General features: G+C 71.3%; 42 protein-coding genes (2 of these 42 cut by a window edge). 20 read left to right on the top strand and 22 right to left on the bottom strand.

Going from position 1 to position 57,671, the window contains the following annotated elements:
- Window positions 1-285, top strand: the 3' end of a protein-coding gene (locus ABEA10_RS16100; RefSeq protein WP_345464159.1) for an extracellular catalytic domain type 2 short-chain-length polyhydroxyalkanoate depolymerase. Its footprint begins 729 nt before the window's first position; only the last 285 of its 1,014 coding nucleotides appear in the window; the start codon falls outside the window, past its left edge; its stop codon occupies window positions 283-285.
- A 293-nt stretch (window positions 286-578) separates the two neighbouring features.
- Here ABEA10_RS16100 and ABEA10_RS16105 read toward each other — a convergent pair whose 3' ends face one another.
- Complete coding sequence (locus ABEA10_RS16105; RefSeq protein ID WP_345464162.1) at window positions 579-1,730, bottom strand: FAD-dependent oxidoreductase; 1,152 nt, start codon at window positions 1,728-1,730, stop codon at window positions 579-581.
- A 31-nt stretch (window positions 1,731-1,761) separates the two neighbouring features.
- Entirely contained in the window at window positions 1,762-3,243 is a 1,482-nt protein-coding gene (locus tag ABEA10_RS16110) for an MDR family MFS transporter (protein WP_345464165.1), read from the bottom strand.
- A 109-nt stretch (window positions 3,244-3,352) separates the two neighbouring features.
- Between ABEA10_RS16110 and ABEA10_RS16115 the strand changes: the two genes are divergently transcribed.
- Window positions 3,353-4,585, top strand: coding sequence for a TetR/AcrR family transcriptional regulator (locus ABEA10_RS16115; RefSeq protein WP_345464168.1), 1,233 nt, complete (start codon window positions 3,353-3,355; stop codon window positions 4,583-4,585).
- A 61-nt stretch (window positions 4,586-4,646) separates the two neighbouring features.
- On the top strand, window positions 4,647-5,423 hold the full coding sequence (locus ABEA10_RS16120) for a M15 family metallopeptidase (protein WP_345464171.1): 777 nt from the start codon (window positions 4,647-4,649) through the stop codon (window positions 5,421-5,423).
- A gap of 69 nt (window positions 5,424-5,492) precedes the next feature.
- Here ABEA10_RS16120 and alaS read toward each other — a convergent pair whose 3' ends face one another.
- Window positions 5,493-8,108: an alanine--tRNA ligase gene (gene alaS, locus ABEA10_RS16125; protein ID WP_345464173.1), complete on the bottom strand. Its 2,616-nt coding sequence runs from the start codon at window positions 8,106-8,108 to the stop codon at window positions 5,493-5,495.
- A gap of 205 nt (window positions 8,109-8,313) precedes the next feature.
- On the opposite strand from alaS, the gene ABEA10_RS16130 reads away from it, so the two are divergent.
- Window positions 8,314-9,924: a serine/threonine-protein kinase gene (locus ABEA10_RS16130; RefSeq protein ID WP_345464176.1), complete on the top strand. Its 1,611-nt coding sequence runs from the start codon at window positions 8,314-8,316 to the stop codon at window positions 9,922-9,924.
- Between the two features lie 65 nt (window positions 9,925-9,989).
- Here the strand turns inward: ABEA10_RS16130 and ABEA10_RS16135 are convergent, their stop codons facing one another.
- From ABEA10_RS16135 to ABEA10_RS16145, 3 genes are all read right to left on the bottom strand, one after another.
- The gene (locus ABEA10_RS16135; protein ID WP_329238455.1) at window positions 9,990-11,168 is read right to left on the bottom strand and encodes a zinc-dependent alcohol dehydrogenase; all 1,179 of its coding nucleotides are present in this window, start codon (window positions 11,166-11,168) and stop codon (window positions 9,990-9,992) included.
- Window positions 11,165-12,112 carry a hypothetical protein gene (locus ABEA10_RS16140; protein ID WP_345464181.1) on the bottom strand — a complete coding sequence of 316 codons (948 nt, stop codon included), beginning with the start codon at window positions 12,110-12,112 and terminating at the stop codon, window positions 11,165-11,167. Before ABEA10_RS16140 ends, ABEA10_RS16135 begins: the two co-directional genes overlap by 4 nt.
- Window positions 12,113-12,311: 199 nt before the next feature.
- A complete protein-coding gene (locus tag ABEA10_RS16145) occupies window positions 12,312-13,133 on the bottom strand; it encodes an SAM-dependent methyltransferase (protein ID WP_345464184.1) in 822 nt (273 codons plus the stop codon).
- 252 nt (window positions 13,134-13,385) lie between these two features.
- Here ABEA10_RS16145 and ABEA10_RS16150 point away from each other — a divergent pair, with 252 nt between their 5' ends.
- Window positions 13,386-13,925 (top strand): hydrogenase maturation nickel metallochaperone HypA, encoded by a 540-nt coding sequence (locus ABEA10_RS16150; protein WP_345464187.1) that lies wholly within the window; start codon window positions 13,386-13,388, stop codon window positions 13,923-13,925.
- A 26-nt stretch (window positions 13,926-13,951) separates the two neighbouring features.
- Here ABEA10_RS16150 and ABEA10_RS16155 read toward each other — a convergent pair whose 3' ends face one another.
- The 5 genes from ABEA10_RS16155 to ABEA10_RS16175 all read right to left on the bottom strand — a co-directional run bounded on the left by ABEA10_RS16155 (window position 13,952) and on the right by ABEA10_RS16175 (window position 23,455).
- Entirely contained in the window at window positions 13,952-16,840 is a 2,889-nt protein-coding gene (locus tag ABEA10_RS16155; RefSeq protein WP_345464190.1) for a hypothetical protein, read from the bottom strand.
- Window positions 16,837-17,253, bottom strand: coding sequence for a hypothetical protein (locus ABEA10_RS16160; protein WP_345464193.1), 417 nt, complete (start codon window positions 17,251-17,253; stop codon window positions 16,837-16,839). The genes ABEA10_RS16155 and ABEA10_RS16160 overlap by 4 nt, the downstream gene beginning before the upstream one ends.
- Window positions 17,254-17,404: 151 nt before the next feature.
- Window positions 17,405-18,793, bottom strand: a complete 1,389-nt coding sequence (locus tag ABEA10_RS16165) for a GntT/GntP/DsdX family permease (RefSeq protein ID WP_345464196.1) — start codon at window positions 18,791-18,793, stop codon at window positions 17,405-17,407.
- A gap of 344 nt (window positions 18,794-19,137) precedes the next feature.
- The gene (locus tag ABEA10_RS16170; protein ID WP_345464199.1) at window positions 19,138-20,859 is read right to left on the bottom strand and encodes an ABC transporter substrate-binding protein; all 1,722 of its coding nucleotides are present in this window, start codon (window positions 20,857-20,859) and stop codon (window positions 19,138-19,140) included.
- Between the two features lie 322 nt (window positions 20,860-21,181).
- The gene (locus tag ABEA10_RS16175) at window positions 21,182-23,455 is read right to left on the bottom strand and encodes a metallopeptidase domain-containing protein (protein ID WP_345464202.1); all 2,274 of its coding nucleotides are present in this window, start codon (window positions 23,453-23,455) and stop codon (window positions 21,182-21,184) included.
- Between the two features lie 341 nt (window positions 23,456-23,796).
- Here ABEA10_RS16175 and ABEA10_RS16180 point away from each other — a divergent pair, with 341 nt between their 5' ends.
- The 6 genes from ABEA10_RS16180 (at window position 23,797) to ABEA10_RS16205 (ending at window position 30,150) form a co-directional block, all read left to right on the top strand.
- A complete protein-coding gene (locus ABEA10_RS16180) occupies window positions 23,797-24,930 on the top strand; it encodes a PucR family transcriptional regulator (protein WP_345464205.1) in 1,134 nt (377 codons plus the stop codon).
- 537 nt (window positions 24,931-25,467) lie between these two features.
- Window positions 25,468-26,601, top strand: coding sequence for an NAD(P)/FAD-dependent oxidoreductase (locus ABEA10_RS16185; RefSeq protein ID WP_345464208.1), 1,134 nt, complete (start codon window positions 25,468-25,470; stop codon window positions 26,599-26,601).
- Window positions 26,598-26,846 carry a (2Fe-2S)-binding protein gene (locus ABEA10_RS16190; protein ID WP_345464211.1) on the top strand — a complete coding sequence of 83 codons (249 nt, stop codon included), beginning with the start codon at window positions 26,598-26,600 and terminating at the stop codon, window positions 26,844-26,846. The genes ABEA10_RS16185 and ABEA10_RS16190 overlap by 4 nt, the downstream gene beginning before the upstream one ends.
- Window positions 26,836-28,203: an FAD/NAD(P)-dependent oxidoreductase gene (locus ABEA10_RS16195; protein ID WP_345464214.1), complete on the top strand. Its 1,368-nt coding sequence runs from the start codon at window positions 26,836-26,838 to the stop codon at window positions 28,201-28,203. Before ABEA10_RS16190 ends, ABEA10_RS16195 begins: the two co-directional genes overlap by 11 nt.
- 41 nt (window positions 28,204-28,244) lie before the next feature.
- On the top strand, window positions 28,245-29,141 hold the full coding sequence (locus ABEA10_RS16200; RefSeq protein WP_345464217.1) for a dihydrodipicolinate synthase family protein: 897 nt from the start codon (window positions 28,245-28,247) through the stop codon (window positions 29,139-29,141).
- Window positions 29,134-30,150 (top strand): proline racemase family protein, encoded by a 1,017-nt coding sequence (locus ABEA10_RS16205; RefSeq protein WP_345464221.1) that lies wholly within the window; start codon window positions 29,134-29,136, stop codon window positions 30,148-30,150. Before ABEA10_RS16200 ends, ABEA10_RS16205 begins: the two co-directional genes overlap by 8 nt.
- A 176-nt stretch (window positions 30,151-30,326) precedes the next feature.
- Here the strand turns inward: ABEA10_RS16205 and ABEA10_RS16210 are convergent, their stop codons facing one another.
- From ABEA10_RS16210 to ABEA10_RS16225, 4 genes are all read right to left on the bottom strand, one after another.
- Window positions 30,327-31,541 carry a metal-dependent hydrolase family protein gene (locus tag ABEA10_RS16210; RefSeq protein ID WP_345464224.1) on the bottom strand — a complete coding sequence of 405 codons (1,215 nt, stop codon included), beginning with the start codon at window positions 31,539-31,541 and terminating at the stop codon, window positions 30,327-30,329.
- A 467-nt stretch (window positions 31,542-32,008) separates the two neighbouring features.
- Window positions 32,009-34,870 carry a helix-turn-helix transcriptional regulator gene (locus tag ABEA10_RS16215; protein WP_345464227.1) on the bottom strand — a complete coding sequence of 954 codons (2,862 nt, stop codon included), beginning with the start codon at window positions 34,868-34,870 and terminating at the stop codon, window positions 32,009-32,011.
- A gap of 136 nt (window positions 34,871-35,006) precedes the next feature.
- Window positions 35,007-35,765 (bottom strand): DsbA family protein, encoded by a 759-nt coding sequence (locus ABEA10_RS16220; RefSeq protein WP_345464230.1) that lies wholly within the window; start codon window positions 35,763-35,765, stop codon window positions 35,007-35,009.
- Between the two features lie 61 nt (window positions 35,766-35,826).
- Complete coding sequence (locus ABEA10_RS16225; protein ID WP_345464233.1) at window positions 35,827-36,705, bottom strand: cytochrome c biogenesis CcdA family protein; 879 nt, start codon at window positions 36,703-36,705, stop codon at window positions 35,827-35,829.
- Window positions 36,706-37,533: 828 nt separating this feature from the next.
- Here ABEA10_RS16225 and ABEA10_RS16230 point away from each other — a divergent pair.
- Both ABEA10_RS16230 and ABEA10_RS16235 read left to right on the top strand, forming a co-directional pair.
- On the top strand, window positions 37,534-38,694 hold the full coding sequence (locus ABEA10_RS16230) for a permease (RefSeq protein WP_345464236.1): 1,161 nt from the start codon (window positions 37,534-37,536) through the stop codon (window positions 38,692-38,694).
- 322 nt (window positions 38,695-39,016) lie between these two features.
- Complete coding sequence (locus ABEA10_RS16235) at window positions 39,017-42,052, top strand: AfsR/SARP family transcriptional regulator (protein ID WP_345464239.1); 3,036 nt, start codon at window positions 39,017-39,019, stop codon at window positions 42,050-42,052.
- Between the two features lie 94 nt (window positions 42,053-42,146).
- On the opposite strand, the gene ABEA10_RS16240 is transcribed toward ABEA10_RS16235, so the two are convergent.
- Window positions 42,147-43,865, bottom strand: coding sequence for a cellulose binding domain-containing protein (locus ABEA10_RS16240; RefSeq protein WP_345464242.1), 1,719 nt, complete (start codon window positions 43,863-43,865; stop codon window positions 42,147-42,149).
- 211 nt (window positions 43,866-44,076) lie between these two features.
- On the opposite strand from ABEA10_RS16240, the gene ABEA10_RS16245 reads away from it, so the two are divergent.
- The gene (locus ABEA10_RS16245) at window positions 44,077-46,872 is read left to right on the top strand and encodes a glycoside hydrolase family 2 protein (protein WP_345464245.1); all 2,796 of its coding nucleotides are present in this window, start codon (window positions 44,077-44,079) and stop codon (window positions 46,870-46,872) included.
- Between the two features lie 47 nt (window positions 46,873-46,919).
- Here the strand turns inward: ABEA10_RS16245 and ABEA10_RS16250 are convergent, their stop codons facing one another.
- Complete coding sequence (locus ABEA10_RS16250) at window positions 46,920-47,372, bottom strand: MarR family winged helix-turn-helix transcriptional regulator (protein WP_329238503.1); 453 nt, start codon at window positions 47,370-47,372, stop codon at window positions 46,920-46,922.
- 77 nt (window positions 47,373-47,449) lie between these two features.
- On the bottom strand, window positions 47,450-48,700 hold the full coding sequence (locus ABEA10_RS16255) for an aspartate aminotransferase family protein (RefSeq protein WP_345464250.1): 1,251 nt from the start codon (window positions 48,698-48,700) through the stop codon (window positions 47,450-47,452).
- A gap of 92 nt (window positions 48,701-48,792) precedes the next feature.
- On the opposite strand from ABEA10_RS16255, the gene ABEA10_RS16260 reads away from it, so the two are divergent.
- Entirely contained in the window at window positions 48,793-50,262 is a 1,470-nt protein-coding gene (locus ABEA10_RS16260; RefSeq protein WP_345464253.1) for an NAD-dependent succinate-semialdehyde dehydrogenase, read from the top strand.
- A gap of 405 nt (window positions 50,263-50,667) precedes the next feature.
- Here ABEA10_RS16260 and ABEA10_RS16265 read toward each other — a convergent pair whose 3' ends face one another.
- Genes ABEA10_RS16265 through ABEA10_RS16280 form a run of 4 tightly spaced genes read right to left on the bottom strand, consistent with a single transcriptional unit; the run spans window position 50,668 to window position 53,364 of the window.
- Complete coding sequence (locus ABEA10_RS16265) at window positions 50,668-51,330, bottom strand: GntR family transcriptional regulator (RefSeq protein WP_345464256.1); 663 nt, start codon at window positions 51,328-51,330, stop codon at window positions 50,668-50,670.
- A 1-nt stretch (window position 51,331) separates the two neighbouring features.
- Window positions 51,332-52,054: a maleate cis-trans isomerase family protein gene (locus tag ABEA10_RS16270; protein WP_345464259.1), complete on the bottom strand. Its 723-nt coding sequence runs from the start codon at window positions 52,052-52,054 to the stop codon at window positions 51,332-51,334.
- 39 nt (window positions 52,055-52,093) lie between these two features.
- Complete coding sequence (locus ABEA10_RS16275; protein WP_345465154.1) at window positions 52,094-52,837, bottom strand: maleate cis-trans isomerase family protein; 744 nt, start codon at window positions 52,835-52,837, stop codon at window positions 52,094-52,096.
- 32 nt (window positions 52,838-52,869) lie between these two features.
- Window positions 52,870-53,364 carry a DUF3830 family protein gene (locus tag ABEA10_RS16280; RefSeq protein ID WP_329238521.1) on the bottom strand — a complete coding sequence of 165 codons (495 nt, stop codon included), beginning with the start codon at window positions 53,362-53,364 and terminating at the stop codon, window positions 52,870-52,872.
- Between the two features lie 241 nt (window positions 53,365-53,605).
- On the opposite strand from ABEA10_RS16280, the gene ABEA10_RS16285 reads away from it, so the two are divergent.
- The 5 genes from ABEA10_RS16285 to ABEA10_RS16305 all read left to right on the top strand — a co-directional run.
- Window positions 53,606-54,580: a D-2-hydroxyacid dehydrogenase gene (locus tag ABEA10_RS16285; RefSeq protein WP_345464265.1), complete on the top strand. Its 975-nt coding sequence runs from the start codon at window positions 53,606-53,608 to the stop codon at window positions 54,578-54,580.
- A complete protein-coding gene (locus ABEA10_RS16290) occupies window positions 54,580-55,980 on the top strand; it encodes an amidase (protein ID WP_345464268.1) in 1,401 nt (466 codons plus the stop codon). The genes ABEA10_RS16285 and ABEA10_RS16290 overlap by 1 nt, the downstream gene beginning before the upstream one ends.
- Window positions 55,981-56,036: 56 nt before the next feature.
- Complete coding sequence (locus ABEA10_RS16295) at window positions 56,037-56,267, top strand: hypothetical protein (RefSeq protein ID WP_345464271.1); 231 nt, start codon at window positions 56,037-56,039, stop codon at window positions 56,265-56,267.
- A 67-nt stretch (window positions 56,268-56,334) separates the two neighbouring features.
- Entirely contained in the window at window positions 56,335-57,351 is a 1,017-nt protein-coding gene (locus tag ABEA10_RS16300; protein WP_345464274.1) for an ROK family protein, read from the top strand.
- Window positions 57,348-57,671, top strand: partial view of an agmatinase family protein gene (locus ABEA10_RS16305; protein ID WP_345464277.1) — the start only. It continues 756 nt past the right edge of the window; only the first 324 of its 1,080 coding nucleotides appear in the window; its start codon is at window positions 57,348-57,350; its stop codon lies off the right edge, out of view. The genes ABEA10_RS16300 and ABEA10_RS16305 overlap by 4 nt, the downstream gene beginning before the upstream one ends.

Raw genomic sequence — 57,671 nt, forward strand, 5'->3', positions numbered from 1 at the left:
CCCACCTGCGCCGCGGGCGCCTCGTGCCGGCTCATGGTCGCGCTGCACGGCTGCCTGCAGGGCGCCGGCTCGATCGGCACGACGTTCGTCACCAAGGCACACCTGAACGAGTACGGCGACACGAACAACATGATCGTCCTCTACCCGCAGGCCACCGCGAACTTCGGCAGCAACCCACAGGGCTGCTGGGACTGGTGGGGGTACCTGAACGCGGGCAACTACGACACCCACGGCGGCGCGCAGATCGAAGCGATCATGAACATGGTCCACGCCCTCGGCGGCTGACCATCACCCCCGCACGGGCCCGCGCCACCACGACGCGGGCCCGTCGCTTACCAGCGGAGAGTTCTCTCGCTTCCCCGTACGTCGCTGATGCTCGCGGACCCGCCAGGGCGCTGGTGGTCCGGGCGTCGTCGCGCTGGGAGGCGTGCTTGACGACCCAGTCGGCGACGGCCTGGCCGTGGCGACCGGGGCGGGTGCCGGCCAGCACGACAGCGATTTTGATCATGGTCCTCTCAGCCGATGGGCAGGCGGAATGGCGGTGAAGGTGGCTGCTTGCCAGGTGGGGTCGGCGGGGGTCAGTTCTGCTGTCGCATGGCGGCGAACCCGGTGAACTGGTCGACCAGGCGGGTGACGGGGTCGGGGCCGAACAGCTGCTCCAGGGATGCGGCCGACTCGGTGGCCGAGGCCTCGCTGCGCGGGAACAGCTCGGATTCGTAGCTCGCCAGGGCGGTCCCGACGTCCCCGGGGTGGGCGGCGATGGCCTGGCCGAGTTCGGCTCCGTCCAGCATGGCGAGGTTGGCGCCCTCGCCGGCGAACGGTGACATCAGGTGCGCGGCGTCGCCCAGCAGCGTCACGCCGGGCGTGGGGTCCCAGCGGTGGCCGACGGGGAGCGCGTGGATGCGGCGCGGCACCAGGGCGCCGTCGGCCTCGGTGATGAGGGTCGCGAACGCGGGGTCCCAGCCGGTGAAGTGGGCCAGCACGGCGGCCTTGGCGCCGGCGGTGTCGGTGAAGTCGATGCCGTCCAGCCAGTCCTCGGCGGCCCGCAGGGCGGTGTAGACGTGCAGGCTGCCGTCGGTTTCGCGGTGGGCGAGGATTCCCTGCTCGCCGTCCAGGGCGATGAAGAAGCCGCCGCCGATCAACTCGGCGCTGCCGGGGTGGCGGGTGTCGGCGTCCAGCAGGTCGAACTCGACGAAGGAGATGCCGGCGTAGGACGGTGTGGCGTCCGAGACCAGCGGCCGGATCCGGGACCAGGCGCCGTCCGCGCCGACCAGCAGGTCGGTGGTGATGGTGTCGCCGCCGGCGAAGGTCACCTCGTGGCGGCCCTGGCCCAGCGGCCGGGCGCCGGACGCCTTCGCGCCCCACCGGACCGTGCCCTCGGGCAACGAGTCCAGGAGCAGGTCGCGCAGTTGGCCGCGGTCGACCTCCGGGCGGTCACCGGTGCCGTCGTCCTCCTCCTGCAGGGCGACGCGTGCGTCGCGGTCCAGCAGGCGCAGCGCCTGCCCACCGGGGTGGACGATCGCGCGGAACGGCTCGTACAGGCCGGCGGCGCGCAGCGCGGCCTGCCCGGAGTCTTCGTGGATGTCGAGCATGCCGCCCTGGGTGCGGGCGTCCCGGCCGGTCTCCCGATCGAACACGGTCGCCGGGATCCCGTGCACACGCAGGACACGGGCCAGGGTGAGGCCGCCGAGGCCGGCCCCGACGATCGCGATGGGGTAGTGGGTGTTCATCGGTTCCTCCAAGGGGTGTGCAGGTAGCCGCTCATCGGGTCGGTGAGGCCGCGGAGGGCGACTGCCCGGCAGGGGGCCTGGCCAGGGTGCCGGGGCCGGCTTTGCGGAGCGGTACCTCGATGACGAAGAACGCCGCGGCGCAGGCCACCGCGCAGAGCACGGCGCCGACCGTGAAGATCGTCTGGGTTCCGTGGACGAAGCCCTCGATGTGGTCGGCGTGGCCGTTCACCGAACGGTTGAACAGGGCGCCGAAGACGGCGACGCCGATCGAGGCGCCGATCGTGCGGAAGAGGTTGATGGAGCTGCTGGCGGCGCCGATGTCGCGCAGGTCGACGGCGTTCTGCGCGATCGTGCCGGCCATCTGCATGCACAGCCCCATCCCGGCGCCGAGGACCGCCATGTAGCAGCCCGTCACCAGGCGGGACGTGTCATCGCCCATGGAGGCGAGCAGGCCCATGCCCACCGTCATGAGGGCCGCGCCGACGATCGGGAAGATCCGGTACCGGCCGGTGGCCGACATGATCTTGCCCGCGACGGTGGAGACGACGAGCACCGGCAGCATCATCGGCAGCATGAGCAGGCCGGAGTTGGAGGCCGAGGCGCCCTGCACGGTCTGCTGGAACAACGGCAGGTACAGGCCCGCGCCGAACGTGATCACGCCCGCGGCGAAGATGACGCCGACCGCGATGGGGAAGTTACGGTGCCCGGTGAAGATCCTCAGCGGCAGCAGCGGCTCGGCCACGCGACGCTCTACCGCGACGAACCCCAGCAGGGACAGGACGGCCACGACGCCCAGTCCACCGGCCTGCCAGGAGACCCAGGCGAAACGGTCACCGCCCCACGTAGTGCCCAGGACGACGACGGTGATGAGAACACCGAACAGCCCGATACCGGCCCAGTCGATCCTCGCCTTGATCCGCTGGACCGGCAGGTGCAGCATCAGCTGAACCCACACCAGGGCGATCAGGCCGAGCGGCAGGTTGATCAGGAAGGCCCAGCGCCAGCTCAGGTGCTCGGTGACGAAGCCGCCCAGCAGCGGGCCACCGATCGTGCCGATGGCCATGACCGAAGCGGTCAGGCCCTGGTACCTGCCGCGTTCGCGCGGGGGGACGAGCGCGGCGATGAGGGCGAAGGCACCCGCGCCGATCCCTCCGGCCCCGATGCCCTGGAGCGCCCGGAAGGCGATCAGCATGCCCATCGAGGTCGCGGTGCCGCACAGCGCGGAGCCGGCGACGAAGAGCGCCACCGCGGCCAGGTACATCGGCTTGCGGCCGAAGAGGTCTCCGAACTTGCCCCACACCGGCGTGGTCACCGCGGTCACCAGGGTGTAGACGGTGACCACCCAGGACAGGGAGGTCAGACCGCCCAGGTCGGCGACGATCGTGGGCATCGCGGTGCTGACGACCATGTTGTCGAGCATCGACAGCAGCATCGCCAGCATGACCCCCAGCAGGACCATCCGGACCGAACGCCCAGCCGGTGGAGGCCCCTGTGGCACGGCGGTGGAAGTCATATCCGTTCACCTTCCGGGACAAGTTGAGAACGAGCATACTAGTGATGTCGCTCTAAAAACATAACAGCTCTACTTAGAGGGCTGTTACACCTCGCGGTAGACTGGCGGCATGATCGAGGCCGGCATGGGACGCCGCGAGCGCAAGAAGGCCCGCACCAGGCAGGCGATCGCCGACGCGGCGCTGGAGCTGTTCCTGGAACGCGGCTTCGACCAGGTCACGGTCAAGGACGTCGCCGAAGCCGCCGACGTGTCGATGAGCGGCCTGTTCAAGCACTTCCCGACCAAGGAGTCCCTGGTCTTCGACCAGGAGGACGACATCCGGGCCGGCATCGCCTCCGCCGTCCGCGACCGCCCCGAGGGAACCTCCGCCCTGCAGGCCCTGCGGGCCTGGCTGCTGCACAACACCTGCCAGGAGGCCGCCGATCCGGACACCGCCGCCTTCCTGGACCTGGTCGCCGGCACGCCGGCGTTGAGCGACTACGCGCGCCGCATGTGGCTGGGGTACGAAGAGGAGCTGGCCGAAGCGATCCGCCAGGCGGGGCCCGACTCCCCCGGCGCCGCCATCGCCGCCCGGGCCGTGGCCCGGTTCGTCCTGGACCGCGCCCAGCCCTGGCGGCGCCACGATCCCCGCGCCGAACTCGACGCCGCCTTCACCCTCCTGGCCGACGGCTGGCCCGCCCCCGAGCTGCGCTCCGCGCCGTACGATCCGCCGCGGACCTCGGTCTCCGGGGCGTCGCCGTCACCGGCCCGCCCGCCGGGGCTGCGCGAACGCAAGAAGGCCCAGACCCGGCAGGCCATCACCCGGGCAGCGCTGGAGCTGTTCACCGCACGCGGCTACGACGACGTCGGAGTCCGCGAGATCGCCGACGCGGCCGGCACCTCGATCGCCACCCTGTTCGCCTACTTCCCCGACGGCAAGGCCAGCCTGGTTTTCCCCGGCGACCGGGCCGCCCACATCGCCGCCCTGGTCGACGCCGTCCACCACCGGTCTCCCGGGCAGACCGTCCTGCGCGCGATCCACGACCACATGGCCGAGCGCGGCCCGTTCGCGGCGAACCGCACCCCGGACGAACAGCGCGCCCTCGACCTGATCCGCGCCACCCCCGAACTGAGCGACTACGCGCTGCACTCCTGGACCGCGGCCCAAGACGCCCTCACCACCGCCATCGCCCACGAGGCCGCGCTCTCCGGCGACGACCTCACCGCCCGGCTCCTGGCCCGCTACACCCTGCAGATCCCCGACCTCGCCAACACCACCCCCGACCCCCGCCAAGCCCTGGATGTCATCACCGACCTCCTCGAACACGGATGGCCCGCCGGTGTCACCGGCCCGCACCGCTGAAGGCGGCACGGCGTCCGGCGCAGCGCACCCCGTCACTTTGCGTGACGCCTATCGTGTACGCATGAGAAGAGCTGCCCTCACGCTCTGCGGCCTGGCCGTGGCCGCGCTGCTCGGCCCGGCCGGGACGGCGGTCGCCGCGCCGCGCCCGCGCCTCGTCGCGCTGAGCTCGGTCGACTCGACGATCATCCAGGACATCCGGTACGCCACACCGCACAACTTCACCGGCCGGGTCGTCCCCGGTTACCAGGCGCCGCTGTGCCTCCTGACCGCTCCGGCGGCGCGGGCCCTGCACCGGGTACAGCAGAACCTGACCCGGCGTGGTTACTCGCTGAAGGTGTACGACTGCTACCGTCCGCAACGGGCCGTGGACCGGTTCGTGGCGTGGTCGCGCGACTCCGGCGACCGCACGATGAAGGCCGAGTTCTACCCCGAGGTCGACAAGTCCCGGCTGTTCGACAAGGGCTACATCGCCCGCCGGTCCGGCCACAGCCGCGGCAGCACGGTCGACCTGACGATCGTGAAGCTGCCGGCCCCACCCACCCGGACGTACCGGCCTGGCGAGCCACTGGCCTCCTGCTACGCGCCGCGCGCCCAGCGGTTCCCCGACGCGTCGATCGACATGGGCACCGGCTTCGACTGCTTCGACGAGCGCGCCCACACGCTCGACCCCCGGATCACCGGCACCGCCCACGCCGACCGCCTCTGGCTGAAGCGCCTGATGGAGAAGGCCGGCTTCACCGGCATCCCCGAGGAGTGGTGGCACTTCACGTACCGGCGGGAGCCGTACCCGGACACCTACTTCGACGTGCCCGTCTCCCCCGCCTCCGCGATGACCTGATCTCATGGCCCGGAGCGAGCCGGCCGCGCACGCTCAGGCGTCGTCGTGGTCGAGCGACGCTCGCGGCGTTCAGCCGGCCGATCGCTCCGCGACGGCTTCGGCGATGATCTCGATCAGCGCGTCGGTGGTCGGGGCGGTGGTCAGCCCGCCTTGGGCGATGCGGGCGTTGCCCCCGCCACCACCGCCGAGCCGCCGGATGGCGCCCTCGACCAGCGCGTCGGCGCGCAGGCGGTCGCCCAGGCTCTCCGGGACGCCGACGACCAGGGTCTTCTTCTCCTCCTCCGCGGCGGTCCAGAGCAGGACGACCCGGCCGCGTTCGCCGGCTGCGCGCCGGGCCTCCTTGCGCAGGCCGCCGACCGCGCCGTCCGCCTGGGCCAGCATGACCGGGACGTCGTTCACCACGGTCTCGACGGTGTTCGCGAGCGTCGCGGTGTCGCGCGCCGCCTTCGGTGTCCTGGCCGTCTCGACGAGACGGCGCACCGCGGGCACGACGTCTTTGGGCGACGTCCGCAGCGCGCCCGCCACCTCCGACAGCGCCGCCGCCTGCGCGAGGGAGTGGTCCACCGCGCACCGCCGCGTCACCGCGACGATGCGGCGGACGCCCGAGGCGACGCTCTGCTCGGACACGATGCGGAACGAGCCGAGCTGTGACGTGTGCTCCACATGCGTGCCGCCGCACAGCTCCCTGGAGAAGTCGCCGAACGACAGCACGCGTACCGCCCGGCCGTAGTCCTCGCCCTCCAGCGACACGGCGCCGGACGCCTTCGCCTCCTCCGGCGCCATGACCTCCACGCGGCGCGGCGCGTCGGTCAGGATCCAGTCGTTGACCAGCCGCTCGACCGCGGCGAGCTCCTCGCGCGCCGGAGGGCCGGGGTGGGTGAAGTCGAACCGCAGCCGCCGCGGCTCGACCAGCGAGCCCGCCTGGCGTACGTGCGGGCCCAGCACCGCGCGCAGGGCCGCGTTCAGCAGGTGCGTCGCGGTGTGGTTCGCCGCCGTGTCCGCGCGGGAGCACGGGTCCACCGTGAGCGACACGGTGTCGCCGACCCGCAGGACTCCCGTGCGGACGCTGACCCGGTGCAGGTAGCCGCCGCCGGCGTGCACGACGGTGTCGCTGATCTCGCCGAGCGCCTCGTCGCGGCCGACGGCGCGTACGGTGCCGCGGTCGCCGATCTGCCCGCCGCCCTCGCCGTAGAAGGGCGTGCGGTCCACGATCAGGTCGGCGTCGGAGCCGGCCGCGACCGCGTCCACGGTCGTGCCGCCGGAGAAGAGCGTCAGGATCGTGCCCTCGGCCGACAGCGTGTCATGGCCGAGGAACTCCGTCGCCGGGCGGCTCGCGACCGCGGCGGGCAGCACGTCGTCCACCCGGAGCCGCCGATCCGTCCTGGTGCCGCGGCTGAGCTCCCTGTGCCGCCGCAGCGCGTCGTCGAACTCCTCGCGGTCGAGGCTCACGCCCCGCGCGGCGGCCAGGTCACGGGTGATCTCCACCGGCAGTCCGTACGTCGCGAACAGGTGAAACGCGTCCGCGCCGCTCACCCGGCCGTGCCGGGCGACGACCCGGTCGAGCCGGTCGAGGCCGCGCCGGACGGTGTCGCCGAACTCGTCGCGCTCGCCGATGATCGCCGCCGTGACCGCCGCCTGCTCGGCGACCAGGTGCGGGTACACCGGGCCGAGCGAGCGCACGACCGCGTCGACGACCGGCGCGACGTCGAAGCGTTCGCGGTCGCGGCCCATCGCCAGGGTCACGCACTTGCGGATGAGGCGGCGCGGGATGTAGCCGCGGCCCTCGTTGCCCGGCCGGACGCCGTCGGACATGATCGCGACGGCCGCGCGCAGGTGGTCGGCGATCACCCGGTGGTGGTGCAGGACCTCGCCGCTCTCGCCCAGGACGTCCTGGACCGTACGGACCAGCGGCGCGAAGAGGCTCGTGTCGTAGACGCTGTCGAGGCCGTTCAGCGCCAGCTCCAAGCGCTCCAGGCCGGAGCCGGTGTCGACGCTGGTGAACGGCAGCGGCCGCAGCACTCCGTCCAGCCCCTTGTCGAACTGCATGAAGACGCCGGCGTTCCAGATCTCGATGTAGCGCCGGCTCGTGTCGAATTCTCCGCCGGGCACGTACGCGGGCCCGAACTCCTCGCCGGTGTCGAGGAACACCTCCGTGCACGGCCCGCAGGGACCGCTCTGGCCCGCCGGGCCCCAGAAGTTGTCCTCCGCGGGCAGCGCGACGATGTGGTCGCGCGGGACGCCGGCCCGTTCCCAGGCGCGCGCCGACTCCTCGTCCGCCGGCAGGCCCAGCGTCTCGTCGCCGCCGAACACGCTGACGTAGAGGCGCCGGGGGTCCAGGCCGAAGTCGCCGGTCACCAGGGCGTACGCGAGCTCGACCGCGCGCTCTTTGAAGTAGTGGCCGATCGACCAGCTGCCGAGCATCTCGAAGTAGGTGATGTGGTGGCGGTCGCCGACGTCGTCGATGTCCTTGGTGCGGACGCAGCCCTGGACGTCGCACAGGTCCGGCGCGGGCGGGACCTTCTCTCCGCTGAAGTACTTCTTCAGCGGTGCCATCCCGGCGTTGACGAACAGCAGCGTCGGATCGCCCACCGGCACGAGCGAGGCGCCCTCGATGCGCCGGTGGCCGTTGCGTTCGAAGAAACGCAGAAAGGTCTCACGGATGGTGTCGCCGTCCGTCGCGGGCACCGTACCGCCCTCCCTCCGGCAGCCGGAATCCGGCCGTCCAGGTCGTTCACGTGTTCGCGGCATCGTAGGAAGGCGGCGTGCGGGGACACGAACGAATTTTCCACCGGGAGGCCGCCGGCGGCCGGGATCCGGCCGTGCTGGTCCCGCGCCCCCGAGGGTCCTACGGTGGCGTTGTTCGCATGATCGGCAGCCGACGAGGGAGCCCATGCCCGAGTTCTCATCCCTGCGTCCGGGGGATCCCCGCAGGCTCGGCCGCTACCGCCTGAAGGGACGTCTCGGGGAGGGCGGTCAGGGCGTCGTCTACGCGGCGACCGGCCCGGGTGGCTCCCGCGTGGCGGTGAAGGTCCTGCACACGGGGTGGGCGGCGGACGGCGTGGCGCGGCGGAGTTTCGAGAAGGAGGTGGCGGCGGCCCGGCGGGTGGCGCCGTTCTGCGTCGCCCAGGTGCTGGACGCGAACCTGTCGAAGTCTCCCCCGTTCATCGTCACGGAGTTCGTCGACGGTCCCACGCTCCTGCGGTCGGTACGGGACGAGGGCCCGCGGTCGGGACCGGCGCTGCACCGGCTCGCGGTGGCCACCGCGACGGCGCTCGCCGCGATCCACGAGGCCGGCGTCGTGCACCGTGACTTCAAGCCGGCCAACGTGCTGCTCGGTGCCGACGGCCCACGAGTGATCGACTTCGGCATCGCCCGTACGCTCGACGGCGGTCCCACGTTGACCGGCGGCATCGTCGGCACGCCGTCGTACATGGCGCCGGAGCAGTTCGAGGAGCGGACGATCGGGCCGGCGGCCGACGTGTTCGCCTGGGGCTGCGTGATGGTGTTCGCGGCGTCGGGCTCCCCGCCGTTCGCCGGGGAGAGCATCGCCGCGATCGGCAACCGCGTCCTGCGGGGGAGGCCCGATCTCGGCCCGCTGTCCGGGCCGCTGCGGGACATCGTCCTGGCGTGCCTGGCCAAGGACGAGCGGGCGCGCCCGTCAATGCGCGACGTGCTGATCTGGCTGCTCGGCCGGCCGGACGCGCGGCAGGCGCCGATCGGGGAGGCGCTCGTCGCGGGCCGCCGGACGTCCGTGCTGCCCGACGACCAACTGCCCGACACGAGCGCGCCGCCGCCCGGCACCGTGCCGGGCGGGCGCATGGGCCGTCGCGGTCCGGTGGTCGCGGCCACGGCCGTCGCGGCCGCCGCGGTGATCACCACGGCCGGCGTGGTGCTCTGGCCTGGCCTGCGCGGAAACGGTGCCGTCCATCGGCCCACGCCACCGCCCTCCGCGTCGGCGTCGGCGTCGGCCGACTTCCGCGACACCGGTCAGCTGTCCCGTACGCCCCGTCTCGGCCTGGAGTTCTGGCAGGGTGGTGCCCCGGACGCCATGTCGTTCGCCCAACGCGGCGACAAGGACGTCGTGACGGTGAAGATGAAGAAGGCGCCGTTCGAACTGCGATTTCCGAAACAGGCCGAGGACGTCGCCGTGGAGGTCTGCGCCTGGACCGACGACAGCGTCTTCAACCTCCGGAACGGCGCGTCGGTCGCCGAGAACCCCTGTTTCCGGCCGGGCACCGGGCTCGCGGACTACGAGTACGGCAGCGGCACGCTGTTCCTGAACAACGAGAGCCACAACGAGTTCGTCGGCACGAGGATCACCCACCAGTCCGCGGACCAGGACAAGGTCTACCTCGCCCAGACCTGGCGTGACCGGCGGAGGACTCCCCTGCGGCAGCGGCGGGGCGACGTGTACCTGACGATCTTCATCGACAAGAACAAGGACGGGACGGCCCAGCTCACCAGCCCCGCCGAGTACGAGTTCGTCGTCCTGCACTTCTGACCGTCGCGCGGAGCGCCGGACGACGGTCAGAACTCGCCTCGCCCGCCAAGAGTCACCGCACGCGCTCAGGCGTGCGGGCGGAACGCCACGCGCACGCAGCCGTCCTTCTTGTGCTTGAACATGTCATAGCCACGGGGCGCGTCGTCGAGCGGCATCTCGTGGGTGGCCAGCTGGCGTGTGGACAGTTCCCCGGCCGCCATGCGCTTGAGCAGCATCGGGATGTAGCGGTGCCCGTGCTGCTGCGCCCCGGCGAACACCAGGCCCTTGTTCATCAGCATGCCGAGCGGGAACCGGTCCACCATGCCGCCGAACACGCCGAGCACGAACACCGAACCGCCCTTGCAACAAGCATGGATCGCCTCGCGAACCGCGATGGGCCGGTCCTGCTGCATGTGGAGCTGCTGCTTGACCCGGTCGTAGGCGTACTGGCCGTCCGGGGCGCCGGTGGCCTCCATGCCGACCGCCTCGATGCACACGTCCGGGCCGCGTCCGCCCGTACGCTCGTACAGGTCGGCCGGCACGTCCGTCTGGGAGAAGTCGATCGTCTCGACGTCCATGTACCGCTCGGCCATGGCGAGCCGCTCGGGCAGCCGGTCGATGACGATGACGCGTTCGGCGCCGAGAAGCTGCGCCGCGCGTGCCGCCATCTGGCCGACGCCGCCCGCGCCCCACACCGCGACGACGTCGCCGGGCTTCACGCCGCCCATGTGGGCGCCCATCCATCCGGTCGGCGCGGCGTCGGAGGCGTACAGGGCGTCCAGGTCGCTGACGCCGTCGGGCACCGGGAAGGTGCCGAAGTCGGCGAACGGGACCCGGATGTATTCGGAGTGGCTGCCCTTGAACCCGCCCATGGCGTGGGAGTAGCCGTACACGCCGCCGGTCTCGAAGCCGAGCGTGTCGCGGGCCAGTTCCCAGTTGGGGTTGGTGTTGTCGCACAGCGACCACAGGTCGTGCGTGCAGTACCAGCACCGGCCGCAGCCGATGAAGGAGCACACGACGACCCGCTCGCCGACCTTGCGGCGGCGGACCCCGCGGCCGATGTCGACGATCTCCCCCATGAACTCGTGGCCGATGACGTCGCCCGCCTGCATGGTCGGAACGAAGCCGTCGATGAGGTGCAGGTCCGATCCGCAGGTCGTGCTCAGCGTGACCTTGACGATCGCGTCCTGGTCGTTGAGGATCTGCGGGTCGGGGACCCGCTCGACCGACAGCCGGTTCACGCCCTCCCAGCACAGTGCCTTCACAGCCGGCCTCCTCGACGGCCGGCGAACTCCAGGAGCTTGCCCGCCTGGGCGGGTTCCGCGGCGGCCGGCCAGTCGCCGCGCAGCACCTCCCCGTTCTCGATGATCGCCTTGGCGTCGCGGAGCGCCCGCTCGACCATGCGCCGGGGATCCTCTTCGGGATGCCGGTCGACCATTCCGGCGATCTTCGTACGCGGCAGGTCGCGCAGCCGCGCGCCGAGTTCGGTGCCGCGGTCGCCGGGCGCGGGAGCGATCTTGATGTCGACCGCGTCGCCGAGCCGGGTGATCGGCTCCGGAAGGTCGGCCCGTGAGGCCAGCCGCTGCGGCGAGCAGTTGACGGTCACCATGATCCAGCGATTCTTGAGCGCGCGTTCCCGCGCGGGCCGGTGGATCGCCCAGCGGGCGACGCCCATGCCGGCCGCCAGCAGCCCCAGCCCGCCGGCGACCCGCTTCATGTTCGGGGTCATGACCGAGGGCATCGCCGTGGGCATCCTCTCCGCGATCCCCGCGGGCATGGTCATCCGGCCCGCCATCCGGCTCGACATGCGGCCGGGCATCCGCGTCCCCATCCGGCCGGGCATGCGCCGTGCCATACGCGCGGGCATCCGCCCCGCCATCCGCGAGGGTCTGCGTCCCATCATCTGACCGGGCATGTACTCGGCCATGCGGGCGGACATTCGCCCCGCCATCCGCGAGGGCTTGCGTCCCATCATCTGACCGGGCATGTACTCGGCCATGCGGGCGGGCATCCGGCCCATCATGCCGCCCGGCGTCCGGCCGGGCAGGTACTCCGCCATGCGGGCGGGCATGCGCGCCGCCGTCTTGGCGGCCTGGGCGGCGGGCGTACGCCCGCGGGTGGGGGCGCTCATGCCCCGGGCCCGGCGGCCGAGGTCCTGACAGGCGCTGAGGATCTTTTGGGCCGAGGGCGCGAGCGATCCGTCGCGCATGATTCGGCGTCTGGGTATTCTCTCGGCGGCGAAGCGCCACCCGCGGATCTGCTGCTGCATGCGTCGGCACCGTTCGTGTGTCGCTGGAATATCGCTCTGACCTGCGATGGTGCCGTACCCGCGCCGACCCGCGCGTCATGCGCGGCACGCGGTCCAGTGACGAAGCTTTACCGCCGCCGCACTCCGGCTTTGCCCGGAGTCAGCGGACCGCGCCCACTCCGGCCAGCACCCAGGACGTGCCACCGCCGGTCTCGCCGCGGACGTCGGGGTGCCACTCCGGCGCCGGAACGAGCCCGGGGGGCACCAGGTCCAGGCCGCCGAACAGGCGCTCGATCCGCTCCCGTGGCCGCAGTACGGCCGGGGCCGTGGAGTTCGCGTAGGCGGCCGTTATCGTCGCGACCTTGTCCTCCCGCTGCCCGGTGCCGGTGATCGTCGAGATCACCACCCGGCTGCCCGGCGGCACCGCCTCGGCGAACCTGCGCACGAGCCCGGCGGCCTCCTCGTCGTCGGGCACGAACTGCAGCACCGAGACGAACAGCACCGCGACCGGCTCGTCGAAGTCGATCAGTGCCTTGAGCCGGGGATCGCCGAGGATCGCCTCCGGCTCCCGCATGTCCGCCCCGATGAAGGTGGTGTGGTCGTCCCTGGCCAGCATCGCCTCGCCGTGGGCGAGCACGATCGGATCGTTGTCGACGTACACGACGCGGGTCTCGGGCGCGACCTCCTGGGCGACCTCGTGCACGTTGCCCTCGGTGGGCAGGCCGGTGCCCAGGTCGACGAACTGCCGGATGCCGGTCTCCAGCGTCAGGTGGCGGACCACGCGGCGCAGGAAGGCGCGGTTCTCCCGTGCGACCCGCCGGCCCTCGGGCATGACCGCCAGGATCGACTCCGCGGCCTCGCGGTCGACCGCGAAGTTGTCCTTGCCGCCGAGGTAGTAGTTGTAGAGGCGCGCGGGGCTGGGTTTGGTGACATCGGCTCGCTGCGCCGCCGGCGACTCCGGCTCGTCTTGCGGCTCCGGCACGGCACGCTCCTCCCCGAACGACTCGCGGAAGCATCGTATCGGCAGAAATTTCCTATCGCACCGCGAATGCGTCTTATTGGGAAACCTCCGTGACCACCGGAACACACCACCCCGGAACGCGAAAAGCCATACGTAACCAAGCCTTTACTCATCGTTATCCGATTACGGGTGTCGAGCCGTCAGGAACCCCGAATAACGTCAGTACGAATAATCGGGAACGCCGCCGTATTTCGCGATCCGTGGGGAGGCCGAATGAACGCCTGGCTCCGGCGTCATCTGCGGAGGCGCCCGAGGGAAGACGCCGCCGGGACGCCGCGGGAAGACGGCGCCAGGGCGCCTGCGCGCGACCGGGGCCCCGGCCACCGCCACCGTGCTCCGGCCGACGCCGGGCATCCGCCGGCGCCGAGGGACCAGAGGCACACGAAGGCGGTGCGCGAGCTGGGCATCGCCGGAGCCGTCCTCCGGGCGGTGGAGCGGCGAGCGGCCGGCCGGCCCGTACGGCGGGCGCGCGTACGCGCCGGTGCCCTGCTCCACATCAGCGGCCCCGCGCTCAACCAGGCGTTCATCACGGTGTCCGACGGCACCGTGGCGGACGGCGCGCACCTCGACGTGGTCGTCGAGCCGGTGCGGCTCGGCTGCCGGTCGTGCGGACGCGTCGTGACGTCCGACCGGATTCTCGCCGTCTGCTCCGGCTGCGGCGGAACCCGGCTGGACCTGCACAGCGGCGACGGGCTCGTGCTGGAGTCCGTCGAGTTCACCGAGTCCGAGCGGAGACACGAGCCGTCGGCCTGAGCGCGCGGCTCGAGTCCGGCGCCGGCTCAGGTCCGGCGTCGCCTGCGGGAAAGTCTCCTGGGCTGGACCCGCCTCATCCGCGGCGAGGACGGCATGACCGGCGCCTCCATCCTGCTCCCGATCGCGCCGGTCACGCGTTCCAGCTCGGGCCGCAGGCCGGCCATCATCGCGCCATAGGCGTCCGGATCCATCGACCGGCCGATGGTGAGGGCGCGGGTGGCCATCGTCGCCTCCTCCTCGAACGCCTCGTCCGCCGCCACGAGGTGACGGTAGAGCTCCGCGGCGGCCTCCATGCCGCGCAGCGCCTCGTCCGGCCGGCCGAGGACGGCGAGCATGAAGGCGGTCGGCATCAGCGCACGGGCGACTCCACCACGGTCCGCGAGGGAGTCCCGAGGCGTCAGAGTCCGGCTCAGGGTGACGGCCTCGCGGAGATGGAGGACGGCGTTCTCGACATCGCCCAGGTGCGCGTGCCAGTAGGCGAGCTTGGCCACGATCCTGGCGCGGGTCGCGCGGTGTGCGGCCGACGCGGGCGCGGGCGGCTCGCCGATCGCGGCCAGGGCCTCGGCCGTGCGCTCGACGGCCTGCCGGTAACGCCGCGACGCGCCGTGCAACGTGCCGAGGTTCGCCAGGGAGGTGGCGAGATCGAGCCCGAACGCGGCGGGGTTCGTCTCGGCCATCGCCCGGTAGAGCCGGGCGGCCTCCTCGGCGGCCTGGAGCGCCCCGGCCCTGTCCTTGGCCCGGCTCAGGTCCTGGGACCGGTTCACGAGCGCGCGGGCCAGGTCGGGGGTGAAGGCGGCCGGATCGTCGGCGGCGAGGCGCTGGAAGATCTTCAGCCCGCTGTGCGTCGCGACCCTGGCCTGCCGGTCGGAGCCCTGCTGTGCCAGCCGGTTGCCCAGGTTCAGGTACGCCCGGCCGAGCCCCGCCTCCGCCCCGGCGTCCTTGTCCGGCTGCGTCTCGCGGGCCTGTACGACCAGGTACGCCAGGTCCAGCGCCTCCCGGTGCCGCCCCGTGTGGGACATGGTGATCTCGAGGGCGTCCATGCCGGTCGCCAGCCCCTCCCCGGCGGCCGGCGGATCGTCGCCGACCGCGTGGTGGAAGAGCGAGACCGCCTCCCACAGCGGGGCGTACGCGTCCGTGTGCCGCCCCTCGTGCGCCAGGGCGATGCCCTGGTTGAGCAGCGCCCACGCATGATCGACCCGCGTCTCGGCGGCGCGCGAGGCCGGCAGCGAGCGGAACAGCTCCACGGCGCGGTCGAAGCTCGCGCGCGCCCGCTCGCCGAGGCCCGCGTTGCCTTCGCGCAGGCCGAGTTCGCAGTGCAGCTTCGCCCGTTCTCCGGGGTCCTTCGCCGCCGCGAGGCGGTGTCCGGTCAAGGCCTCGACGCAGGCCAGGCTGCCGACGTCGAGATCGACGTGGTGGGCGGGGAGGTGCGGTTCGATCGCCTCCAGGACGGCCGGGTCCAGATGCGGCAGTCCGGCGAGGGTGACGAGAGCGGCGCCTCCGGCGGCCAGGGCGAGCCGGGGCCGCCGGCGCAACAGCGGGGAGAGCTGCGTCCGGGCGACGTGCTCCCATCGCGCCGCGGTCTCGATGAGGACCGTGATCGCCTGCCGGGCGTACGGCGGTGTCGTGTCGCCCTCGTCCTCTCCGGCCGTCAGGAGGGCCTCCGGTGCCGTCGCCGCCCACGCGTCCGCGGTGAAGCCGTCGGTGTGACCGGGCGTGAGCAGGGCGATGAAGTCTTCGGCCAGCCGGTCGGGGTACAGCGGTTCGAGCACGGTGGCCTGGTCGCGAGGCGGAAAGCATCGCGTGTGGGCGTCCAGGGCCCGCTGCAGGACGGCGGGCTCGCGGGCCAGTCCCGCGCGTTCGGCCACCTCAATGCCGGCGGGGTGGACGAGAGGGCCGGTGAGCGAGGCGACGAAGACCGTACGGCCCATCGCCTGGGCGTCGACGGTCGGCAGGCCGCCGGCGTGCGCGTGCAGGTCCTGCCAGTAGTCGAGCTCGTGGTTCAGCAGGTACTCGGAGAGCCGGGCGGGATCGTCCGGGGCGCTCTCGGCGTGCCGGTACGCGTCGACGGCGGCCAGGGCCGCCATGTGGGCCGTCAGCGCGACGCCGTACGCCGGGTCGGTGGTGATCCCGGCCGGCCGGCCCACCGCGTCCGCGGGCACCCCCATCGCCTCGGCGAAGCGGTCCCGCGCCCGGTCGAAGGCTGCCAGCCGCTCGTCCGGCGACGCGGCGAGCGGGGGAAGCGGCATGGCCTCCGCGGTGATGTCCAGGTCGCGTTCCAGCCGGTGCGACAGGCCGGACCACCACAGCCCGGAGGCGCGGGCCAGCAGCAGGATCCGGACCCGCTCCCGGCCGGCCAACTCGTCGATCATGCCGGTGAGGTCGTCCACGGCCCAGCGCTCGGCGTAGTCGACGAGGACGAGGAGCCCGTCCCCGTCCTCGCCCGCCGGGGGCGGGGACTCACGGCGCCGGGAGGTGGATCGCGCGGGCCGTGCGACGCGTACCCGCCAGCCCGCCTCCATGGACAGCCGCGCGAACTGGTCGGCGAGCCGGGTCTTGCCCTGCCCGCCCGCGCCGCTGACCAGGCGTACGGAGGCCTGGTCCGGGCGGTCTCGCCAGTCCGTCAGCCGCTGGAGCTGCTCGGCGCGGCCGGTGAAGTCGACCACCCGGAGCCGGGCCGCCAGGAGCCGGCTCGGCCGGCGACGCGCCTCCTCCAGGCTCGGCACCGGCGGCGTACGGACCGGCTCCAGCCGGTAGGCGGCCGGTTCCACGCGCAGGTCGCCCGCGGCCTGGTAGACGATGGCGCGATCGGTCGCCGTGGCGGTCATGGTGATCGCCTGCCGCTCCGGAAGAGGGGCCGGCCGCGCCGCGCCGCCGGCTCGCGGGAACGGTGGCCGCGCCGGGCTCCCGTCGCTCATGACTCGTTGATGTGCTGGTCGCCGGCGGACTGGTACACGCGTCCGTGTCCGGACGCCGTCGCGTTCATCAGGACGGCGCGTGTCCGTTCGCGGTCCGGCGCGTCGAGCGCGGGCAGCAACTCCTCGTCGAGGACCCGGCGCAGGTCGGCCGCCAAGGCCGGATCCCGGCGCACGAGATCGCGCAGGCGCAGCCGCCACACACTCACCAGGACCTGCTCGGTGTCGTCGTCCTGGTCCGCGCGTGCGGCCAGCACCTGGACCCGCACCTGCGCCAGTTCGTCCTCCACCGTCTCGGCCTCCGCCGAACCGGCCCGCCGCCACAGGCCGACGACGGCCGCTCGCGCCTGCTGCCACGCGTCGGTCGCCATCGCGCCCACGACGGCCGTGCCCGCCGCCACCAACACCGGGTCCATCGGATGCTCCTCACGACTCCTGGGTGATCCCGGTGCCGGTGCACCGGAGCTGCCCTCTGTCTAGAGGCTCCGGCGGCGGTTTCCCACGGCCTGGCGTTGTTCGGTTGTTCGGGAATTGTTCGCGCAGGTCAGAGCGCTGGCACGGACCGGCTCACAGCACCAGGTTGAGCAGCATGATGAGCACGATCGACACGACCGAGATGATCGTCTCCATGATCGACCACGTCTTGATGGTCTGGCCCACGCTCATCCCGTAGAACTCCTTGACGAGCCAGAAGCCGGCGTCGTTGACGTGGGAGAAGAACAGCGACCCCGAGCCGATGGCCAGGACCAGCAGGGCCGTGTGCGAGGTGCTCATCCCGGCGGCGAGCGGGGCCACGATGCCGGCCGCCGAGATGGTCGCGACGGTGGCCGATCCGGTCGCGAGCCGGATGCCGACCGCGACCAGCCAGCCGAGCAGCAGCGCGGAGATGTTCGCGCCGTTCGCGGCCTGGGTGATGGCCTTGCCGACACCGGCGTCGACCAGCGTCTGCTTGAAGCCGCCGCCGGCGGCCACGATGAGCATGACGCTCGCGATGGGCGGCAGGGACTCGGCGACGATGCCGGAGATCCGCTCCTTGCCGAACCCGGCCGGCAGCCCGAGCGTGAACATCCCCACGATGACCGCGACGAGCAGGGCGAACAGCGGCGTGCCGATCGCGTCGAGGGCCGTACGGAGGCCGCCGTCGTCCAGCCAGACGTCGGCGACGGCCTTGGCGAGCATGAGCACGACGGGGAGCAGGACGGTCCCGACCGTGAGCCCGAACCCGGGCCGCCGCCGGTTCTCCTCGCCCTCGCGGTCCTCGCCGTCGGCCATCAGACCGGCGGGCGGCTCGGCGTGCACCCAGCGCGCGGCCACCCGGCCGAACAGCGGCCCGGCGATGATCACGGTCGGGACGGCGACGAGCAGCCCGAGGGCGAGGGTGACGCCCAGGTCGGCCTTGACCGTGCTGATCGCGACGAGCGGACCCGGGTGCGGCGGCACCAGGCCGTGCAGCACGGACAGGCCGGCGAGCGCCGGGATGCCGAGGAGCATGAGCGGCCGCCCGGAGCGCCGCGCGACGAGCAGGACCACGGGCACGAGCAGGACCAGGCCGATCTCGAAGAACATCGGCAGCCCGATCAGCACGGCGATGAGCGTCATCGCCCAGGGCAGCATGCGCGCGCCGGACTTGGCGAGGATGGTGTCGACGATCTGGTCGGCCCCGCCGGACTCCGCGAGCAGCTTGCCGAGCATCGCGCCGAGGGCGATGAGGACGCCGACGCTCGCGACGACGTCGCCCACTCCCTTGCTGAAGCTGGTGATCATCTTTTCGAGGGGCATGCCGGCGACGGCACCGAGCGCTCCGGACCCCAGCGCGAGCGCGAGGAACGGATGGACCTTCAACTGCGTGATCAGTACGACGATGACGGCGACACCGATGACGGCCGCCACGATCAGCCGGGTGTCGTGGCCGGTCCAGGAGGACGCGGCCAGCGCTGGATCAGCGAGCGCTGTCAATGGGGGCTCTCTTCCTGTCGTGAGGCTGGTGGGGGTCGAGGGGGTCATCCCTGGGACAGGTGGGGTACTGCGCCGGCGGCGCGCGGGAAGCGATCACGGCGTCCATCCTGACTGCTCTCCCCGCAAACCACCAGGTACCGGACGCCAAGCGTCGCTCTCTCGCCTGACGCCGGCTCCTGACGCCTTCTACGGACGACCCGGACCCGGGAGCCGCCTACTCGACGCGCGCGGCCCGATGGAGGAAGCCGGCCAGAGCGCCTGGCATCGGTGGACGGCGGGCGGTGAACCCGCCCGCCGTCCACCGATGCCTTCACCCGCCTTCTTGCCGGACGTCTTCCCGGCGGCTACTTCACACCCAGCTGGGTGTAGTCGTAGTAAGCGTTGAGCCCCTGACTGACATAGACGTTCTTCAGGTTCGGCGGCCGGTACAGAAGCTGCTTCACGTTCAGGAACGGCACGATGAACGCGTCGTTCATCACCTTGGCGTCGACCTGGGCGTACAGCGCGTTACGGGCGTTGGTGTCACCCGTCACGGCCGCCTTGTCCATCAGCCGGTCGACGGCCGGATCCTTCACACCCAGGTTGCTGTTGCCCGCAGGCCGGATGACGCGGCTGTCGACGATCTGCTCAAGGTAACCGAAGCCCTCCGGCCAGTCGGCGCCCCACGACATCATGATCAGGCCGAGGCCGTTCTTCTTCACGTAGTCCGTGTTGCCGGCGTACAGCTTGAAGTAGTCGCCCTGCGGATACTTCTTGATCTCGGCCTTGATGCCGACCTTCTGCAGGCCCTGCTGCAGAGCGAGGGCCGCGTTGACCTCCTTGAGCCGCTCGGCCCGCGCGGTGATGACGGTGCTGAAGCCGTTCGGCTTACCGCACGCCTGCAGCTCCTGCTTGGCCTTTGCCAGGTCACCGTGGTTGCCCGGACCCGACGGGTACGGGTCGGCGTCCCGGGAACCCAGAATGGTCGGTGGCATCAGGTGAGTCGCGATGTCACCGCCGGACAGCGGACCTCCGTTGGCGGTCTGCATCGCGGTCTTGTCCGTGGCGTACTCGATCGCGCGACGGCAGTGGATGTTGTCGAACGGCGGCACCGACGAGGAGATCTGAACGTAGTTCAGCCGGGTCGTGGGCGCGGCGTCCGCGTTCTTCTTCAGGTTCGGGTTCGACTGGATCTTGGCAGCGGCGGCCGCCTGCACGCCGGTCCCCGCGACGTCCACGTCCAGCGACCCGTTCATCAGCCGGTTGTCCAGGTCATCGGCGTTGACGCCCATCTGGACCTCGATCCGGTCCGGGAGCGCCTTGCGGTTCGGGTCGGTGGCCGAGTCCCAGTTCGGGTTGCGGACCAGGGTCAGCGACTTGCCGACGGTGTAATTCTCGAACTTGTACGGGCCGGTGGACATCACGTGCTGCTTGTAGTCCGCGCCGGTGTCCTTGGCGGGCGGCACCGGGATGGTGGCCGGCAGCATCGTGAAGTAGTCGAAGCCGGCGAACGGCTTCTTCAGGTGGAAAATGATCGTGTTGTCATCCGGCGTCTCGATCGCCGTCAAGCCCAGCCTGTCCGGCGACTTGTCCTTGTAGGGCGAGGTGTAGCCCTGCAGGTCGAGGAAGTCGTTGAAGTACGTCGGGCCGTTCGGGAACGTGCTCTTGTCCAGCGTGCGCTCGACGTCGTACTTGACGTCCTGGGCGCGCACCGGTGTTCCGTCCTCGTACTTGACGCCCGGCTTGAGCTTGTACGTCCACGTCTTGAAGTCGGCGCTGTGCTCGCCGAGGCTCTGCGCCAGGTCGGGAACCAATTGCTGACTTCCGCGCCCCGCGCCCGGCTTGAACATCGTCAGTGCACGCCCGTAGAAACGGATGAAGTCCCACGAATAGCCGTAGTACGTGTCGGCCGGATCGACGTTGTCCCAGGTGCCCGCGTTCGCGAATCGCAGCGTGCCCCCCGCCTTGGTCGACGGATTGACCACACTGCTGAGCCCGGCGTTGAACGTGCCGTTCCCGCCGCCACTGCCGCCGGAACCACCGGTGCCTCCGCACGCGGCCAGCGCGAGTGACAGAACGACACCCATCGCCACCAGGGGAGTTCTTCTTCTCATTGGGTGGCATTCCTCCTTCAGAAAGGAACTCATGACATCGATCAGCTCTGTGATCGGCGGGAACACGGGTCGAGCGCGTCACGCAGGCCGTCGCCGGACAAGGTGAAGGCTCGGACCGCGGCAGAGATCGCCAGACCCGACACGATCACGAGGCCGACGGCCGGCGGCCGACCAGCCTCTTCGCGTACAGAGCGCGGCGTATCGGTCCATCGCCCCGCTCCACCGCGCCACCGCCGGTACGGCCGTCCGGGCCGGCGATGTTCTGCCGGCCCGGACGGTTCGGTGGGTGGCCTGGTCAGTGGTTCGTGTCGCTGACGTTCACCTTGCAGGTCGAGGTGGCCGTCTTCCGCGGGTCGCTCACCGAGGTCGCGGTCAGCTTGACCGTGGCGGATCGGGCGCTGCCCGGCGTACGGGTCACGTAGACCGGGACGTTGACGCTCTTGCCGAATGCCGCCGTGGTGAGCTTGTTCGGCAGTTGCGCCGACCAACCCGATCCCGCGACGGCGGTCGACAGCCGGTAGATGTCGCTCCGCAGGTAGGCGCGCTCGTCCTGTGGGTGCAGTGCCGGATCGGTGGCCGCGTCCTGCCCGGTGTTGGTCACCGGGAACGTACAGTCGGTGGCCCACGCCGGGGCCCGGCCGACCGGCCTGCCCTGGGCTACGGCGACGCCGCGTCGCTGCGGTCCGGCGCCGGTCGGGTTCTGTACGCCGATGATGTAGTGCAGCAGTCCCTTGGCGTCGGTGTACCGGTCGAGAATGTAGAAGTGCAGGTCGTTCTTCGCGTCCACGTACTCGTTCTGCGACCCCGAGTTCGTTCCGGCGTGGAACAGCGCATCATTGAGCTGTCGGTAGTCTCCGATGGTGCGCATCACCGGGGTGCCGTCCGGCCGCTTGAAGTCAAGCCGGCCGATGTCCTCCGGATGCGCGTCCTCCACCCAGGTGAAGCAGTTGTAGCCGCAGCTCGAACCTTCCTTGGAGGGTCCACCGGGCTCATACGGCTTGTTCTTGGCGATCAACACGCCGTTGTCCGGCTCGAACGAGCCGTACCCGATCCGCTGAACCGTCTCGAGCGTGTAGTTGCTCCAGCCGCCGGAGGGGCCACCGCCGTCGCACAGCGGGTCGGTGTCGACGTCGCACGCCGGCTCGTGGTCGACCGGCGCGCCGCCGTCCAGTGACACCTGGACACCCGCCAGGGAGCCGGTGGGCGGCTTCTCGGCGTTCACCGCCCTGGCGATCACGTCCGCGACCGCCAGACCCGACTTGGCGAGTCCGTCACGGTTGAGCCGCAGCACCGAGGCGTACGGGACGAAGCCCATCCCGATCTTGCTCCGCAGGGTGTGCTCGGCTCCCATCGAGGCGCCCTGTTGCGCCGGCACTTCCCAGCGGTTGTGCGGACCGCCCGGACCGTTGAACGAGCCGCGATCCATCATGTCCCATGGCCCCGACCCGACCCGGTGGTAGGGCGTCGCATAGGGATTGTTGTTGTTGTCACCGATGCTGAAGAAGAAGTGACTCAGCTCGTGCGTGATCGTGCCCGAGCTCTCCCCCTGCCGGACCGTGGACTGGCCCCACAGTTGGGAGCCGGCGAGCCAGGAGGTCCAGGGCACGTACCGGCTGGGCACCGTGTTCGGCAGGGCCGGGTTCGGGTTGCCCCAAGTGTCGCGCGGCACGTCCTGCGGCGACTGGAACTTCATCTCGCCGAACTCCTGCCACACCGAGGTCTCGTCGTAGCCGGCGTAGACCCGCAGGACCACGTCGTAGCCGCAGTCGCCGGTGCAGCCGGCGTCGGCGTGCCACAGTTTGTCGGCGTCGCTCTCCAGCCGGGTCCCGGCACAGTTGTTGAGGCTCGCCTTGTCGGGGACCGTCACCGTGGAGTCGAGCGTGAGGTGCGTGTCGTCGGGTATGCCCGTCACGGTCTTCTGGCCGGACGGGGTGGCGCCGGCGATCGTGATGAGGTCGCCGACCTTGAGGAACCTGGTCGACTCCACCGCGACGGTGGTCACATCGGTCTGGGCGCCGGTCACCGTGGTCTGGCCCGGACAGCCCTGCTGCTGCGGCTGGCCGATGTCGTTCAGGCCGTACTGGGAGGAGTTCTTCGGCATCCGGTACGGCCCGTAGGGCGTCACTGAGGAGATGCCGACCTGCCCGCCGCTCTGTTCCATCCAGTACCCGTTGATGGTCTGGTAGTGGTTCACCGCGCTCGGCTTGTTGAAGAAATCGGCGTAGAACTTCGCCACCTGGTCACGGGACACCGGATCGATCTGCGGGTTGCCGAACGGGTCGGATTTCTTCGCCTTGGTGATCACGAATGGCTCGTCGGGGAAGTCAACGGCGACAAGCGCGACCCGTAGCGCACGGCGGGTCGGGACCGCCCCGCTGGTCGCCCAGCTCATACCCGGAATCGGCTTGTAGTCGTTCCAGGTCATGTCCTGCTGGTCCTGCACATGCTGGGGGTCGATCGGCCGTAGCGCCGGCGCGTGCCCCGTCGGCGCGGCCTGGCCGGTCCCGGCCATGCTCAGCGATATGCCGAGCAGGACGGCGAAGAACACGGCCAAGGCCTTTGCGGTCACACGCCGGGAAGAGCGATGTCTGCGGCTATAGAGCATGAACAACACCTTCTGTAGCGAACGCACCGAGGCCGAACCCTACGATCCGGATGTGCACCGGTCACTGTGCAGATGCCGGAAGCCCCCGGCGGCAACCCCGACGTCTGTCGGGATTCGTCGATCAGCGGGACGCCTCGATCACGCCGCACCAAAGGAGTACAGTCCGGGCAAGTAGTTGATCTATCGACATATGACCCCACCTGCTCTGTCGAGGGTGCGTGATGGTCTCTGACCTGCAAACGATCGTGGACTCTGTCGCAAGCAGGGTCGGTCGGCCCGCGGTGATCGAAGACCATCGTCAGCGTGTGGTCGTCTACAGCGAGCAACTCGAGCCGATGGACGAGGTACGCCGGCTGTCGATCCTGCGGCGGCAGACCACACCTGAGGTGATCGCGTTCTTCCGGCAGGTCGGCATCGTGCGGGCCACCGAGCCCATCCGGACCCCTGCCTGCGCCGAGTTGAAGATGCTGCCCAGGATCTGTGTCCCGATCCGGCACGGCGACCTGTTGCTCGGATTCGCGTGGCTCATCGACGCGGACCAGTCGATGACCGACGAGGAGATCGCCGCGGTGTCGACGACGACCACCGATCTGGCGCTCGCGCTGTACCGCGAGAACCTCACCGGAGAGCTGCGGTCGCAACGGGAGACGGAGGCGATCCGACTCCTGCTCGCCGACGAGCGGGACGCGCAGCGGCATGGTGCGACGAGCCTGCTGGAAGACAACCTGATCTCCGCTGACGGCGCTCCCACCACCGCGGTCGTCGCCCGCTTGGTCCCGCGGCCGGACGTGCGACTCGACGACCTGGCCCGCATCGCCCTGGAGCAGGCACTGGTCGCGAGCCGCCGGTGGATCGGTCCTCGCGAGGCCGTGCATCTGGTGCGTTACGACCACGGCGTGCTGCTGGTCCGGGACAGGCAAGGTCATGCTCCCCCACTCGCCGTCGCCGAGCATGTGAACGACGCACTGCGGACCACCATTCGCGGGCTGTCCTCAGTGGCCCGTGCGGTGGTCGGCGTCGGGCGTCCGCGCTCAGAGTTGTCCGAGGTCCGCATGTCGTATGACGAAGCGGTGCTGGCCGCGCGGATCGCCGTTCAGCTTCCGGTCGTCGGGCCGGTGGCGAGCTGGTCGCAGCTGGGGATCTACCGCGTCCTGTCACAGCTGTCCAGCGAGGTGACGAACGGCGCCAGTGTCCATCCCGGTCTGGAGGAGCTGTTCAAGGATCCCAGCAATCAGCCGCTACTGGAGACCCTGGAGACCTACCTCGACATGGCGGGCAACGCACGCGTCACCGCGGAGCGGTTGAACCTGCACCGCACCTCCCTGTACTACCGGCTGCAACGCGTCGAACAGCTCGCCGGCACCGACCTGAAGAACGGCAATGAGCGGCTGTCCCTGCACCTGGCGTTGAAGCTGGCACGGTTGAAGGGGCCGGCGTAGCTTTCCCCGGGCCGCATCGACCGCATCGTGCGATGCCCTCGAACCGTTCTGCTCGTCATCGGTGGCTCCGGTCGCCGTGAGGAGGAGCACCCTGGCTCGGCGCCGTCTCGGTGGTGGGCGGGTCCACCTCGCTCGCCTTCTCGAATCAGCAGACCGCGGAGGCCGGTATCGATCAGCCCTGGGCCGCTCCGCTACCGACCAGTGTCGAGTATGACCGAGCCGGAGACTCGACGGTTGACGGTTTCCCGACCCGGCCACAGACGAACAACATGTCTACCGGGAACTCGTTCGGATGCTGCTTGCCGGATCCGTGCTCATGTCCATGCCGTGCCGCCTTACGGTCGCGGTTTCGCCCGTCGGCTCCGGACATCGGGCGATACGGCGTGCTCGACACCGAATGAGGTCCGAACAAAGCGAAGGGAGTGACGTGACCACTGCTCGGCTGACCGTCGGTCTCTTCACCGCCGTGGAGCGCCAGACGGCGATCGGATACGCCGCCCAGGCGGAACGCGAGTTCCGTTCCTAGCCGGGTTGATGATGCAGAAGACGGATGTGCTGGTCGTCGGAGCGGGGATCACCGGGGCGTCGTGCGCGTTCTACGCCGCACGCGCCGGTCTGACCGTCACGGTCGTCGACCGGCGCTCCGTCGCCGGCGGGACGACCGGTGCCGGCGAGGGCAATGTTCTGGTCTCCGACAAGGAGCCCGGGCCCGAGCTGGATCTCGCGTTGCTCTCGTCCCGGCTGTGGCGACGACTCGCCGTCGAGGTCGGAGGCTTTGAGTATGAGCCCAAGGGCGGGCTCGTCGTCGCCGCGACCGCCGGCAGCCGCACCGGGCTGGGTGACCTGGAGGCGCGGCAACGCGCGGCCGGCGTGGAGGTGGTGCCGGTCACCTCCGCGGACCTGCCCGGCTATGAGCCGCACCTGGCGAGAGAACTCGCCGGCGGCGCGTTCTATCCGCAGGATGCGCAGGTCCAGCCGATGCTGGCCGCCGCGCGGCTGTTGCGTGCGTCCGGTGCCCGGGTTCGCACCGGTGTGACCGTCACCGAGCTGATCCGCGCGGGCGATCGGATCGTCGGGGTCCGTACGGACCAGGACGAGATCGCGGCCGGCGTGGTCGTCAACGCGGCCGGCACCTGGGGTGGGGAGATCGCGGCGCTCGCCGGCGTGGAGGTGCCGGTGCTGCCGCGCCGTGGGTTCGTCCTCGTCACCGAGCCGTTGCCGCCGTTGATCCGGCACAAGGTGTACGCCGCGGAGTACGTGGCCGATGTCGCGAGCGACGACGAGGGGCTGGAGACATCGGCGGTCGTGGAGGGGACTCGGGCGGGCACCGTGCTCATCGGGGCCAGCAGGGAACGGGTCGGGTTCGATCGCGGGTTCTCGCTGCCGGTGTTGCGGCGCCTCGCCCGCCAGGCGATCGCACTGTTTCCCGTTCTCGAGGACGTGGCAACGATCCGCGCGTACCACGGTTTCCGCCCCTACTGCCCGGATCACCTGCCGGTTTTGGGGCCGGATCCACGAGCGGAGGGTCTGTTGCACGCGTGTGGTCACGAAGGGGCGGGCGTCGGTCTGGCCGCAGCGACCGGGCACGCGCTCGCTCAAGTGCTCACGGGTGAGAAACCTGATCTGGACCTCACCCCCTTCCGGCCAGAGCGTTTTACGGAGGCCTCATGAATGAGATCACTTTCGCGGGCCGGCGGGTGCCGTTCGTACCGGGACAGAGCATCGGTGCAGCCCTGATCGCCGCAGGGATCAAATCGTGGCGTACGACTCGGGTGGGGGCGCGGCCACGCGGCCTGTTCTGCGGGATCGGGGTGTGCTTCGACTGTCTGATCACCGTCAATGATCAGGCGTCGCTGCGGGCGTGCATGATCGAGGCGCGGCCCGGTGACATCGTGAGGGGGCCGGATGATGCATGACGTGGCGGTGATCGGTGCGGGCCCGGCCGGGCTCGCCGCGGCGGTGACCGCCGCCGGAGCGGGTCTGGACGTCGCGCTCCTGGACGCCGGGCGGCGGCCGGGAGGGCAGTACTACCGGCATCACGCGGCGGAGACCGGGGAGTCCCATCGCGACTGGGAGACCTTCGCGCGGCTACGTGACCGGCTCGGGCTGCTGACCTACCTGCCGGGTCACCGGGTCTGGCACGTTGAGGACGGCTTCACGGTGCACGCCCTGCGGGGCGCCCGTGAGGAGCGGCCGGTGGAGGTCGGGGCGCGTGCTGTCATCGTGGCGGCCGGTGCCCATGACCGGTCGCTGCCGTTTCCCGGCTGGGACCTGCCCGGCGTGCTGACCGCCGGGGGTGCCCAGGCCCTTGTCAAAGGTGATCTCGTCACGGCGGGGTCGCGTGTGGTCGTCGCCGGCACGGGGCCCTTCCTCCTGCCGGTCGCCACGGGCCTGGCCAAGGCCGGTGCCACGGTCGCGGGGGTGTTCGAGGGGAACCGGCCGTACGGTTTCGCCCGCAGTCTCACCGCCCATCCGGACAAGGCCGTGGAAGGCGCCGGATACGGGGTCGCGCTGGCGCGTCATCGGATCCCGTACCGCGCTGGACATGTGGTGATCGAGGCGCGGGGAGACCGCGAGGTCGAGGCCGTCGTCGTCGCCCGGCTCGATCGCACGGGGGCGCCGGTGGACGAGCGTCTCATCGAGTGCGACGTCCTGGCGGTCGGGTACGGGTTCACACCGCAGCTGGAGGTCCCGCTGCAACTCGGCTGTGAGACACGGGTGGACGTGGACGGGAGCCTGATCGCGGTCGTGGACGCGGCGCAGCGTACGAACGTCCCCCGCGTCTATGCCGCAGGTGAGACCACGGGGGTGGGCGGCGCGCAGCTGGCGCTGGTGGAAGGGGAGCTGGCCGGCCTGGCCGCCGCGGCGGCGCTGAGCGGGAGGTCCCCGGCGTCCCCGGCCGAGGTCCGGAGGCTCACGGCCAGACGAAGGCGCCTGCGAGCGTTCGCCACGGCCATGCACCGGGCGTATCCCGTTCCGAACGACTGGATGGGCCGGCTGCGGGATGACACTCTCGTGTGCCGCTGCGAGGAGGTCACACGTGCGGGGCTCGACGCGGCCGTCGAGCTCGGCGCCGCGGATCCCCGGTCGGTCAAACTGCTCAGCCGCGTCGGCATGGGCTGGTGCCAGGGCAGAGTGTGCGGCTACGCGGCGAGCCGGCTCACCGCCGCGGCCACGGGCCGGGCGCCCGACGCGGACGATCTTCGCGGGCTCGCGCGACGCCCGATCGCTCAGCCGGTACGCCTCCGCGACATCGCCACCGGGCATCCGTGATCGATCAACCGTCCTCTGACTCACCGCAATGAAGGAGAACCATGAGTACCACGCGTAAGCCATGGCACGGCGTCATGGTCGCCACCGCGTTGCCCCTGCGAGATGATCTGTCGGTCGATTACGACCGCTACGCAGAGCATCTTCGTTGGCTGGTCGACGCCGGCTGCGATGGTGTGTGCCCGAACGGCTCGCTGGGTGAGTACCAGACGCTCTCGGATGAGGAACGGGCCCGCATCGTCCGTACCGCTGTCGAGGCGGTCGGTGGCGACCGGGTGATGCCAGGCGTCGGCGCCTACGGTTCGGCCGAGTCACGGCGCTGGGCGGAGCAGGCACGGGATGCCGGTGCCGGCGCGGTACTGCTTCTTCCACCGAACGGCTACCGGGCCGACGATCGTATCGTCGCGGCGCATTATGCCGAGGTCGCCAAGGCCGGGCTCCCGGTCGTCGCGTACAACAATCCGCACGACACGAAGGTGGATCTGACTCCGCCGCTGCTGGCGCGCCTGCACGCGGCCGGTCACATCGTGGCGGTCAAGGAATTCAGCGGCGACGTACGGCGTGGCTACCGGATCGCCGAGCTGGCGCCGGAGCTTGACCTGCTGATCGGCGCGGATGACGTACTGCTGGAGCTCGCTCTGGCCGGCGCCAAGGGATGGATCGCGGGCTACCCGAACGCGTTGCCGAGGGCGAGCGTCGCGCTGTACCGAGCCGCCGTCGATGCTGATCTCGACCGTGCGCGGCCGCTGTACAAGGCGCTCCATCCCCTGTTGCGCTGGGACTCCAGGACCGAGTTCGTCCAGGCGATCAAGTTGTCGATGGATCTGCTCGGCCGGTACGGCGGCCCGTGCCGCCCTCCCCGCCTGCCGCTCACCGAGGAGCAGGAGAAGACCGTACGTGTGGCCACCGAGGCGGTCGCGTACCTGGAGAGCGATGCGTAGCCGGCGCGTGTTCCACGCCGTGGACTCCCACACCGAGGGGATGCCCACGCGCGTCATCACCGGCGGGGTCGGCGTCATCCCGGGGGCGACCATGTCCGAACGGCGGCGCCACTTCATCGACAACCTCGACCACATCCGCACCCTGCTGATGTACGAGCCGCGCGGGCACGCCTCGATGAGCGGCGCGATCCTGCAGCCGCCGACCCGCGAGGACGCGGACTACGGCGTGCTGTTCATCGAGGTCTCCGGCTGCCTTCCGATGTGCGGGCACGGCACGATCGGAGTCGCGACCGTGCTGGTCGAGACCGGCATGGTGCAGGTGCGCGAGCCGGTCACCACGATCCGCCTGGACACACCGGCCGGCCTCGTCGTCGCCGAGGTCGCCGTGCAGGGCGGCGCGGCCAGGAGCGTCACCATCCAGAACGTGCCCGCGTTCTCAACCGCTCTGGATGAGATGGTCGAGGTCCCGGGCATCGGCACGGTGACCTACGACATGGCCTATGGCGGCAACTTCTACGCGATCCTGCCCATCGAGCGGGTGAGGCTGCCGTTCGACCGGGCGTACAAGAACGACATCCTCTCCGCCGGGCTGGCGATGATGGACGCGATCAACGATCAGCACCGGCCGATCCACCCGGAGGATCCGGCCATCGGCGGCTGCCACCACGTACAGTTCGTCGCGCCCGGATCCGACGCCCGGCACTCCCGGCACGCGATGGCGATCCACCCCGGCTGGTTCGACCGGTCGCCGTGCGGCACCGGCACTTCGGCCCGGCTCGCCCAGCTGCACCGTCGCGGTGAGATCGAACCCGGCGACGAGTTCGTCAACGAGTCCTTCATCGGCAGCCGCTTCATCGGGCGCATCACGGAAGAGACGACCATCTCCGCGGCGGGAGCGGCAACGCGGCCCGCGGTCGTGCCGGCCGTCACGGGCCGGGCGTGGGTGACCGGCACCGCCCAGTATCTCCTCGACCCCGACGACACCTTCTCCGAGGGGTTTCTCCTTTGATGATCAACAGCCACTCCCCTCACGACCCCTCCGGCATCGTGGCGGAGACCGCTGCCGGCGACCCCGTCGCTGCACACGACGCCCTCTCGCCGACCGCCTGAACGGCGTCGAGCGGCACGCTCGCCGATGGTGTGCCGCTCGTGCGGCTCCGACCCGGCACGGATCACGCCAGGCGGTCAGCAGGTGACGCGGCCGGCCTGTACGACGCTACGCGGTCGCGCTTCGTCCCACAGGACGTCGGGGTCCGAGAGCGGATCCCCTGCCAGGACCAGCAGGTCCGCGACCGCGCCGACCCTGAGTCGTCCAAGGTCGTCTCGCCGGATGAGGTCCGCGTTGACGCACGTCAGCGACTGGAGGACCGCAAGGGGCGTCCGTACTCGCAGGTGCAGCGGAATACCGCACAGCTGCTCGCCGACCAGCTCACCCATGTTGTCGCTACCGAATCCGATCGGTAGGCCGTGGCGTCCGGCGACCTTCAGCGAATCACATCCCGCCTCGAGCACCTCGTCGTTCTTCCGCCGTGCGAAGCCGGGTAGACCCAGCTCGTCGGCACGCCGGTGGATGGCGTCGTACGCGCCCAGCGTCGGCACCAGAAAGGCGCCGTGCTCCCTCATCGCCGCGGCACTGGCATCGTCGAGGAGGTTCCCGTGCTCGATCGAACGGACCCCGTTGCGCACCGAGTGGAGGATGGCCTCCGGCGAGTACGCGTGGGCGGCGACATAGGAGTGACGACGCCGCGCCTCATCCGCTACGGCACACAACTCCTCGTCCGAGTACTGAGGCGGGCGGAGAGGATCCGTCGGAGAGCTGATCCCCCCGGACGTCATCACCTTGATGGCATGCGCGCCCACGCGAAGCCGTTCTCGCGCCGCCTTGCGCATCGCGTCCACGCCGTCGACGACCTCGCACAGGTGCCCGCAGGTGAAGCAGACGTCGACGTCCGGCTCGCGCGGGTCGCCGTGCCCGCCCGTCTGGCTGAGAGCGGGACCGGTGTACAGGTAACGGGGCACCCGGACCAGGCCGTCCGTGATGGCCCGTGCGAGGCCGGCGTCGCCGCCGGCCGGATCGCGCACCGTGGTGAAACCGCGCCTGAGGGCGCCTTTGAGCCGCTCCACCGCGTTGATCGCGACGAAGCTCGCCAACCGGCGTTCGGTGCCGAGCCCGCCCATCCCGCTGGCATAGGCGTGGAAGTGGGCGTCGATGAGGCCGGGGACGACCATCCGGCCGCCCAGTTCCACCGTGGCGCTGTCGGTGCGGTCGACGACCCCCATCGCCACGATGCGACCGTTCTCGACCCGGAGATCTCCTTCGACGACCTCGCCGGACTCGGGGTCCAGGAAGCGGCCGTCGACGAACGTCGACGCGCCGGTCGGCGGCGGTGGTGCGCTCATCGAGGAAGGCCGACCGCGCGTCGGGCGTGAAGGAGCACCTCGTCGACCTCCAGCGCACCGGCCGGCACGACTTGCCTGGTGTCGCGCGACGGTCTCATGAGGTCATGCTGACACTCGCCCTCAAAGGCGGCAACTCGGTGCGGCCCGGCGGTATCCGGCAGACCGGGCCCCAGGCACCCCCCATGTGGCCAGGGCCCGGTCGTGCCGTCCGATGCCGCGAGCTCGAGCAGTGGCGTTCGTCCCGACCGCGCCGTTCCCCCATCTCGACCGGTCAGGTCACCGCGAGCTCCGAGCGGCATTGGCACGATGTTCGCTCAAGGAGCCGGCCTGTCGTATCACCTGTAGGGATAGGTTGCGCGAGACGGGAAAATCAGGTAATGGAAGCCCCGATCCCCGGCCGAGAATGACCGGCGGTGCCACGGGGGCGCCGCCGGACCACCGGGCCGGCGGGCGGCCGGCCGAAACGCTCACGATCCCGGCTGCGCTCGGTCGATCGGCGCGGTGTCCGGCGCACGCCCAGCGATCTGGACCAGTTCGACGCGCGAGCCGATGTCGAGCTTACGGAACACCTGACGAAGGTGAAATTTGACCGTGTGCGGCGAGATGAACATCTGCGCGGCGACCTGCCGGTTCGACAGGCCCTGGACGACGAGTTCCGCGACGCTGCGCTCTGTATCGGTAAGGCTGTCCCAGCCGGTCGTGGGCCGGGCGGACTGCCTCCAGTGGCGGCGCCGGATGCCGAACCGCCGCAGTCTCGCGCGGATGCGAGCCGCGTCCCGCGAAGCGCCGATTTTCTCGTAGCCGACGAGCGCCTGGTCCAGTCTATGGATCGCCGCCTGGTGGTCGCGTTCGCCCGGGCCGTGAGCGAGGAGGACACCGAGATCTTCAGCCGCCGACGCACGTGCCCACGGATCATCGAACCGGGCGGCGGCATAGGCGAGCGACGCCGCGTCGTTGTCGAGGACCCCGCGGGCGTGAGCGGCGGCGTGGGCGAGGGCGGGCCAGTCAGGGTTGCTCTGCGCGAGCCGATCGGCCGTGGCGACCACGGCCTCCGCCAGCGGCTTGTCTCCCGCGGCCAGCGAGACTCGCGTCTGCCAGGCCGCCAGGTTGGGCTCCAGCACCAGGTACCAGCGCCACATTCCGGTGTCGGCACCGAGCACCTCCTTGGCTCGCCCGGGGCCGGATCGTGCTTCGGTCACCAGCGCCATGGCCCAGATTCCCCAGCCCCACGATATGGCGTCTCCCTCGGCCTGGCTGACGTACCGGTCGATGCGCCGCACGGCCTCGGACTGGTCTCCACGCAGTAGCGCGACGATGGCGAGCACGGCGTCTCCCAACCGTGCGAACCCGTACGTGTTCAGCTCGTCGGCCGTCTCCAGCCCTGCTTCAGCCTCCACGGCGGCATCGTCGAGCCGACCGGCGGTCAACCGTGTGTACGCGCGCACGAAGGCGACGTTGGCGGCGTGCACCGTGTGCCCCGTCGCTTCGATCTCCTCCTCGGTGGCATGGATGACCGTCTCAGTCTCCTCGAACCGGCGCATGCACTGAAGGCACGCCGCCAGGAAGAGACGTGGAACCGTGGTGTGCGTCCCGATCGACGCGTCACTCGCGGTCCGCACGGCCTCCCGGACATGATCGAACCCGTCGGTGATGCGTCCCTCCGCCCAGGCGATGTGAAGGAGAAGCAGGAACGCGCCGACCGTGGCGGCGCGGCCGTGCCGGGCGTGCTCCGTGTGCTCGGCCACGATCTCTTCCGCCCGCCGCCGGCCCCGCCAGAAGTCCTTGTGGAAGATGAGCGCCACGAACCACGTCAGCTCGACCGCGTCGCAAAGCTCGTCGGGGAGGTCCCGCTGGGCGAGCACGGTCTCGACCTCGACCACCGCTTGTTCCGGCCGGCCGTTCATCAGCAGGACGAGCGCCAGCTGATGCCGCAGGCCGGCGGCCTGGCCATACGGTGCGTGCTTCAGCGCGCCCCGCGCCAGTTCCGCCGACTCCGACAGCCGTCCGGCCGCGGTGAGGGCACCGACCGCGGTGACCGTACGGTCGAACCGGGCGGGATCGGAGGGGCTGGTGAGCTCGAGAGCCCGGAGGGCGAGGTCGGCCGCGGTCCGCGGTGAGGATGGGAGCACCTCGCGTGCCGCACGGTCCAATCCGTTGAGGACACGCGCGTCGCCGGGCTTGGCGTGCACCATGAAGTGCGTCGCCGCCGGCACCGCCGAATCACCGCGTTCCAGCAGCGTCTCACCTGCCTTGAGATGCAACCATCGGCGTACGGGCAGGGGGAGGTTGTCCATCACCGCCTGCCGCAACAGATCGTGCCGGAACATCAGGAGTTCCTCGGCGGGGACCAGGATCTGCGCCCTCAGCGCCTCCTCCAGCGCCAGCAACAGGTGGTTGGCCGGTTCCTCCAGCATGTCGGCCAGGTCGTCCAGCGAGAAGGAGCGGCCGAGGACCGCCGCCGCCTCGAGCAGGCGCCGGGTCTGTGGCGTCAGCCGGTCCAGGCTGCTTCGCGCGAACGTCTGGAGCCTTCGCGGCAGTCGCCCTGAGGCCAGCCGCACGTGCCCCTGGACAAGTTCGACCGCGGCTTCCTCACGGAGTCCACCGAGCAACTCGACGAGCAGGAACGGGTTGCCCCCCGCTCCTGCGATCAGCGTCAGCAGGTCGGCCTCGGGTGTCCCGCCGAGCACGTCTTCGGCGACCTCGATGACCGCGTCCTTGTTCAGCGGCTCCAGCGTCAGCCGGTCGGCGCCCTCCCGTTCCAGCACCTCATACAGGCGGTCCAGCTCAGTGTGCTCTCTGCCCCTCGTACGGGCCAGCATCCATACCAGCGGATAGGAGGACAGGTCAGGCAGTAGTGAGCGCAGCGCCCGCAGGGTCGAAGGATCGGCCCACTGCAGATCGTCCAGTGTGATCAGCATCGCGCCGCGCGCCAGCCGATCCTCCAGCCGCGACCGCAGCTGGTCCACCACCCACAACCGCAGGTCACCGGCGTCCGAAGACGTCAATCTCCTGGGCATTCCCAGGGTCCGGGCGGTCTCCCCGAGCGCCGAGGTCAGCGGCTCCAGTGGTACCAGCCGACGCAGTTCGTCCGCTCTGTCGAAGGCGATCATGAAGCCGCGTTCCGCCGCGGCGTCCACGGCCTCCGCGAGCAGCCGGGTCTTGCCTATTCCTGAGGGGCCCTCAACCAGTAGCACCCCGCCCCGACCCGTCTCGGCCGAGCGCAGCAGCCGGGTGACGACACTCCACTCCCGAGTCCGGCCGCGCAGACCGCGCCGCGACGAGTTCTCCGCGTCGACGTCACCTTCGGTTGACGACGATTTGTCCCCCATGGGTTCAGGAGACCACCGGCCGGCATCATCCGCAAACACGGACGACTCCAGCCCGACCAGACCGCTGAGCTGCGCGGACTCACCGTTCGGCCGGCCGGATCCCACGTGACCGCGGTCGCGCGCCCCTGGCCGGACCTCAGCGCCCGACGCGGGCCTTCTCGATGGCCGCCACGAAGGTCGTCAGCGACTGATCGCCGAAGAGAGAAGTGCCGTTGATCAGGAACGCCGGGGTGCCGGACATGCCGAGCGCCTCGGCGAACCCCATCTCTCTCCGCACCTGCGCCCGGACCCGCGGGTCGCGACGGTCGGCGTCGAAGCGGGACAGGTCCAAGCCCAGCCGTTGTGCGATCCCGCGCAGGTAATCGTCATCGAGGTGGCCGCTGTTCTCGGGAAACCGGTGCGCGTACAGAGCGTCGTGGTACGGCCAGAACCTGCCCTGCCGGGCCGCGGCCCGTGCGGCGATCGCCGCGCGCTCGGACTCCTTGCCGATCCACGGGTAGTCCCGCCAGACGAACCGGACGACACCCGTGTCGACGTACCGGCGCCGCAGCTCAGGCTCGGTGCGACGCGCGAAGGACGCGCAGTGCGGACACTGGAAGTCACCGAACTCCTCCACCGTGACCGGCGCGGAGTTCGACCCCAGCCACAGCGCCGGATCGTTCTTCGGTGGCGCCGGACCGAAGACTGTGGGAGTGCCGCCCGTCGGATGCGGCGTGGCCGTACCCGTCGGGCCGTACCTCGCGGACGGGGCGGTGCTCACCGGCCGCTTCGGCGCTGAACCTCCGGTGAGCCCGGCCACCGCCAGAACCGCCAGGGCCAGGAGCATCATGGCGGCCGACACCAGCACCCTGGCTCGTGCACCCGGCCGAGGCATGACCCGATCGATCAGTCTCACCGGCACCCCCGCCTTCCTCATGCCGCCTCATGCCGACGATGATCTTCCGGCCAGGCTCCGATCATCCACGGTCACCGCCTGCTCCCGGCGTTTCGCCCGGCGCGCGGGGTTCTCCCGTGCAGGCGCGGCGCCAGCGCCAAGCCGTGACGGCCACGGTGACGACCGCCGCCACGAGCAGCACCAGCCAGTCCGGCACCCGGAGGCCGGCGATCCACCGCTGCGCCGCGCCATCGGCTGAGGCGGTCTCGCCCATGCCGAGCGCCCCGGTGATCCCGGCGGTCCCGTCATAGGCCAGGAACAACACACCCACCCCGACGAACAGCAGACCGGAGGCCAGCATCGTGGTGTGCAGGCGAAACCGACCGATCCGGACGAGCCTGCCCCGCAGCCACCCGCGCTCGCCCAGCCGGAAGCGGTCCCACAGCAGCGCCAGTACGAACATCGGAGCCGCCATCCCGAGCGCGTACACCGCCAGGAGTGCGCCACCGCGCAACGGCCGGCCTCCCGCGGCAGCGACGGTGAGCACCGCTCCGAGGATCGGTCCGGAACAGAACCCGGCCAGCCCGTACGCCGCGCCGAGTCCCACGACCGACACCAGACCGCCCCGGCCCGCCACCCGCTGCTGCAGCCGCACCGCCGGTCCGAACGCGAAGCCGCCGCCGAAGACCTGGCCCACCCCCAAGCCGACGATCAGCCAACCCGCGATGAGGACCAGCGCCTCACGATGCCCGTAGAACAGCGATACCGCCGCCGACGATCCCGCACCCAGCGGAACCAACGTGATCAGCAGACCGGCGTAGAACAGCACCGTGCGTCCTGCGAGCTGTGAGGTGCGCTGGAAGGCGTAGGCGAAGAACGACGGCAGCAACAGCGCGCTGCAAGGACTGATCAGCGCCAGCACCCCGCCGAAGAACGCCGCCAGATAGCCGACGTCAGGCATGCCGTCCCTCACCGTGCCTTCCCTGCGAATCGTGCGCCCCCACATTGATCGCCTGGATCGGTCCTGGCGGACGAATGAGGCATGTGTGCTGGGGGTTTACCCCGAACGCCACGGTATGACTCGGTAGCACGCGTCTGTGGTCGGCCAGGACGGGCGGCAGGATTCCGCGCATGACCGTAGGCGGCTCGGCCAAGTACCGATGGCCTGATACACAAGTGAAGATTTATTGTGACGTAACGGGCGAAGTTGTTTACGTCTGGCGGCCTTGACGGCACACACCGCGCCAGCGGAGAGTAGAAGAGATCGCACATTGTGCACTCTTGCGGTCGATTCGGAATGCGATGGCGCATTTATCGCCAGCCGGATAACTCGGTCCGCGGCCGGTCGCACGAAGGCGTAACGCGCGAAACCGAGGGCAGGAGACGCCGCATCCCGGTGGCGCGGGGATGCGGCGTCGGCGACCCTGCCCGCCGCGGCCGTACGTCCGGCCGGCGCGAGGGACGACAGTCCCGTTGGGCGATCGGGAGATCCTCCCGGTCGCCCATCGCCTCTACTCGAACGCGCGGAGACCCCGGCGGGCGTTCGTTCGCGTGGCACCTCGGCCCGCCATTCGCGTAGCGCCCAACCCCCGCCATCCGCATGGCGCCTCAACCCGCTATCCACGTGGCCCCCGCCATCCCGCGCGGCGCCCGCCCCGCCATCCGCGCGCTCCCGCCCCGCTCTCCCACGCGGCACCCCGGCGCGCCGGGATCGCTGGCATATACCCCACAGGGGTAATACCATCGCCAGAGGTCGCTTCTTGGACGTCCTCGGCCGGAAGGGAGCACGATGGGCGCGATCGGGCATGCGCTGGCGATAGCGGGGTCGATGGCGTGGGAGATCCTGTGGGCGCTGATCCTCGGATTCGCGCTGTCTGCGGTCGTACAGGCCGTCGTACGGCGGTCGACGATCGTCCGGCTGCTCGGGGACGACCGGCCGGGCACGCTCACCGTCGCGACCGGCCTCGGCGCCGCGTCCTCCTCCTGCTCCTACGCCGCCGTCGCGCTGGCGCGTTCGCTGTTCCGCAAGGGGGCGAGCTTCACGGCCGCGATGGCGTTCGAGATCGCCTCGACCAATCTCGTGATCGAACTCGGCATCGTGCTGGCCCTGCTGATGGGCTGGCAGTTCACCGCGGCCGAGTTCGTCGGCGGGCCCGTCATGATCGCGGCCATCGCGCTCCTGTTCCGCCTGTTCCTGCGGGAGCGGCTGCTGCGCGAGGCACGTCAGCAGGCCGAACGCGGAGTCGCCGGCTCGATGGAGGGCCACGCGGCGATGGACATGGCGGTGCGCCGGGAGGGCTCGTTCCGGCAGCGGCTGTTCTCGCGCGAGGCGCTCACCGCGGTCTCGCACGTGTTCGTCATGGAGTGGGCGGCCATCCTGCGCGACCTCGTCGTCGGGCTGCTCATCGCCGGAGCCGTCGCCGCCTGGGTGCCCGACTCGTTCTGGCGCCACTTCTTCCTGGCCGGACACCCGACGGCGGCAGCGCTCTGGGGCCCGCTAGTCGGGCCGCTGGTCGCCGTGGTCAGCTTCGTCTGCTCGATCGGCAACGTCCCGCTCGCCGCGGTGCTGTGGAACGGCGGCATCAGCTTCGGCGGCGTGATCGCCTTCATCTTCGGCGACCTGATCATCCTGCCGATCATCAACATCTACCGGAAGTACTACGGCATCCGGATGGCCCTGTTCGTCGCCGCGACGTTCTACGCCGCCATGGTCGTCGCCGGGTACCTCGTCGAGCTGATCTTCGGCACGACCGGGCTGGTACCGGAGAAACGCCATGCGGCCGTCATGGCGGCACATGTCTCCTGGAACTACACGACCTGGCTCAACATCGCCTTCCTGGGCATCACCGCCGTCCTCATCGCCCGCTTCATCCGTACGGGCGGCGTGCCGATGCTGACGATGATGGGCGGCGACCCCGAGAAGGACGAGACGGCCCACCATCACGGGTAGCCGGCACGCTGACCCGCTCGGCCGGCTCCGCGACGCCGGCTGTCATGGCTGCGGAATCGTCAGCCGTTGCACCCGCACGAACAGCCCTTGGGGCAGGAGCAGCTCGAGCCGTGACCACATGAGCAATTGCGCATCATGTCCCGATCGTGCGCCGTGACGGCCGTGACGGCAAGGAACACTATGGTCACCTCCATGCCGACCCGCCCTACCGAACGGCCTTTACGGACGAGACGATCCCGGGTCCCGGATGCAACCGGATCGTTACGCGCGGAGTCCAAGGGCTGCAGGATCTCGGACCCGATGACGGAGGCGTGAGGACTGGATGGGCACCGGTGAGCCGCGGTTCGGCGTGCTCGGCCCGTTGGTGATCGAGGTGGACGGGCGGCCCGTGCCGCCGCCCGGGTCCGCGGTGGTCCGCGGACTGCTCGGCGTGCTGCTGCTCGCGGGGAGACGGCCGCTGACGACCGAGCAGCTGATCGAGCTCGTGTGGGCCGACCGGGCGGACCGTACCGGCCGCGGATCGGTGCAGGCCGCGGTCTCGCGTCTGCGCGACTGGCTGGGCCGGCTGCCGGGTGACACGCCGCCGGTCGAGTACGACGGCGCGGGCTACCGGCTGGTCGTGCCCGCCGAGGCGGTGGACCTCGGCCGGTTCCGCGCGCGGGTGCGGAGCGCCGCGTCCGCCGACGACCCGTCGGTGCGGTGCGAGCTGCTGGAGTCCGCCCTGGACCTGCGGCGGGGGCCCGTCCTGGCCGACCTCGACCGTGCCGGGTCGCTCGTCCGCGAGGCCGACGACGGTGTCCGCCGGGCCGCCGTGGCGTTCGCCGAGGCCGCCATCGCGGCGGGCCGGCCCGGCTCGGCGGTGGCGCGGGTGGACGCCCTGGCGGACGAGCATCCGCTGGACGAGGAGCTCCAGGCGAGCCTCATCGAGTTGCTGGCGATCGCCGGACGCCCGGCCGACGCTCTCCGGCGCTACCAGCGCGTACGCGAGCGGATCATCGACGAGATGGGCGTCGAGCCCGGTGCGCGCGTCCAGCGCGCGTACCTCACCGTGCTCGCCCGGGACCGTGACCACGGACCCGGCCCGCTCGTGGAGACCGCGCTGCCGCCGCCCGCCCAGCTGCCGCCCGCGATCGCCGACTTCACCGGCCGGGAGGCGCACGTCCTTCTGCTGGTCCGGGCGATCGAACAGACCGCCACGCCGGTGGTGATCTCCGGGATGGGCGGTGTCGGCAAGACGGCGCTCGCCGTGCACGTCGGGCATCGCGTCGCGGCCCGGTTCCCCGACGGGCAGCTGTACGCCGACCTGGGCGCCGAGCTGGCCGAACCGGTGAACCCGGCCCGGGTGCTCGGCGGATTCCTCACCGCGCTCGGCATCGCCGGGCACGCCGTCCCGGAGTCGCTGGAGGAGCGCAGTGCGCTGTTCCGGAGCCTGCTCGCCGGGCGGCGGGTCCTCGTCGTGCTCGACAACGCCGCCACCGAACGCCAGGTGCGCCCGCTGCTGCCCGGGTCGCCGGGCTCGGCGGTGATCGTGACCAGCAGGGCCCGGCTGACCGGGCTGGAGTCGGCCCGGTCGATCGAGCTGGAGGTGTTCGGCGCCCGGGAGGCGATCGCGCTGCTGACCCGGATCGCCGGGCCGGAGCGCGTCGAGGCCGAGCCCGAGGCCGCCGCCGAGATCGCCCGGCTCTGCGCGTACGTGCCGCTGGCCGTGCGGATCGCGGGCGCGCGCCTGGCCGGCCGCCGCCGCTGGAGCCTCGGCCATCTGGCCGCGATCCTCGGCGACCAGCACCGGCGGCTCGACGAGCTGTCCACCGGCGATCTCGCGGTCCGCGCCGGTTTCGCGGTCGCCTACGCCCGCCTGCCCGCCGGCACGCGGACCCTGTTCCGGCGGCTCGGCCTGCTGGACGTGGGCGAAGTGGCGGACTGGGTGGCCGCCGCGATGCTGGACGCCCCGATGGAGGAGGCGCGGGAACACCTCGAGACGCTCGTGGACGCCCGGCTGCTCGACGTCGGCGGCGCCGACCCGGCCGGGCGGCCCCGCTACCGCTTCCACGATCTGCTGCGCCTGTACGCGCGCGAGCGGTGCTTCGACGAGGAGCCGGAGGCATGGCTCGCGGCGCTGACCCGGGCCTTCAGCGCCTGGCTCGCCCTGGCCGAACGCGCCGCCGAGCAGGTGCCGGGCCCGTGCTACGCGGCCATCCACGGCACCGCGCCCCGGTGGCCGCTGCCGGCCGCCCTCACCGCCGCGGCGCTGCACGACCCGGCCGCCTGGTTCGACGCCGAATGGCCGGCGCTGGTGGCCGCGGTGGGCCAGGCGTGCGACCTCGGCCTCGACGAGTTCGCCTGGGACCTGGCCGGATGCCTGGAGAAGTACTTCGACGTCCGCGTCATGACGGCGGAGTGGCAGGCGGTCCACGAACGCGCCCTGCGGCTCTGCCGCTCCACCGGCAACCGGCTCGGCGAGGCCGTGCTGACCCGCGGGCTGGTCGAGCTGACGACCTGGACCTCGGCCTCGCCGTCGGGCACCGCCATGGCCACGCTGCACGAGCGGTCGCGGCGGCTCCTGGCGATGTTCGAGGAGCTGGGCGAGCCGCGCGGCATGGCCGACGCGCTGGTGAACTGCGCCTGGGCGCTCGTGGCCGAGGGCGACCCGGATGAGGCGCTGGCGGTGGCCGGCCGCGCGCTGGAGCTGGCGCGCGACCACGACCACCTCGGTGGGCAGGCACGCGCGCGCCACATGATGGGCGTCGCCTACGGGCAGGCGCGCGCCGACGCCGCCATCGAGCACCTGACCCACGCGCTCCAGCTCGCACGCGAGCTGGGCAACCCGCGCTTCGAGGCCACCGCGATGCAGTTCCTGGGTGCCGCGCACTGCGCGGCCGGCCGGCTCGACAGCGGTCACGACCTGCTCGTCACGTCGCTCACCATGTGCCACGCGCGAGGCGACCGCTACGCGGAGGCGTTCTCGCTGCTCTACCTCGCCAAGCTGTACGCCGCGCTGGATGATCCCCGCGCACGGCCGACCGCCGAGGCCGTCCTGTCCGTCAGCCGCCGGTACGGCATGCCGCACCACCTGGCCGACGCCCTGAAGGTCCTCGGCGACCTGGACCTGGCCGCCGGGCGGTACGCCTCGGCGACGCTCCGGCTGGAAGAGTCGGTGCAGGTCTGGCGGAGCCGCGGCTGGACGTCCTTCCTCGCCGAGACGCTGCGCAGCCTCGGCCGTGCCCACGCGGGCACCGGCGACACGGCCGCCGCCGTACGCGCCTGGGCCGAGGCCCGCACGCTGTTCGAGGAGCTGTCCGACGCGACCGGGTCCGCGGAGGTCACCGCGCTGCTGGAGCAGGCCGGCGCGAACCGGTGACGGCACGAGCGCGGCCCGGTGACGGCGCGAGCGCGGCCCGGTGACGGCGCAAGCGCGGCCTGCCTTCCGGCCGGTCGCGCTCGCGGTGTTGCCGTCAGGACGTCGCGGCCAGGTGGTCGCGCAGCCCGGCGCCGAACGGCGTGGCGGTGCCGTCGTAGTCGCTGATCAGCGACGGGCCGGACGAGCAGTCCCAGGTGTTCCAGGTCCAGCCGAGATAGCCGACGCCGTGCGCGTCCGCCCAGTTCATGACGGTGTCGATGAACCCGTGCCCGCAGTCGTTCTCGCCGATCTCGCTCAGCGTCAGCGGCACCTTCGCCGCCACGGGCGCGAGCTGGGAGTCGAAGCACGACGTGCTGGAGCAGGTGTTGAAGTTGTACAGGTGCGCGAACGCCGCGAGGTCGTGCCGCGGGTCCGACGGCTCGTACGCGAGCCACTGGGTCAGGTCGTTGGAGTAGGCCAGACCGCCGATGAGGATGACGTTGTCCGCGCCGGTCGCGCGTACCGCGTCGACCAGCGACTGGAACCCCGCCACCTGGTACGGGATGCCGGCGCACGTGCCGCCGTCGCGCCAGCAGGTCCAGCCGGAGGTCTCGTCGCCGGTCGCCCGCTCCGGGTACGGCTCGTTGAACAGGTCGAACACCACCGCGGTGTCGCCCTTGAAGGCGTTCGCGACGCCGGTCCAGAAGGTGGGGGCGTACTGCGCGTCCGGCATCGGCTTCTGGCAGGTCGCGTTCACGTCCGGGCAGCCGGAGGAGGGGCCGGTGTAGGTGCCGTGGCTCCAGTGCATCTCGACGATCGGCGTGATGCCGTGCGCCTCCAGCCGGGAGACGAATCCCTTCACCTCGCTCTGGTACGCGGCGCCCCCGTACCGGGAGTCGACGTCGCTCAGCCCGAGCCAGCAGTCCTCGTTGAGCGGGATCCGCACCGTGGTGATGTGCCAGGCCGCCATCGCCGCGATCGACGCGTCGTCGACCGGGCCGTCCCAGAAGCCGTAGCCCTGCACGCACATGAACTCCCCGCCGGACCGGTTCGCGCCGCGCAGCCGTACGGTGGCGCCGGCGGCGTCGACCAGGTGGTTCCCGGACACGTGCAGCTTCGGCGCGGTCGTGCTCCCGCCACCGCCGCCAGCGGTCACGTGCACGGCGGCGGAGGTCGCCGACGCGCCGTCCGCGTCATAGGCCCGGGCGGTGAGCGTGTGCGCACCGGCCGGGACGCCGGCCCAGGTGTAGGCGTACGGGCTGGTCGTGTCGGTGCCGAGCAGCGTCGATCCGTCGTAGAACTCCACCTTGGCGATCGAGCCGTCCGTCTCGGTGGCGGTCGCGGTGATCGGCAGGTCCGCTCCCGTGGCGACGGCGGCGCCGTCCGCCGGGCTGGTGATGCTCACCTGCGGCGTGGCGCCGCCGCCGTCCCCTCCCCCACAGGTGGTCCCGTTGACCGCGAACGACGCGGGAGCGGCGTTGGTCCCGCTGTAGGTGAAGTTCGCGCCGATCTGGACACTCGCGCCGGTGGCGAGCGTGCCGTTCCACGAGGCGCGGGTCACCGTGACCGTCCGGCCCGACTGGCTCCAGTCGCCGCTCCAGCCCTGGGTGAGCGTCTGATCGCCGGTGTAGGCGTAGGTCAGCGTCCAGCCGTCGAGCCGGTCACCGAGGTTGTGCAGGGTGATGGAGGCGGTGAAGCCGGAGCCCCAGTCGTTCACGGCGTAGTCCACCGCGCAGCGCACGGCCGCGTTCGCGGGGCTCACGCCGGTGACCAGGCCGCCGAAGACGCCCAGGGCGAGCGCCAGAATCGCCGAGATCACGCGTCGGGATCGCATTGGCCACTCCAAAGGGTCGGGGTCGCTATGGGAGCGCTCCCACATGCCGCCCTGACGGTAACTTGACCCCTTACGCGGAGAAAAGCCGCTTTCATCGGCATTCACGGAAAACCTTGCGGGCGCGACCTTCTTGGGCTAAATCGTTAGGGAGGCTCCCAATCAAACTGGTGACGGCCGGCGTCAGGGCCGGACCCGGAAGGTACGGTTATCTATGGTCAGGACACCTTTGATCATGGTGGCGCTCGCGGGAACGATCACCGCGGCGACCGTGACGCCGTCTCACGTCGCCACCGCGGCACCGCCGCCCGCCGCCGTCATCGCACCCGGCACCGGCACCACCCCGCTCACCTCCGGCTGGCGCATCCAGTCCTCGTCCGTCGCCGGAGACTCCGGGGCGCAGATCTCCCGTCCGGACTACTCCGCGACCGGCTGGCTGCCGCTCTCCCAGCCCGAGACCCTCATGGCGGGCCTGGTGGAGAACGGCAGGTATCCGAACGTCTTCTTCTCCGACCGGCTGAAGAGCGTGCCGAAGGACCAGTTCGACGTGAACTGGTGGTACCGCGAGCAGCTCACCGTGCACCCGCGGGCCGGCGGCGGCCGCACGTACCTGATCATGAACGGGGTGCTGGGCACGGCGGACCTGTGGGTCAACGGCACCAAGGTGGCCGACCGCGCACAGCTGCAGGGCGCCTACTCGCGGTTCGAGTACGACATCACGCCCTACGTCCACGACGGCGCCAACGCGATCGCGCTCGACGTCGCCAAGAACGCCCCGAAGACCTACCTCACCGACAGCCAGCTCGACTGGAACCCGCACGCGCCGGACGAGAGTACGGGCCTGCGGTTCGCGCCGCAGCTCGCCCAGGCCGGGCCGATCTCGCTGCGCAACGTCCACGTCGTGCAGAACAACGCCAAGGACCTCAGCAGCTCCGACCTCACCGTCAAGGCCGACCTGCGCAACGACACCTCCACGGCCCAGCGCGGCGAGCTGGACACCACCATCACGCACGGCAAGACGCGCGTCCACGTGACCGCCACGGCGGACGTCCCCGCGCGGAGCACGCGCACGGTCACGCTCTCCCCCGCCGACCACCGGCAGCTTCACCTGTCCCACCCGGCGATCTGGTGGCCGTACCAGCTGGGCGGCCAGCCGATGTACCACCTCGACGCCGCCGTACGGGCCGGGGGCAAGGAGTCCGACCGGTACGGCGAGGACTTCGGCATCCGCACCGTGACGTCGTCGCTCACGCCCGTCACGGAGGGAAAGACGCACGCGCCCCACGGCTACCGGAAATTCTGGATCAACGGGGTGCCGCTGGTGATCCGCGGCGGCGGGTGGTCGCCCGACATGTTCATGCGCTACTCGCCGCAGAACATCCGCGACCAGCTCGCGTACGTCAAGAACCTCGGCCTGAACACCATCCGGTTCGAGGGCAACCTGCCGCCGGATGACATGTTCGCCCAGATGGACCGCGCGGGGATCCTCGCGATGACCGGCTGGCAGTGCTGCGACCGCTGGGAGACCCCGATCTCCACGTGGTCCGACGCCCTCCGGGCGAACGCGGCCAACCAGGCCTCCCGCGTCGCCTCCTGGCTGCGGAACCACCCGAGCGTCTTCACCTGGTTCCAGGGCAGCGACGAGGCTCCGGAGGCGGCCAAGGAGGCGATCTACCTCAAGGCGTTCGCGGACGCGGACTGGCAGACGCCGCAGGTGGCCTCGGCGGAGTACAAGAGCTCGCCGAAGCTCGGCCCGTCCGGCGCCAAGGAGGGCCCGTACAACTACGTGCCGCCGGGCTACTGGTGGGCGAACGGCCCCGAGACGGCGGGCAGCGACCCGAGCTTCACCAACGCCGGCAGCGCCTGGGGGTACGACACCGAGACCAGCGCCGGCAACACCGTGCCGACGCAGGACTCGCTCAACCGCTTCCTGACGCCGGCCGAACAGGCGAAGATCTGGGACCTGTCCACGACGAAGGGACCGGGCACCGGACCGGACCTGTTCCACGTCGCCGCCACGTACAACAGCTACACGAAGACCGCGCGGATGGGGCAGTACAACACCCCCCTGTGGAACCGCTACGGCTCCTGGTCCGACATGGCCTCATACCAGAAGATCGCGCAGATGGGCGGGTACGAGGTGACCCGGGCGCAGTTCGAGGCCTACCTCGCGCGCTCGGTCGACCCGGCCAACCCCAGCTCCGGCGTCATCTACTGGATGCTGAACAAGGCGTGGCCGTCGCTGCACTGGAACATCTACAACTACGACTTCGACCAGCCGGGCGTGTACTTCGGGGCGCGCAAGGCCGGCGAGCCGGTGCACATCATGTACGACTACGCCGACGGCTCGGTGAAGGTCTCCAACGTGACCCGCTCCCGGCAGGACGGCCTGACCGCCTCGTCGCGCGTCATCGACCTGAACGGCACCGTGCGGGACGAGCGGCGGGTCGCCGTCTCCGGACTGACCTCGCAGGACGTACGGACGGTGCTGACGCCGAAGGTGCCGGAGCAGACCTCGCCGACCTACTTCCTCGAGCTCACGCTGACCAAGGGCGGCCGTACGGTGAGCCGGAACGTCTACTGGCTGTCCACCAAGCCGGACGCGGTCGACTGGGGCAAGACGATCGGCCAGGGCAGCGGGGCCACCTTCAAGCCCGGCGGGTACGCCGACCTGACCGGCCTGCAGAAGCTCCCGGCGGCGAACGTCACGGCGTCGGCGTCGACCCGCCGCGAGGGCGCCGACGCGGTCACCACGGTCACGATCCGCAACACCGGCAAGGCGCCGACGGTCTTCACCCGCGCCGACGTACGGCGAGGCTCGGGCGGCCGGGCGGCGAGCGGCGACAACCAGGTGCTGCCGATCACCTGGAGCGACAACTACGTGACGCTGTGGCCGGGGCAGAGCCAGACGCTGACCGCGCGCTACCACGCCGCGGATCTGCGTGGCGCGCATCCGGTCGTCAGCCTCACCGGCCGCAACCTGTCCGACCGGACGATCGCCGCCGGTTAGGTCTCCGGCGGCTCACCGGCCCGCCGAGCCGGAGCGTCAGGCCGGTGTCAGGTCAGCCGGCGGGCGAGGATCTCGCTGATCTCGCCCAGCCGGCGGACCTGGTCCTCGTCGAGCGTGTCGAAGATGACGCTGCGCACGGTCTCCACGTGCCCGGGGGCGGCGGCCTCCAGCGCCGCGAAGCCGTCATCGGTGAGCACCGCGATCTGGCCGCGCCGGTCGGTCGGGCAGTTCTCCCGGCGCACCCAGCCGCGCTCCTCCAGGCGCGCGATGGCGTGGGAGAGCCGGCTCGCCGACATCCGCGTGGCGTCGGCGAGCTCGGCCATCCGCAGGGCCCGGCCGGCCTCCTCGGACAGCCGCACCAGGATCTCGTAGTAGGCGTGTGGGAGGCCCGAGTCGCGGCGCAGCTGGGCGTCGATCGCATCGAGCAGCAGCCGGTGCGAGTACAGGTAGGAACGCCAGATGCGCTGCTCCTCGGCGTTCAACCATCGCGTCTCGGTCACGAACAAGATTCTAGTTAGGCCGGATTTCCGCCCTCATGTCGGCGCGGGTCGGCGCGGGTCGGCGTCGTCACTCCTCGTCACTCCACCGTCGCGGCGACCGCCTCGAACCAGATCTGGACCGCCTCGTCGATCTGCGCCGCGTCGACCACCAGCGGCGGGATCATCCGGACGACGTTGCCGTACGCGCCGCAGGTCAGCAGCAGCAGACCGCGCTGCGCCGCCTCCCGCTGGGCGCGCTGGGCCGCCGCGGTGTCCGGTTCGCCCCCGGCGCCGAACTCGCTGCCCAGCATGAGGCCACGGCCGCGTACGTCGCCGATGAGCGGATGGGCCGAGGCGACCTTGCGCAGCCCGTCGCGCAGGCGGAGCCCCATCGCGTCGGCGTTGGCCACCAGGCCCTCGTCCTGGATGACGTCCAGCGTGGCCAGGGCGGCCGCGCATGCGACGGCGTTGCCGCCGTACGTGCCGCCCTGCGAGCCGGGCCAGGCGCGGCCCATCAGCTCGGCCGGAGCGGCGATCGCCGACAGAGGAAACCCGCTGGCCAGACCCTTGGCCGTGATGAGCACGTCGGGCCGTACGTCGGCGTGCTCGTGGCCCCAGAACCGCCCGGTGCGCCCGAAGCCGGTCTGGACCTCATCGACGATGAGCAGGCTGCCGTGCCGGTCGGCGCGCTCGCGCAGCCCCTCCAGGAACCCGGGCGGGGCGGGGATGTAGCCACCCTCGCCGAGCACCGGCTCGACCACGAACGCGGCGGTGTCCTGGGCGGGGCTGACCGTCGCGAGCAGGTAGTCCAGCTCGCGCAGCGCGAAGCGCGTGGCCTCCTCCTCGCTCCAGCCGTACCGGTACGCCTGCGGGAACGGCGCGACCGCCGCCCCGGGCATCAGCGGGCCGATGCCCGCGCGGAACTTGGTGCCGGCCGTGGTCAGCGAGGCCGCGCCCATGGTGCGCCCGTGGAAGGAGCCGTGGAAGACCACGATGTTCTGCCGGCCGGTCGCGTGGCGGGCCAGCCGGATCGCCGCCTCGACGGCCTCGCTGCCGGAGTTGAGGTAGAACAGCGCGTCGAGGCCCTCCGGGAGCACCTCCCCCAGGCGCTCGGTGAGGCGGAGCAGCGGGCGGTGCATCACCGTCGTGTACTGGCCGTGGATGAGTGTGGCGACCTGCTCCTGCGCCGCCCGTACGACGCGCGGGTGGCAGTGCCCGGTGCTCGTCACGCCGATCCCGGCGGTGAAGTCCAGGTAGCGGCGGCCCTCCTCGTCGTAGAGGTGAACGCCCTCGCCACGGGCGGCCAGCACGGGCGTGGCCTGGGTCAGAACCGGGGACAACTGCGCCATGGGTCGCTCCTGAAGATTGTTGACAATATGATGATATGCAAGCATGCTCCAAGGGCATTGTCCAGACGCAGGTCGCAGGTCAGGAGGGCTCCATGAGCGAAGGCGAGTTCGAAACAGCGCGTACGGCGGTGGAGTCCGTGTCCAAGGGGCTGTTCGTCGGCGGCTCGTGGCATGACGCCGAGGGCGGTGGCGCGTTCACGGTCGAGGACCCGGCGACCGGCAAGACGCTGTGTTCGGTCGCCGACGCCACGCCCGCCGACGGCATGGCGGCGCTGGAGGCCGCGGTCGCGGCGCAGGCGTCCTGGGCGGCCACGGCGCCGCGCGAGCGCGGTGAGATCCTGCGCCGCGCCCACGAGCTGCTGCTCGCCCGCCGCGAGGAGTTCGCCGCGCTGATGACCGCGGAGATGGGCAAGCCGATCGGCGAGTCGCTGGGCGAGGTCGCCTACGCCGCGGAGTTCTTCCGGTGGTTCGCCGAAGAGGCGGTGCGGATCGGCGGCGACTACGCCGTCGCGCCGGACGGCGGAAGCCGGTTCCTCGTCATGCGGCAGCCGGTGGGCCCGACGCTGCTCGTGACGCCGTGGAACTTCCCGATGGCGATGGGCAGCCGCAAGATCGGGCCCGCCGTCGCGGCCGGCTGCACGATGGTGCTCAAGCCGGCCGAGCAGACGCCGCTGTCGGCGCTGGCCCTCGCCGACGTGCTGCGCGAGGCCGGTCTGCCCGACGGCGTGCTGAACGTCGTGCCGACCTCCACCCCCGGCCCGCTGGTCGAGCCCCTGCTCCGCGACGGCCGCATCCGCAAGCTGTCGTTCACCGGCTCGACGGAGGTCGGGCGGATGCTGCTCGGCCAGTGCGCCGGCCAGGTGCTGCGGGTCTCGCTCGAGCTGGGCGGCAACGCCCCGTTCATCGTGTTCGCCGACGCCGACCTCGACGCGGCGGTCGAGGGCGCGATGCTGGCCAAGATGCGCAACATCGGCGAGGCCTGCACCGCCGCGAACCGCTTCTACGCCGAGGCCCCGATCGCCGAGGAGTTCACCCGGCGGCTGGCGACGCGGATGGGCGGGCTGACCGTCGGCCCCGGCCTGGACCCCGGCACCCAGGTCGGGCCACTGATCGACGAGGCGGGCCGGCAGAAGGTCGCCGCGCTCGTGGACGACGCGGTGAGCCGCGGCGCGACGGTCCGCACGGGCGGGTCGGTGCCGGCGGGGCCGGGCTACTTCTACCCGCCGACGGTCCTGTCGGGGGTGCCGGCCGACGCCCGGATGCGCCACGAGGAGATCTTCGGCCCGGTCGCCCCGGTGACCGTCTTCGACACCGAGGACCAGGCCCTGGCGTGGGCCAACGACACCGAGTACGGCCTGGTCTCCTACGTCTACACCCGGGATCTCGACCGGGCGCTGCGGGTGTCGGAGGCGCTCGACACCGGCATGGTCGGCCTCAACCGGGGCGTGGTGTCCAACCCGGCGGCGCCCTTCGGCGGCGTCAAGCACTCGGGCCTCGGCCGCGAGGGCGGCAAGGTGGGCATCGAGGAGTTCCTGGAGACCAAGTACATCGCCCTGGGCTGAGGCGGCGGGGGCGGTCACTGGGGACCGGTCGCGGGGGGCCGCCGCGGGAGGCCGGCGGCCCCCCGCGGAGCCCTCCCATCCCGCCCGTGGGTTACGGTGTCGGGCCACGACCGCGGACGACTGGCTGGCCCGCCGCAGCGCCCTCGACTCACGTGAGGGGCACCCTCGCCGGGACCCGGCACGGTAAGGGGCACCCTCACCCTGACCCGGCACGGTAAGGGGCACCCCGACCCCGACCCCGACCCGACATCGTGAGGGGCACCCCGACCCCGACCCGGCACGGTGAGGGGCACCCTCACAGACTCGCCCTCACCCGGCGGCTCCCATTAGGGGGACCCTCACTCCCGGCCGGGCGCGGTCTGCGCCACCCTCAGGCCGGCACGGTCAAGTGTGTCCTCGCGACCGCTAGTTCGGGGGGCGCAGGCGCTCGATGGAGTCGGTCATGTGCTCCTCGATGAGCCGCAGGAGGCGTTCTTCGTCGCCGTCGTTGATCGCCTCGACCAGCTTGCGGTGCTCCTCGACCAGGTCCTCCGGCTCCGGGTACTTCTCCTGGAGCGCGTTCAGGCACATCCGGGCCTCGACGAGCAGCGTCTGGGACATGCGCTCCAGGCGCGGGCTCCCCGACGACGCGACGAGCACCTGGTGGAAGGCCTGGTCGGCGTCGCTCATCGCGATGCGGTCGCGCTGGCCGGCCGCGTCCACCAGCGCCTGGAGCGCCTCGGTGAGCCGGACCAGGGCCTCACCCCGGTTGCGCTCCATGATCATCCGGCAGGCGGCACGCTCGATGGCGAGGCGGGCGAGGTAGACGTCCTCCACGTCGTCCTCGGCCAATGTGATCACGAACAGGCCGCGGTGCGGCTCGCTGCGCAGCAGGCCCTCCTGGACGAGGCGCTGCATGGCCTCGCGCAGCGGCCCGCGGCTGACGCCGAGGCGCGCCGCGAGGTCGGCCTCGCCGAGCTGCGAGCCGGGGGCCAGCGATCCGTACATGATCGCGGATCGCAGCTCGTCCGAGATGATCTCAACGGTGGATCTTCGGGGTACGGGCTCGAGCTCGCCCAGCCGTCCCATGTCAAGCAGCCTCCGTACGGAAAAGTGTGCCCGCTCCGGAACGCAGGCCGTGGTCACCGGCGAGGCGAAGACCCTCCCAGACGCTCACCTGGTTGGCGGTGAGCACGGGCTTGCCCAGCCGTTCGTCGAGGTCGTCGAGCCAGGCCACGGTGTGCAGCGCCGTGTCGGGCACCAGCACGGCCTCGGCGTCGGTGTGGTCGTTGGCGGCGACGAAGCCGAGCACCTCGTCGCGGCCCAGCGTGCCGACCTCGGCCGCGGTGATGATGCCTCGGCACGAGAGCGCGACCACCTCGATGCCGCTCTCGCGCAGGAAGCCGGAGAAGCGCTCGGCGACGTCCGCCGGGTAGGTCGCCGCCACCGCGACCCGGCGTACGCCGAGATGCCGGACGGCGTTCACGAAGGCGAACGAGGTGCTGGACGCGGGCACGCCCGCGGCCTGTTCGACCCCGGCGACCTGCTCGGCCGCGCCCTGCCGGCCGAACACGAAGCTGCCGCTGGTGCAGGCCCAGATCGCGGTGCTCACGCCGAGGTCGCGCAGCTTACGCGCGCCCTCGGCGAGAACGTCCGGGCCACCGATGTCCAGCAGGGCGTCCACACGGTGCGCGTCCTCACGCATGAGCGTGTGCACCACCGGCAGGCTCACGTCGCCGAGGACACGTTCCATCTGCGGATAGTCGTCCTCGGCGCTGAACCCGGGGTAGAGGATCCCGACCGTGTGGCCCATCTTCTCTCCATTTTGGCAGATTGTTTACAACTTACCGCGTTACGCCGCAGTGGGACGTACCGCCTCGACGAGCCACTGGCCGGTGCCCATCGCCTGCGCTCCCATCGCCCGCAGCGCCGCGCACATCGTCACCTGGTTCGCGGTGAGCACCGGCTTGCCGAGCGCGCGTTCCAGCGGCGCGATGATGTCGTACGTCGGGACGTTGGTGCAGCTGACGAAGATCGCCTCGGCGTCCGGCCGGTCGACCGCGCGGACCGCCGCGACCACCTCGGAGTAGCCGACCTTCCAGATGTGGTTCATCAGGCCGAGCCCGACGCTGGAGCCCGTCTCGATGCCGTGCTCGCCGAGGAAGGTGAGCAGCCGGTCGGTGACGCTGTCGATGTACGGCGTGACGACCGCGATCCGGCTGACGCCGAGGAGACGGAGCGACTCGACCAGCGCCCCGGAGGTCGTCGTGGCCGCGGGCGCGCCGGCGTCCAGGATGCTCTGGCTCAGCAGCCGCTCGCCCTCCGCGCCGTGCACGAAGCTGCCCGAGGCACAGGCGAAGGCGACGACCAGCGGCTCCGGCGCCAGCACGTCGCGCGTCGCCCGCCGTACGGTGTCGACGTCGGCCAGCGCCGAGGCCATCTCGACGGTCACCGGCACCGGCACGAACGGCAGCCGGGTCATGTACAGCGACACGTGGTCGGGCGCCCAGCGCCACAGCTCGCGGTCGAGGGCGAAGTCGAAGGGCGCGACCACGCCGACGCCGACCTGGGCGACCAACTCGAAGTCGACGACCACGTCCGCGGGACCGCCCGGAGGTAGGTCGGCGCTCACCGTTCGTACCGCTGGTACACCAGGCGCTCGCCCACGCTGCCCGAGCGCCACACGTCGTTGCACGCCTCGGCCATCGGCTCCAGGCCCTCGACGATCGTGGCGTAGACGTTGCCGGGCACCCAGCCCACGTCGCCGTTGAGGAGCAGGTTGTTGCGGCCGTAGAAGATCGCCAGATCGATCACGCCCGGAAGCGCGTCGATCCCCTTCTCCTCCTTGAAGCGCCGGTCGAGCATGCCCCCGTTGAAGGAGAAGTAGACGACGTCGCCGGGGATCGGCGTGACCGTGGGGTTCTCCAGGCCGGGCTCCTCGGCGGCGAAGCGCTCGACCATCGTGTAGACCTCGTTGCGGGCGTACTTGGCGTGGTAGATGTCGCCGCCCTGCGGGAGCGCCCGCCACACCGCCTCGCACGTACGAGGCGCGTCCTTGTCGAGCAGTTCCGCGACGCACGACACACCGCGGCGCTCCAGCGTGATCTTGATATGTCTCGGCATGCCAGACCTCCCACTGCACATGGTCGAGGTGAGGCACGTCGCTCACCCCGATGACTTCCCTGCGGGCGCCTTGGGATCCGTCCTGGCCTCTGGTCCGGGTGATGAGGTCCGGGGTGGGTTCAGGTTGCGACGGTCTTGCAGCACTTCATCAGCTCTGGCGCTGATTGTTGACAATCATACGAAGTCTGCCTAGCGTGTCAATGCCCCTGGTGACCTCGGAATACGCACGGGAGCGTCAGCTGTGACCACGCGGAATCCGGCCGTTCTCGTCCTGGAAGGCGATGCCCCGCCGCCCCGGTTGGCCGCCATCGGACGGCTCGCCGATGTACGGCGTACGGACGCGGCCGGCCTGGCGGAGGCGCTGCCGGGCGCCGAGGTGCTCTTCCTGTGGGACTTCTGGTCCGACGCCGTCGCCGCCGCGTGGCCGCGCGCCGACGCGCTCCGGTGGGTGCACATCGCCAGCGCGGGGGTCGACCGGCTGCTGTTCCCCGGCCTCGTCGAGAGCGACGTCGTGGTCACCAACTCGCGCGGCGTCTTCGACGAGCCGATCGCCGAGTACGTCCTCGGGCTGATCCTCTGCTTCGCCAAGGACCTGCACACCACGGTGCGCCTGCAGGACCGCCGCGAGTGGCGGCACCGCGACGCCGAGCGCATCACCGGTGCCCGCGTCCTGGTCGTCGGCACCGGCCCGATCGGCCGGGCCATCGGGCGCCGCCTGTCCGCCGTCGGCATGGCCGTCTCGGGCATCGGCCGCTCCGGCCGGGCGGGCGACCCGGACCTGGGTGACGTACGGCCGTTCGGCGAGCTGGCCCCGGCGCTCGCCGACGCCGACTACGTCGTGCTCGCCGCGCCGCTCACCGACCTCACCCGCGACATGATCGACGCCGCCGCGCTGGCCCGGATGCGGCCCTCCGCCCGGCTCATCAACGTCGGCCGCGGCGGGCTCGTGGTGGAGAAGGCACTGGTCGACGCACTGTCCGAGGGCCGCATCGCCGGAGCGGCGCTCGACGTGTTCGCGACCGAGCCGCTGGCGGAGTCCTCGCCGCTCTGGACGCTGCCGAACGTCCTGGTCTCCCCCCACATGGCGGGTGACACGGTCGGCTGGCACGACGAGCTGGCCGAGCTGTTCCTCGACAACCTGGGCCGCTACCGGGACGGACGTCCGCTGGTGAATGTGGTCGACAAGAAGCTGGGATACGTCACGAGAGGGACCTGATGGCCGAGATCGCGTACCTCACCGCGAGCGAGATGCTGGCCGCCTTCCGCGCCGGGAGCCTGTCCCCGGTCGAGGCGACGTCCGCCGTCCTGGCACGCATCGCCGAGGCCGATCCGTCGGTCAACGCGTTCTGCCTCGTCGCCCCCGACGAGGCCCTCGCGGCGGCGCGCGCGTCGGAGGAGCGCTGGCGGCGCGGCGAGCCGCTCGGGCGCCTCGACGGCGTCCCCATCTCGATCAAGGACGTCCTGCTGACCCGCGGCCACCCCACGCTCCGCGGCTCGCGCACGATCGCGCCGGACGGCCCGTGGCCGGACGACTCCCCCGCCGTCGCGCGGGTGCGCGAGCACGGCGGCGTGATCGTCGGCAAGACCACGACGCCCGAGCTCGGCTGGAAGGGCGTCACGGACGGACCGCTGACCGGAGTCACCCGCAACCCCTGGGACCCGTCGCGCACGCCGGGCGGTTCCAGCGGAGGCGCCGCCGCGGCGGTCGCCCTCGGCATGGCGCCGCTCGCCCTGGGCACCGACGGGGGCGGCTCGGTGCGCATCCCGGCCGCCTTCACGGGTGTCTTCGCGCACAAGCCGACGTACGGCCGGGTGCCGCACTTCCCGGCGAGCCCGTTCGGCACGCTCGCACACGTGGGCCCGATCACCTGGAGCGTCGCCGACGCCGAGCTGCTGCTCGAGGTGATCTCGGAGCCCGACAGCCGCGACTGGTCGGCGCTGCCGCCGGCCGTCCCGGCCGAGCCGGTCGACCTGCGGGGCCTGCGGATCGCCTTCAGCCCGGCACTCGGGTACGCCTCGGTGGACGCGGAGGTGGCGGCGGTCGTGGAGAAGGCGGTCGCGGTCTTCACCGACCTCGGCGCTCAGGTGGAGCAGGCCGACCCGGGCTTCGCCGACCCGGTGGAGGCCTTCCACGTCCTCTGGTTCGCCGGCGCCGCCAAGTCGGTGGAGTCGCTCACCCCCGCCCAGCGCGAGCTGCTGGACCCGGGCCTGCGGGAGATCTCCGAGCAGGGCGCGCGGCACTCCGCGCTCGACTACCTCACGGCGACCGCGTGCCGGATGGAGCTGGGCCGCCTGATGGGCGCCTTCCACGAGGACTACGACCTGTTGCTGACCCCGGCGATGCCCATTCCGGCGTTCGAGGCCGGCCGTGAGGCGCCGGCCGGCTCGCCGTCGCCCCGGTGGACGAGCTGGACGCCGTTCACCTACCCGTTCAACATGACCCAGCAGCCGGCGGCCAGCGTGCCGTGCGGCTTCACGTCGGCCGGCCTGCCGGTGGGCCTGCAGGTCGTGGGCCCGCGCCACGCGGACGCCCGCGTCCTGGCGGCCTGCCGCGCCTTCGAGCAGGCCGGCTCCTGGCACGACCGCCGGCCGGTCGTCGGCGATTCGCCCGAATGAACCATTTGTTGCCTCACACCGCGTAAAGCTGGGCTCAACAGGTCCAGACCCCTAATATGAGGGCGCAACAGTCAGGTACGGCGGCCGAGGGGAACGACGTGGTGAACATCGCGGACCGGGCATCAGGCCCTGATCAGCGACCCGTCGCGGACCCGGACGCCGCGCCGTACTCCCCGCTCGGCGGTTCGTCCGTTCACGAGGCGGACCCCGCGCCGCGGGTCGTCCGTGCCGTCGGCGATCCGCTGTCCACCGTCAGCGTGCGCGGAGGCATCGCCGTCGAGCACTAGGCGTGGTACGACGAGGCGGGCCGCCCTCGACGCGCACACGGTCGGGGGCTCGGATAAGGAGCGAAGAATGCCGGACACCTGGGTCGTCGTGGGCCTGGACAACGGGGGCACCTGCAACAACGCGACGGTGCTGGACGCGTCGGGGAAGTTCCTCGTCGACCGGCTGGTGGAGATCCCCAGCCGCGTCACCGAGGGCCCGGAGATCGCGGTCGGAGCCCTGGCCGAGGCCTTGGAGGGCGTCCTGACCCTCACCGGTGTCGAGCGGTCGCGGGTCCGCGCCGTCGGGCTGGACACCCCCGGACCGGCCAGCGCCGACGGCGTGATCTCCTCCAAGGGCGCGACGAACTTCCCCCAGCCGGCCTGGTGGGGCTTTGACGTCCGTACGGCGCTGGAGGAGCGGCTCGGCCTGCCGGTCGTCTACAACAACGACGGGAACGCCGCCGCCCTGTACGCCCACCACGCCCACTTCGGCGCGGAGGCGGCGGAGCACTCCTCGATCTCGGCCATCGTCGGCACCGGCCTGGGCGGCGGCGTGATCGAGGCCGGCCAGGTCGTACGCGGCGCGGCGGGCATGGCGGGCGAGCTGGGGCACGTGCACATCCCGATGGAGGGGCTGCTGGCGGAGGGGCAGCCGCTGCCGATGTGCAACTGCGGGTTCGGCGCCGACGCCGAGAGCGTCGCCTCCCTGACCGGCATCGCGGCGAACCTGCTCCCGTACTGGCTGACCCGCTTCCCCGGGCACGAGCTGGCGGGCGTGCCGATCCTGGAGGCGGCCAAGCTCGTCCGCTCCCGCGGCGAGGACGGCGACCCTCTCGCGCTGAAGATCTTCGAGCAGCAGGCGATGGCGCTCGGCCGGCTCTTCACGATCGCGGCCAACTTCACCGACCCGAGCGCGTACTTCATCGGCGGCGGCGTGGTCGAGACGGGCCCGAAGTTCCGCGAGTGGTTCCTGGAGAAGGTACGCGAGCACACCGTCCTGCGCGAAGAACAGCAGCGGGTGGCCTCATTCGCGCTGGTCCCGGACCTGGACATGGCCGGCGCGCGCGGGGCCGCGATCGCCGCGCGCGACGCCTCCGCGCCGTGAGCTCCTCACGGCCGCACGGGCCCATGCGCGTCAACCGCTCATCGGAGCTGGAGTGGAGCGGTGTCCAGACGTTCATGAAGGCCCCGGTGTGCCTGACACCGGAAGACCTGCGGGCGGGCAACGTGGACGTCGCGGTCGGTGGCGCGCCCTGGGACGGCACGGCGTCCGGCCTCAGCGGCACCCGCCTGGGCCCCCGTGCCATCCGGCAGGGCGACTACATCTCCGGGTCGCGGTACATCACCCACCTCGGCGTCCGGGTGAACCCGCTGGACCATCTCGTCCTGGCCGACTACGGCGACGCCGAGGTGCTGATCGGCGAC

Source organism: Actinoallomurus oryzae, assembly GCF_039541955.1.
GTDB classification, from domain to species: domain Bacteria; phylum Actinomycetota; class Actinomycetes; order Streptosporangiales; family Streptosporangiaceae; genus Actinoallomurus; species Actinoallomurus oryzae.

Coding starts and splice junctions, on each gene's coding strand:
- ABEA10_RS16105 (WP_345464162.1), bottom strand. CDS start 1,730: ATGAACACCCACTACCCCATCGCGATCGTCGGGGCCGGCCTCGGCGGC.
- ABEA10_RS16110 (WP_345464165.1), bottom strand. CDS start 3,243: ATGACTTCCACCGCCGTGCCACAGGGGCCTCCACCGGCTGGGCGTTCG.
- ABEA10_RS16115 (WP_345464168.1), top strand. CDS start 3,353: ATGATCGAGGCCGGCATGGGACGCCGCGAGCGCAAGAAGGCCCGCACC.
- ABEA10_RS16120 (WP_345464171.1), top strand. CDS start 4,647: ATGAGAAGAGCTGCCCTCACGCTCTGCGGCCTGGCCGTGGCCGCGCTG.
- ABEA10_RS16130 (WP_345464176.1), top strand. CDS start 8,314: ATGCCCGAGTTCTCATCCCTGCGTCCGGGGGATCCCCGCAGGCTCGGC.
- ABEA10_RS16140 (WP_345464181.1), bottom strand. CDS start 12,112: ATGCGCGACGGATCGCTCGCGCCCTCGGCCCAAAAGATCCTCAGCGCC.
- ABEA10_RS16150 (WP_345464187.1), top strand. CDS start 13,386: ATGAACGCCTGGCTCCGGCGTCATCTGCGGAGGCGCCCGAGGGAAGAC.
- ABEA10_RS16155 (WP_345464190.1), bottom strand. CDS start 16,840: ATGAGCGACGGGAGCCCGGCGCGGCCACCGTTCCCGCGAGCCGGCGGC.
- ABEA10_RS16160 (WP_345464193.1), bottom strand. CDS start 17,253: ATGGACCCGGTGTTGGTGGCGGCGGGCACGGCCGTCGTGGGCGCGATG.
- ABEA10_RS16170 (WP_345464199.1), bottom strand. CDS start 20,859: ATGGGTGTCGTTCTGTCACTCGCGCTGGCCGCGTGCGGAGGCACCGGT.
- ABEA10_RS16185 (WP_345464208.1), top strand. CDS start 25,468: ATGCAGAAGACGGATGTGCTGGTCGTCGGAGCGGGGATCACCGGGGCG.
- ABEA10_RS16190 (WP_345464211.1), top strand. CDS start 26,598: ATGAATGAGATCACTTTCGCGGGCCGGCGGGTGCCGTTCGTACCGGGA.
- ABEA10_RS16195 (WP_345464214.1), top strand. CDS start 26,836: ATGATGCATGACGTGGCGGTGATCGGTGCGGGCCCGGCCGGGCTCGCC.
- ABEA10_RS16200 (WP_345464217.1), top strand. CDS start 28,245: ATGAGTACCACGCGTAAGCCATGGCACGGCGTCATGGTCGCCACCGCG.
- ABEA10_RS16205 (WP_345464221.1), top strand. CDS start 29,134: ATGCGTAGCCGGCGCGTGTTCCACGCCGTGGACTCCCACACCGAGGGG.
- ABEA10_RS16210 (WP_345464224.1), bottom strand. CDS start 31,541: ATGAGCGCACCACCGCCGCCGACCGGCGCGTCGACGTTCGTCGACGGC.
- ABEA10_RS16215 (WP_345464227.1), bottom strand. CDS start 34,870: ATGGGGGACAAATCGTCGTCAACCGAAGGTGACGTCGACGCGGAGAAC.
- ABEA10_RS16225 (WP_345464233.1), bottom strand. CDS start 36,705: ATGCCTGACGTCGGCTATCTGGCGGCGTTCTTCGGCGGGGTGCTGGCG.
- ABEA10_RS16230 (WP_345464236.1), top strand. CDS start 37,534: ATGGGCGCGATCGGGCATGCGCTGGCGATAGCGGGGTCGATGGCGTGG.
- ABEA10_RS16235 (WP_345464239.1), top strand. CDS start 39,017: ATGGGCACCGGTGAGCCGCGGTTCGGCGTGCTCGGCCCGTTGGTGATC.
- ABEA10_RS16240 (WP_345464242.1), bottom strand. CDS start 43,865: ATGCGATCCCGACGCGTGATCTCGGCGATTCTGGCGCTCGCCCTGGGC.
- ABEA10_RS16245 (WP_345464245.1), top strand. CDS start 44,077: ATGGTCAGGACACCTTTGATCATGGTGGCGCTCGCGGGAACGATCACC.
- ABEA10_RS16255 (WP_345464250.1), bottom strand. CDS start 48,700: ATGGCGCAGTTGTCCCCGGTTCTGACCCAGGCCACGCCCGTGCTGGCC.
- ABEA10_RS16260 (WP_345464253.1), top strand. CDS start 48,793: ATGAGCGAAGGCGAGTTCGAAACAGCGCGTACGGCGGTGGAGTCCGTG.
- ABEA10_RS16265 (WP_345464256.1), bottom strand. CDS start 51,330: ATGGGACGGCTGGGCGAGCTCGAGCCCGTACCCCGAAGATCCACCGTT.
- ABEA10_RS16270 (WP_345464259.1), bottom strand. CDS start 52,054: ATGGGCCACACGGTCGGGATCCTCTACCCCGGGTTCAGCGCCGAGGAC.
- ABEA10_RS16280 (WP_329238521.1), bottom strand. CDS start 53,364: ATGCCGAGACATATCAAGATCACGCTGGAGCGCCGCGGTGTGTCGTGC.
- ABEA10_RS16290 (WP_345464268.1), top strand. CDS start 54,580: ATGGCCGAGATCGCGTACCTCACCGCGAGCGAGATGCTGGCCGCCTTC.
- ABEA10_RS16295 (WP_345464271.1), top strand. CDS start 56,037: ATGAGGGCGCAACAGTCAGGTACGGCGGCCGAGGGGAACGACGTGGTG.
- ABEA10_RS16300 (WP_345464274.1), top strand. CDS start 56,335: ATGCCGGACACCTGGGTCGTCGTGGGCCTGGACAACGGGGGCACCTGC.